Origin of the sequence: Roseateles terrae (assembly GCF_014192155.1) — a bacterium.
Lineage (GTDB): Bacteria > Pseudomonadota > Gammaproteobacteria > Burkholderiales > Burkholderiaceae_C > Roseateles > Roseateles terrae.
This window is the reverse complement of record NZ_JACHXO010000009.1, coordinates 1-57,232: the sequence shown is the minus strand read 5'-3', so window position 1 is coordinate 57,232 and position 57,232 is coordinate 1. Positions and strand designations below refer to the sequence as shown.

Below are 57,232 nucleotides of genomic sequence, written 5' to 3'. Positions count from 1 at the left end.
CGACTGATCGGGATCAGCGTGGAAGCCGTCTTTGCACTGCTGAAGGCGATCCTCTTCCTGCCGGCCCGAGTGCTGGGCGGCAGGCCGTAGTGTCGGGCCACTGGGCGGCTGTCGGCGCCAGGTCAGACCAAGGGCGGGAGTTCCATTCCGCCGAAGCGGAGGCCGGGCGGCGGCGGAGGCGGGGGCAGGGAGCAGGGAGCGGCCTCTGGCGTCCAGCCCCTCCGCCCCTTTGCCCTTCAGATGGCGTCCAGCCCCGCCTGCAGGTCGGCCCTCAGGTCTTCGACGTCCTCAATGCCGGCGGAGATGCGCACCAGCGAATCGGTGATCCCCAGAGCCGCCCGCTTGTCCGCGGGAATGGAGGCATGGGTCATCAGCGCCGGCAGGGAGATCAGGCTCTCCACACCGCCCAGGCTTTCGGCCAGCGAGAAGATGCGCACTCGCTCCAGGAATCGCCGGGCGCCGGCCAGGTCGGTGTCCAGCTGCACGCTGATCATGCCGCCGCCGCCGCGCATCTGGCGTCGGGCCAGTGCATGCTGCGGATGGCTCTCGAGGCCGGGGTAATGCACCTTGCGGACCTTGGGCTGGCCTTCCAGCCATTGCGCCAGCGACAGGGCACTCTCGTTGTGACGGGCCATGCGCAGGGCGAGGGTCTTGAGCCCGCGCAGCGCCAGGAAGCTGTCGAACGGCCCGGCCACCGAACCCACCGCGTTGTGCAGGAACTCCAGCTGCTCGCGCAGCGCCGCCTGGCGTTCTTCTCCGCCGACCACCACCACGCCGGAAATCACATCGCTGTGGCCGTTGAGGTATTTGGTGGCCGAATGCAGCACCGCATCGAAGCCCAGCGACAGCGGCCGCTGCCCCCAGGGGCTGGCGAAGGTGTTGTCGGCGATGGTCAGCGCGCCATGCTCGCGCGCGATGGCGGCCACCGCGGCCAGATCGGTCAGTTTCAGGATGGGGTTGCTGGGCGTCTCGATCCAGATCAGCTTGGTGTCCGGACGCAGCGCGGCGCGGACCTGATCCGGATTCGTGCTGTCCACATAAGTCACCTGCAGACCGGCGCTCTTGCGGCGCACCCGCTCGAACAGGCGGTAGCTGCCGCCATACAGGTCGTCGCCCGCGACGATGTGGGCGCCGGCATCCAGGGTGTCCAGCACCGTGGCCATCGCAGCCAGACCGGAGGAGAACGCATACGCCTGCACCCCGCCTTCGAGGCTGGCCACCGCCCGCTCATACGCCTGACGCGTCGGGTTGTGGGTGCGGCCGTATTCGTAGCCCTGATGCACCCCCGGGCTCTGCTGCCGGTAGGTGGAGGTGGCGTAGATCGGCGGCATCACCGCGCCGGTCAAGGGGTCGGGATGCTGGCCGCCGTGGATCGCCAGTGTGTCGAAGCGCAGATCGGCGCCGTGGGAGTCTTTGGAAGACTGGCTCATGACAAGCCCTTTCGCAGATGGTTCAGCAAATCAAAACGGGTGACCAGGCCATAGAAGCGCTGGTCGTCGGCAATCACCGCCACCAGGCCCCGGCGCAGCTGCTCGATCAGCGCAGACAGGGGGGCTCCGGGAGGCAGGGTCTGCACATCATGGCTCATGGCGGAGGTCACCGGATCCTTGAAGTGCCGGGCGTCCATGTGCATCTGGGCCAGCAGGTCCGATTCATCGAGCAGGCCCACCAGACGGCCCTGCTGCAGCACCGGCAGCTGGGAAACATCGGCCTGGCGCATGCGGGAGAAGGCGGTGGCGAGGGTGTCGTCCGGGGAGACGCTCACCACGGCGCCGTCTTCCGTCCGGCGGGAAATCAGGTCGCGCAGATCGCCCAGATGGGCACGCTGAAGCAGGCCCTGGTCGAACATCCACGGGTCGTTGTAGACCTTGGAGAGGTAGCGGGTGCCGGTGTCGCAGACGAAGGTGACCACCCGGCGCGGCGTGGTCTGCGCGCGGCAGTAGCGCAGCGCGGCGGCCAGCAGGGTGCCGCTGGATGAGCCGGCCAGGATGCCTTCGGCGCGGTAGAGCTCCCGGGCGGTGGCGAAGCTTTCGGTGTCGCTGACGGCATAGGCATGCCGCACGCCGCTGAGATCGGCGATCGGCGGGATGAAGTCCTCCCCGATGCCCTCCACCGCCCAGGAGCCGGCCTCGCCGTAGTGGCCGGTTTCCACATAGTCCTTCAGCACCGAGCCCTCGGGGTCGGCCAGCACCAGGTCCAGGCCCGGTCGCACCTTGGCGAAGAAGCGGGAGAGGCCGGTCATCGTGCCGCCCGAGCCGACGCCGCAGACCAGCGCATCGATGCGATGCCCCGTCTGCTGCCAGATCTCCGGACCGGTGGTGGTCTCATGCGCCAGCGGATTGGCCGGATTGTTGAACTGGTCGGCATACCAGGCGCCGGGAATGTCCTGCACCAGGCGCGCGGCGCGGTCCTGGTAGTAGTCCGGGTGACCCTTGCCCACATCGGATCGGGTCATGTGCACTTCGGCGCCGAGCGCCTTGAGCTGCAGCACTTTTTCGGCGGACATCTTGTCTGGCACCACCAGCACCACGCGATAGCCCTTGGCGCGGGCGACCAGCGCCAGGCCCAGACCGGTGTTGCCCGCGGTGGCTTCCACCACCGTGCCGCCGGGGGGGAGCAGGCCATCGCGCTCGGCGGCTTCGATCATCGAAAGACCGATGCGGTCCTTGATCGAGCCGCCGGGGTTCTGGGATTCCAGCTTGAGGAAGAGCTCGCAGGGGCCGGTGTCCAGACGTCGCACAGGGACCAGCGGCGTGTTGCCGATCAGGTCCAGCACCGCCGGGCGGGCGTGCGGCGCATGCATCGCGGAGGCCGCGCCGCCGCGCGCGGAGCCTTGGGCAGCAGAAGAAGGGGAAGACGGATCAGCGGCCCTGCGGGGGGCGGCCGTGTCGATGGCGGTCATGCAAGCTCCTTGAATCCTGATGGGATCTGGGGGACATCGCCCTCGTCGCCGCCGCGCGGGTAGCGCGGTGCGCGGGCAAAACCGGGCAGCCTAGCCTGGATGGACAGCGCCCACCAACTGCGGTTCACGCAGCAGCTTACACCGGCACTGCATAAGGCGCAGTCCCCTGACGGCGGCGAGGGGCAAACGGCTCGCCTCGGAGCGGCAGCCGACAGACCTCAGCGCTGCATGCCCCAGCGTCGCACCGTCCAGCGTTCGATGGTGCTGAAGACCAGCCGCTCCACCAGCCAGCCGATGAGGATGACCAGGGCCAGGCCTGCGAAGACATGGTCCGTCATCAGTTCATTGCGGTTCTGAAAGATGTACCAGCCCAATCCCCCCTGACCCGACGAGGCGCCGAAGAAGAGTTCCGCCGCGATCAGCGTGCGCCAGGCAAAGGCCCAGGCGACCCGCAGCCCGGAGAGGATGGACGGCAGCGCCGCCGGCAGCAGGATCTGCGCAACGAAGCGCGGCCCCGTCAGGCCGTAGTTGCGCCCTGCCATGCGCAGCGTTTCCGGCACGGCGGAGACGCCCGCACTGGCCGCCAGCGCCAGCGGCCAGAGCACCGCATGCACCAGCACGAAAACGAGGCTGCGGGCGCCGAGGCCAAACCACAGCAGGGCCAGCGGCAGCAGGGCGATGGCCGGCAGCGGATTGAACATGGCGGTGAGGCTGGCCAGCAGGTCCCGACCCCAGCGGGTGGCAGTGGCCAGTGCCGTGAGGCCCAGGGCGAGCACCACGCCCAGCCCGTATCCCTGAAGCAGCAATTGCAGCGACACGCCGGCGCGCATCAGCAGCTCGCCGCTGGCGAGGTCGGTCACGAGCGCCCGGGCGGCGGCGGAGCAGGGGGGCAACAGCAGGTCGTTGTCAGCAAGGCGGGCTGCCACCTCCCACAGACCGGCCAGCAACACCAGCAGCAAAGCCTGCCGCCAACCGCTGGCCTCGGCGAGCCGCTGCCAGAGCGGCACGGGCTGGGCGGTGGTCGGAACGTAGGGCTGCGGATCCAGCAACCGGTCAGGGCGACGGACAGGGGCCATCAGACTCATCAGGTTTCCAGCAGCAGCTGTTCGATCCGTTGCCCCAGCGCGAGCCGCTGCGCGCCATCCAGGCCCTGGGCATTGAACTCGGCACGCACGCGGCCCGGATGGGGCGACAGCACGAGGATGCGATGGCCGACATGCAAGGCCTCTTCGATCGAGTGGGTGACGAACAGAAGGGTGAAACGCTCCTGCTCCCATAGCGCCAGCAGCTCTTCCTGCATGCGGCGTCGGGTGAGGGCGTCCAGGGCGGCGAACGGCTCGTCCATCAGCAGCATGCGCGGCGACATCGCCAGCGCACGGGCAATGGCCACCCGCTGCTTCATACCGCCCGAGAGCTGGTGCGGAAACGCCCCAGCAAAGCCCGCCAGGCCTACGCGTGCGAGCCAGTCCTGGGCGTGGAGGCGGGCGCCTGCGACGTCGAGCTTGCGCGACGCGGTGAGCGGAAAGGCGACGTTGTCCAGCACCGTCTTCCAGGGCGGCAGCTGATCGAATTCCTGGAACACGGCCATGCGATCCGGGCCCGGGCCGGAGATGGGCTGACCATCGAGCAGGATCCGGCCTTCGGAGGCTGGCAGGAAACCGCCGACCGCCTTGAGCAAGGACGACTTGCCGCAGCCGGATGCGCCCAGCAGCACGAAACGCTCGCCCGGCATGACATCAAAAGCCACCTGATGCGTCGCCCGGATGCTGCGGCGGTCGACGCGATAGTCCAGGCTCACGTTGTCCACACGCAGGCGAGGCTGGTGCGTGGCGGCATGCGGGGGCGCATCCACCTCTGCAACCGCCGCAGCCGCAGCCGCGACTGCATTCACGGCTTCCCCCACAGCGCGTGGCTGGAGATGGGGGCGACTGGGAGCGCGGCGTGCGACGCGAAACTTCAGCGGGGTTCCGGACACGGCATCCGCATCGGCTACTTCCGCAGGGTCCCCCGCGTGGCCCGCCAGGCGCAGCCGTCTAGCCTCGTCCTGTCCGGCATTGACGCCAGACCATCGCTCCACCACGTCAGGACGTGCGCTCATCATCGCCTCCTTCAGCTGCCCGACGCGTTGTGCGGGTCGTCGAAGAAGTAGTCCTTCACCGACGTCGGCTTGTTTTTGATGGCGCCCACGCGGTGCATGAACTCGGCCAGCGCCAGGGTGTTCTGCGGCGCGATCTTGAACTGCACCTCCGGATTGCGGATGACTTTGAGCAGCAGATCGCGCGGGACTTTGGAGCCTTCGTTGCGCTGGTAGATCTCCGCGGCCTGCTCGGGATGGCGGGTGACGAACTCGGCCGCTTCGGCCAGTGCGGCGACGAATGCCCTGTAGGTCTTGGGATTTTCCTTGCGGAATTTTTCGGTCGTGTAGAGCACCGTGGCGGAGGCCGGTCCGCCCAGGACGTCATAGCTGCTCAGCACCACATGCACCGCCGGGTTGCCGGCCAGACCCTGCTCCTGAAACGGCGGATTGCCGAAGTGGGCATTGATTTCGGTACCGCCCTTGATCAGCGCGGCGGTCGCGTCCGGATGGGGCAGTGCCACCTGCAGGCGGTCGAGACGGTTGAACTGGCTGTCCCCCCATTGGCGGGCGGAAGCCAGCTGCAGGATGCGGGACTGCACCGACACGCCGACGGCGGGCAGGGCGATGCGGTCCTTGTCGCTGAAGTCGGCGATGGTGCGCACCGCCGGGTTGCTGCTGGTGAGGTAGTAGGGAAAGTTGCCCAGCGACGCGATGCCGCGCACGTTCTGGCGGCCCCGGGTCTTGTCCCAGAGCGTCAGCAGCGGTCCGACGCCGGCGCCGGCCACATCGATGCTGCCAGACAGCAGGGCTTCGTTGATGGCCGGCCCGCCGGACAGCTGCACCGATTGCACGCGGATGTCCACGCCTTCCGACTTGCCGTGTTTTTCGATGAGTTTCTGGTCCTGCGCGACATTCAGCAGCAGGTAGACGATGCCGAACTGCTCGGCGATGCGCAGCTGGCCTTCGGCGTGGGTGGGCAGGGCGCTCAGGCCAAGGGTGGCGGCCAGGGCGGCGGCGAGGATCTTTTTCATGGGAGAACCTTCAGAACGTCATGGGCCTGCGTGGAGAGGCAGCGGTGAAGCGTCAACAGCAGGGGTGGCGACCGCAGGCGACGAGGCCAGCGCGATCACGGCGGCGGCACCGGCCACGGCGACGCGGTCAGCTTGGACGCCTCAGCGTTCAGCCGATCACCGCCGTCCCCTCGATGGTGGTGCGATGCAGATGGCGGCGCAGATGCTCCGGGCAGCCGGTAGCCAGATGCATCACCGAGCGGTTGTCCCAGAACACCAGGTCGTGCGGCTGCCAGCGGTGGCGGTAGACCAGCGCGTCCCGGGTGCTCAGGGCATACAGTTGCTGGAGCAGATCGCGACTTTCGTCTTCCGGGATCCCGACGATGCGGGTGGTGAAGTGCTCGCTGACAAAGAGGCCGGGGCGGCCGGTCTCCGGATGGATGCGGACCACCGGATGCACCGCAGGCCGCACCTCGGCGATCTGCGCCTCGGTCAGCGCCGGACGCCAGGGGTTGCGGGCGCGCAGTTCCTCATAACGGGCGAGATAGCTGTGCTCTGCGCGCAGACCGCGCACGGCATCCTTGAGCGCCTGCGGCAGCTCCTGGTAGGCCAGATGCTGGTTGGCAAACAGGGTGTCGCCGCCCTCGGCCGGCAATTCCTGGGCATGGAGCAGTGAGCCGAGGCTGGGCTTTTCCTTATAGGACAGGTCGGAATGCCAGAACACACCGGCATCGCCCAGTCCGCGCGGCTGGCCGTTGGCGTCCCGCACATTGGAGACCTGCAGGATCTCCGGATGGTCGGGCAGCTGGAAGTTGCGCAGCACGTGGATCTCCAGAGGTCCCCAGCGGCGGCTGAAGGCGACGTGGGCGGCCGGGGTGATGCGCTGGTCGCGGAAGACCAGGACATGGTGGTCCAGATGGGCGCGGTGCAGCTGGGCGAAGGTGGCCGCGTCGACCGGCAGGTCGAGGTCCAGGCCCAGCACTTCGGCGCCCAGCGGGCCGTCAAAGGGGCGGATCTCGAAACGGCTGCTGCGGGCGGATGGGCGTTGGGCGGCCGTGGCCGACAGGGTCGGCGAGGCGGACAAGGGCAGGGAGGCGACCGGGGAGGGGGAGGCGGTGGCAGTCATGGAGGCCGACTCTAGGAAGCGTCCGATCGGTCGCCAACGAATAAGGATGCATGTACTTGCACGATTTTCGAGGTTAGGCCGGTTCTGCTATGGTGTCGCCCTCGCAGCTGCTGCGAGTTCTGCGGATCCACTCCTTCCCTTATCTACGCGAATGAGAGAGACGGGCGACAGTCCGGGTCCCTGAGGTGTTTGATTTATCAGGGGCGGGAGTCCGTCCGGGGAGTGAATGGGAATGAAGCAAGTCATCTGCGTGAAGTGGGGCACGGCCTACGGGGCGGACTATGTGAACCGTCTGTATGGGATGCTGCGTCGCCATGTCACGGGTGACTTCCGTCTGGTGTGCCTGACCGACAACAAGGAAGGCATCCGTCCGGAGGTGGATGCCTACGACCTGCCGGAGCTGGGATGCGAGTGGCCCAAGAAGTCGATGGGCAAGTGGCGCAAGCTGGTGATGTGGGGATCGGACCTGGGGCCGACGACGGGTTTGTCGGGGCCGGTGCTGTTCATTGATCTGGATTCGGTGATCGTGGACAACATTGACGGCTACTTCACGCACGGCAGTCCGGACGATGTGGTGCTGGCGCGCAACTGGGCCAAGCCGATGCAGAAGCTGGGGCAGACGTCGGTGTTCCGGTTCCCGGTGGGCAAGTACCCGCACATCATTGAGCAGTTCCGTGCGGACCCGCAGGGCGTGGCGGATCGCCATGGGTTTGAGCAGCATTTTGTGACGGCGTCGGTGCCAGGCGGCATCAAGTTCTGGCCGCCGACGTGGACGCGGCATTTCCGTCTGCACTGCCTGCCGCCGTTCCCGCTGCGTTATTTCAAGTCGGCCAAGCTGCCCAAGGGCGCGAAGATTGTGACGTTCCCGGGCGGGCCGAACCCCAGCGACGTGCTGGTGGGCCGTTGGACGCAGCAGGAGCCTGCACACGAGACGCCGTGGGAGCATTTCAAGGGCACGTTTGGCAAGGGCGTGACCAACCGCTGGCGCCATCTCACCCGCTACGTCCGCCCCACGCCCTGGCTCACCCACTACTGGAAGGAATGAGGCCCCCCAGTCGCTAACGCTCCTGCCCCCAAGGGGCGCCAGCCTGCGGCCTGGCAAAGCCAGTTCCACGGCTGTGGTTGGATGGGCCCCCCAGTCGCTAACGCTCCTGCCCCCAAGGGGCGCCAGCCTGCGGCCTGGCAAAGCCAGTTCCACGGCTGTAGCTTGAGGGGCGCCGGGGCTGCGCCCGGCTGGTGGAGCGAGCCCGTCAGTTGCAACCGTTCCTACCCCAGGGGCGCCAGCCGGTGTCCCGGCAGAGCCGGTTCCACGGCTGTAGCTTGAGGGGCGCCGGGGCTGCGCCAGGCTGGGGCGGATGGCGTTATGCGGTGGAAGCAGGAGCTTGGATGAAATGGTGATTGGCGTTGCGGGAGCGACTGGCCAACACTGTGAGCACGGGTTCTTTCCATGGAGGCCCCACCGGCACAACCGGAATTGCATGGTGAGTCCCAGGACGTGACGGCACCCCGGGAGCCTGGGGGAGGCACCCGCGATGCCTCACGATCCTGCGGAATTCAACGATTTAGCCACCCCCGCCCCGCGCAGCGGGAGCGCCCCCAAGCCTCAGCCGCGGAACTGGCTCTGCCAGGCCGCAGACTGGCGCGTCCCGGGGGCAGGAGCGCAGCGACTGAGGGGCCCATCCAGCCACAGCCGTGGAACTGGCTTTGCCAGGCCACCGGCTGGCGCCCCCTGGGGGCAGGAGCGAAGCGACTGGGGGGCCCAGTTATATTGAAATAAGGAAAGAGTCGTTTAGAGAATAAGCGGTGTGCGGCAAGCTATGTGGTCCGACTCACAGTCGATTGCCACGATTTCGCCATGTCCACACCTTCCGTCCGCGCTGCCTCGGCCCCGTCCGCCGCCAAGACCTCCCAGCCCCGCCGCCAGATCCTCATGCTGGCCGCCGCGCTGCCGCTGCTCGGCGCCCAGGCCTGGACCCCGGCGCTGGCACAGTCCGCCGCCCCCGCGACACTGCTGAACGTGTCCTACGACGTGGCCCGCGAACTCTACAAACAGATCAACCCCGCCTTCGTCGCCCACTGGAAGACAAAAACCGGCCAGACCGTCACCATCAACCAGTCCCACGGCGGCTCCTCCAAACAGATCGGCTCGGTCATCGGCGGCCTCGAAGCCGATGTGGTCACGATGAACCAGGCCACCGACGTCGACACCCTCGCCGAGAAGGGCCTGACCAGCGCCGACTGGCGCCAGCGCTTCCCCAACGCCGCCGCCCCCTACAGCTCCACCATGCTGTTCCTGGTCCGCAAAGGCAACCCGAAACAGATCAAGGACTGGAATGACCTCGCCCGCCCCGGCGTCCAGGTCATCATCCCCAATCCCAAAGTCACCGGCAACGGCCGCTACGGCTACCTGGCCGCCTGGGGCAGCGTCATCGCCAAAGGCGGCACCGACGCCCAGGCCAAAGACCTGCTGACCCGCATCCTCACCAACGTCCCCGTGCTGGACGGCGGCGGCCGCGGCGCCACCACCACCTTCACCCAACGCGGCATCGGCGACGTGCTCCTGACCTTCGAATCCGAAGCGGAACTCATCGAGAACGAATTCGGCAAGGGCCAGTTCGAGGTCGTCTACCCCAGCATCTCGATCGAAGCCGACGCCCCCGTGGCCGTGGTCGACAAGGTGGTGAACAAGAAGGGCTCCGCCGCCCTGGCCAAGGCCTATCTGGACTTCCTGTGGACCCCCGAAGCCCAGGAAATCATCGCCCAGAACAACTTCCGCCCCCGCGACCCCGCCGTGTTCAAGAGGCACGCGCAGCGCTTCGCGCCGATCAAGCTGTTCGGCGTGGACCAGACCCTGGGCGGCTGGAGCAAGGTCTACAAGACCCACTTCGTCGACGGCGGTCAGTACGACCAGATCATGGGCTCGCTGAAGCGCTGAAGTCCCCGTCATGACCACCGCCGTCCTGTCCCCGGCGTCGGCCGCACCGGCGCCCGCCCGCAAGCGTCGCCGCGTGCTGCCCGGCTTCGCCCCGACCCTGGGCTTCACCCTCTTCTACCTCTCGCTGCTGGTGCTGATCCCGCTGTGCGCGGTGTTCCTGAAGTCCGCCGGCCATGGCGCCGAGGCCTTCTGGGCCGCCGCCACCTCGCCCCGGGTGCTGGCCTCCTACCGCCTGAGTTTCGGCGCCGCCCTGCTGGCCGCCGCCATCAATGTGGTCTTCGGCTTCATCCTGGCCTGGTCGCTGGTGCGTTATGACTTCTTCGGCAAGAAGCTGGTGGATGCCCTCATCGACCTGCCCTTCGCCCTGCCGACCGCCGTCGCCGGCATTGCACTGACCGCGCTCTACGCCCCCAACGGCTGGCTGGGCAGCCAGCTGGAACCGCTCGGCATCAAGGTCGCGTTCACGCCGCTGGGCGTGCTGGTGGCGCTGATCTTCATCGGCCTGCCCTTTGTGGTGCGCACGGTGCAGCCGGTGCTGGAAGACCTGGATACCGAACTGGAAGAAGCCGCTGCCTCACTCGGCGCCCATCGCTGGCAGGCCTTCCGCCTGGTGGTGCTGCCGATGCTCACCCCGGCCCTGCTGACCGGCTTTGCCCTGTCCTTCGCCCGCGCCGTGGGCGAGTACGGCTCCGTCATCTTCATCGCTGGCAACATGCCGATGGTCAGCGAAATCACGCCGCTGATGATCATCACCAAGCTGGAGCAGTACGACTACGTGGGCGCCACCGCCATCGCCGTCGTGATGCTGGTGTTCTCGTTCACGCTGCTGCTGGCCATCAACGGCCTGCAGGCCTGGAGCGTGCGCCGCAACGGACTGGACGGAAAGCGCTGAGATGGCCGGATCTGCCGCCACCCTGGGCCGCGCTCGCAGCGCTGGCCACTATCAGGGCAACCCCGCCACCCGCGAAGCCCGCTGGGTGCGCTACACGCTGCTGACGCTGGGACTGGGCTTCTTCGCCTTGTTCCTGCTGATGCCGCTGATCGCCGTGTTCACCGAAGCCCTGCGCAAGGGCTGGGACGCCTATGCAGCCTCCCTGGTCGAGCCGGACACCGTCTCGGCCGTCAAGCTCACCCTGCTCGCCGCCGTCATCTCGGTGCCGCTGAACCTGGTGTTCGGCGTGTGCGCCGCCTGGGCCATCACCAAACACGACTTCCGCGGCAAGCAGCTGCTGATCACCCTGATCGACCTGCCGTTCTCGGTGTCCCCCGTCGTGGCCGGCCTGATCTACGTGCTGATCTTCGGCGCCCAGGGCTGGTTCGGTCCGTGGCTGCAGGAACACGACATCCGCATCATCTTCGCCGTGCCGGGCATCGTGCTGGCCACCGTCTTCGTGACCTTCCCGTTTGTGGCCCGCGAGCTGATTCCGCTGATGCAGGCCCAGGGCCGCGATGAAGAAGAGGCCGCCACGGTGCTCGGTGCTTCCGGCTTCCGCACCTTCTGGCATGTGACCCTGCCCAACATCAAGTGGGGCCTGCTGTACGGGGTGATCCTCTGCAATGCGCGTGCTTTCGGGGAATTCGGGGCGGTGTCGGTGGTGTCGGGCCATGTCCGCGGCCAGACCAACACCCTGCCGCTGCAGGTGGAAATCCTCTACAACGAGTACCAGTTCGCCGCCGCCTTTGCGGTCGCTTCCCTGCTGGCCCTGCTGGCCGTCGGCACCCTGGTGCTCAAGCAATTCGTTGAGTGGCGTGCCTCGCGCGCCGTGGTCGTTGACTGAGCGGCACGCCGAAGAAAGATCCCCATGAGCATTCAAGTCCGCAACATTCACAAGTCGTTCGGCAGCTTCACCGCGCTGGGCGATGTCAGCCTGGACTTCCCCACCGGCGAGCTGACCGCGCTGCTGGGCCCCTCGGGCTGCGGCAAGACGACGCTGCTGCGCATCATCGCCGGCCTGGAAACGGCCGACCGCGGCCAGGTGCTGCTGGACGGCCGGGACGCCTCGGACACGCATGTCCGCGAGCGGGAGGTCGGCTTCGTGTTCCAGCACTACGCGCTGTTCCGGCACATGACGGTATTCGACAACGTGGCTTTCGGCTTGCGGGTCAAGCCGCGCAAGCAGCGTCCGCCGGAATCGGAGATCAAGCGCAAGGTCCATGAGCTGCTGCAACTGGTGCAGCTGGACTGGCTGGCCGACCGTTATCCGCCGCAACTCTCCGGCGGCCAACGTCAGCGGATCGCCCTGGCACGCGCCCTGGCGGTGGAGCCGCGTGTGCTGCTGCTGGACGAGCCGTTTGGCGCCCTGGACGCCAAGGTGCGCAAGGAACTGCGCCGCTGGCTGCGCCGTCTGCATGACGAGCTGCACATCACCAGCATCTTCGTCACCCACGACCAGGAAGAAGCCCTGGAAGTGGCGGACCGGGTGGTGCTGATGGACCATGGCCGGGTGGAGCAGGTGGGCGCGCCGGTGGAAGTCTACGAACATCCGGCGACGCCGTTTGTCTATGGCTTCCTGGGGGCGGTCAACCGCTTCGAAGGCCGCTCTGAAGGCGGCACGCTGCGGGTGGGCGACCAGCTGCTGGCCCAGGGGCTGACCAGTGCCGCCCACGATCCGCAAGGTCAGGTGCAAGCCTACGCCCGCCCGCACGAGCTGATCATCATTCCCCAGACCGACGCGCCCGGCCTGCCGGCCACCGTCGAGCGGGTGCTGAGCTTCGGCGCGGCGGCGCGGGTGGAACTGCGCGGCCCGCAGGGCGAGCATCTGGAAGCGGAACTCAGTCGCGAGCAGGCGGAAGCGCTGGCCTTGTCCAGCGGCCAGCAGGTGCGCCTGCAGGCCTCGCGCCTGAGTGTCTTCGGCCTGACCCAGGCCGCCTGAGGCTGTCGCGGCGCCCATGAACCTCCAGCAGTTGCGCATCGTCCGCGAAGCGGTGCAGCAAAATTTCAATCTGACCGAAGTGGCCGCGGCGCTGTTCACGTCGCAGTCCGGGGTCAGCAAGCACATCAAGGACCTGGAGGATGAGCTGGGCGTGGAGCTGTTCCAGCGCCGCGGCAAGCGGCTGCTCGGGCTGACCGAGCCCGGCAAGGAAGTCGCGCAGGTGGCCGACCGGATGCTGCAGGACCTACGCAACATCAAACGTCTGGCGCAGCAGTTCTCCAGCGCGGACCAGGGTCAGCTCACCATCGCCACCACCCACACGCAGGCGCGTTATGCGCTGCCGCAGGTGGTGGCCAGATTCAAGGCGGCCTATCCACGGGTGCATCTGGTGTTGCATCAGGGCAGCCCCGCGGAAATCGTGTCGCTGCTGCAGAGTGGAGAGGCGGATGTCGGCATCGCGACCGAGGCCCTCGGCCGGGACGATGCGTTTGTCACCTTCCCGTTTTATGAGTGGCACCACGCGGTGGTGGTGCCAGAAGGCCATCCGCTGGCCCGGCAGCCGGTGACCCTTGAAGCACTGGCCGAGCAGCCGCTGATCACCTATCACGAGGGCTACACCGGCCGCGCCCGTATCGATGCGAGTTTTGCGCAGGCAGGCCTGGCCCCGGACATCGTGATGTCGGCCCTCGATGCCGATGTCATCAAGACCTACGTGCAGGTGGGCCTGGGTGTGGGCATCATCGCGGCCATGGCCTTCGAGCCGAATCGCGATGCTGGCCTGCAGCGCCTGGATGCCAGCCATCTGTTCCCGGTCAACACCACCCGCATTGCCCTCAAGCGCGGTCATTACCTGCGCGGATTTGCCTACCGGTTCCTGCAGGAATGCGTGGACAGCCTCACCGAGGAACGGGTGAAGGCGGCGATGGAGATCGAGGGCTGACGCGATCACGCCCCGCAGCGCCGCTGGCCGCGGGAGGCATCGCCGGTGCTGCAGCGGTGCCGGCTGCCATCATCGGCATCGGACGCGCATAAAACGCCTCGATGCGGCTGCCATACCGGGCCCGCGCATTCGGTGTGAGGCGGCTCAGAAGTTCCTCCTTCAGCAGACGCCGGGATGACGGCATGGCCAGCACTTCATTCGCCCTCATCGCGACCTGACGGCCCCACTCGGTTTTTGGACAAGCCACCCCCGAGACGATCGGGTCGGAATGGCCTTCGATCGGGAGCGTCACCAGCTCCGCAGCAGAGCCTCCGACCCCCAGATGGTCGGTGACGATGAAGTCGTATTCGAGCGTGTAGTCAGCGCGCCCCAGTCCAACCATGGCCAGCAGATTGCCGCCCACGTCGGGCGTGACGTAGCTGGTGAGGGCCGAGGTGGGCAGATGCCGAAACATGTCGTCGAGGCCCGGACCATAACTGCGCCCCTGGACCAGAGCGCCGCGCAGGACGCGCTCGGTCCAGACCCGCTCGAGTCGCACTTCCCCGGCCGCATTGCGTGGCACCTTGTCGAGCATCGACGCACGCACAACGAATTGATGCGGCGGTGTCAGATGCGTATCGGCAAACCATGCCAGTGCGTCTCGGTCGGGTGTGTGCAGCAGGCCCAGCATGCAGGCTGGCTCTGCCGATTGCAGCATGCGCAGGCTGCGCTTGATGTTGGCCATCACAAGTTCATGCTGCGTCGTGCCGCCCCAGTTGGAGATGAGCAGATCGGCCGTGGTCTGCGTCAGCACTCGACGAGGAGCGGTGCCGCTGTTGCCGGAGGCGGGCGTGGCATCGATCTGCGGCATCAGCCAGGTGATGCGATCCACCGGCGCGGGAGTGACGGACGCCGTGGAGATTGCATTGGCGGGGCTGTTGGTATTTGCATCGGTTCCTGCAATCACCGCCGCACCCGCGCCCGCCGCATCTTTGGTGGCGCAATGCACTCCCTGGGTGGCCACACCCAGCATGGCCATGGCGGTGACCCTTCGAATCCACGGGATGGCGAGCAGTCTCATGGTGTCCTCGTTGAATGCAGCATAAGCGCTTCGGTGCATTTGCGAAAAGCTTATCGAGATTTGTTGGAGGACACGCCAGGAGTGGAAAGCGAATAATGATCTGCCGTTTCCCTCCATCTCTCCATTGAATTGACGATGAACTTCCAGCAATTGCGTTCCGTTCGGGAAGCCCAGCGCCGCGGCTTCAATCTGACTGAAGTCGCGCAGGCGCTGCATACCTCGCAGCCGGGGGTCAGCCGTCAGATCCGCGAATTGGAGGACGAATTGGGCATTGACATCTTCATTCGTTCGGGCAAGCGCCTGACTGGATTGACCGAGCCGGGCCGCAATGTGATGCCCATCGTGGAGCGATTGCTAAGGGAAGCGGAAAACCTGCGGCGCGCCGGCGAGGACTTCGCCCGCGCGGACAGCGGTCACCTGCGCATTGCCGCCACCCACAGCCAGGCGCGTTATGCCCTGCCTCCGGCGGTGAGGGATTTCCGGCAGTCCCATCCGGAAGTGAGCCTTCAATTCCAGCAGGGCACACCGCAGCAGGTGGCGCGTCTGCTGCTGGAGGGAGAAGCGGATATTGGCATCGCCACCGAGGCCCTGACCGAACACCCGGAATTGCTGACCCTGCCCTGCTACCGCTGGACCCACACGGTGCTGGTGCCGCATGACCATCCGCTGGCGCAGGAGGCGGCGTCGGGCCGTCCGCTGACGCTGGAGCAACTGGGGCGACATCCCATCATCACCTACGAAAGCGGCTACACCGGCCGCGGACATATCGACCAGGCCTTTGCCGCCGCCGGGGTCGACCTGAATGTGGTGCTGGTGGCGATGGATGCCGACGTCATCAAGACCTATGTGGAACTGGGCATGGGTGTGGGCATCGTGGCCGCCATTGCTTATGACGAGGAACGTGACCGCCTGTTGCGCGCCATTGATGCCCGGCATCTCTTTGCCGACAACCTGACCCGCCTGGCGGTGCGGCGGGATGCCTATCTGCGGGATTACGTCTATGCCTTCATCGAGACCTTCGCCCCGCCGCTGACGCGGGATCTGGTCGAGCAGGCCCGGCAACATCCAGGCGGATCGGATTGACGCGGCGAACCCGTCTCCATTGACGGCTCCTTGCAAAGCAAAGCAGATCTTCTTCGTTCCCTTGGTGAACGGACCTCTCTAGAGTCAAGCCTCCCCACCCAACCCTGCTGCCGACCGTGAACCTCCTTCGCCGCTCCGTCTCGCTGCTGACCGCCGCCACCTTGCTGGGCAGTGCCGCTCTGGCCCACGCCCAGGTGACCTTGCTGAACGTGTCGTATGACCCGACCCGCGAGTTGTATCAGTCGTTCAATGCATCCTTTGCCAAGTACTGGAAGGCCAAGACCGGCGAAACGGTGACGATCAAGAATTCCCATGGGGGATCCGGCAAGCAGGCGCGTTCGGTCATCGATGGACTGGATGCGGATGTGGTGACACTGGCCCTGGCCTATGACATCGACGCGCTGTACGACCACGGCAAGCTGCTGCCCGCCGACTGGCAGAAGCGCCTGCCCAGCAATGCATCGCCCTACACCTCGACCATTGTCTTTTTGGTGCGCAAGGGCAATCCCAAGCACATCAACGACTGGCCGGATCTGGCCCGCAGCGGCATTGACGTGATCACGCCGAATCCGAAGACGTCTGGCGGCGCTCGCTGGAATTACCTGGCGGCCTGGGCCTATGCCCTGAAGCAGCCGGGCGGTAATGCCGAATCGGCCAAGGCTTTTGTGAAGCGGATCTATGGCAACACCAAGGTGCTGGATTCCGGCGCACGCGGTGCCACCACCACTTTTGTGGAGCGCGGCATCGGTGACGTGCTGATCGCCTGGGAAAACGAAGCCTATCTGGCCGTCAAGGAACTGGGGCCGGACAAGTTCCAGATCGTGACACCAAGCCTGTCCATCCTGGCGGAGCCACCGGTGTCAGTGGTTGACAAGAACGTCGACAAGAAGGGCACCCGCAAGGTGGCGGAAGCCTACCTGCAATACCTGTATTCGCCGGAAGGCCAGGAGATTGCGGCGAAGAACTACTACCGCCCGCGCGACCCGAAGATCGCTGCAAAGTACGACAAGCAATTTGCGCCCGTGAAGCTGGTGACGATCGACGAAGTCTTCGGGGGCTGGCGCAATGCCCAGAAGACCCACTTTGATGACGGCGGCGTCTTCGACCAGATCAATCTGGCACGCTGAATGTCGGGGCACCCGCGCCCCCTGTGAATGCCGGCGCCTGCGTGTGAGGGCGCCCTCCTGTTGTCTCCTCGGTCGGTCGACGTCCGGCAATACCGGACCGACACCATCCAGACCGCTTGCTCTCAGAGCAGCCCCGTCCGGCCGTCATGGCCCGGCGGGGCCTTTTTTCTTGTAGACCTCAAACCGGGGGCAATACCGCAGCCATCGGCCACATCCCACTTTCGTGCGCGACAATCCGGGCTGGTCGCTCTCGACTTCCTGACTTCGTTTCCTGTCCCACACACAGCTCGTAACAGAGTGACCGCGCCGCAACGTTCCCCCCGACTCGGGCCTTCGCGTCAAGCCTCCGTGCTGAGGTCAGACGCTATGCTGTCGGCCGTGGAAAACGTTGTCATTTTGGCGGGGGGCGTGGAGCGTCGCGACGTGGCGCGCTCCGGCAGCGGACCGGGGGCACCTGTACGGGTGCCGGCCCGCCAGCTGACGTTGGCACTGCTGATCACGGCCGCTGTCGGGCTGGCCAGCCCGAACCTGGGCTGGGCACAACCGGCGCCGGGCGCCCGCGGCACGGCTACGTCTGCTTCCGCTTCTCCGTCACCGCCGACCGCGCCGCCGGGGACCTCTCCATCCGTCGCAGCCGGCACCATTGCCCCACCCGCGCCCGTCACCATCGAGCGCATCACCTGGCTCACCTCCGACAACAGCACCTCGGTGAACCCGGGCGTCAATGGCGTGACCGACCGGCTCGTGAGCTATCTCTCGGTCTGGTGGCCGGGGGTGAAACATACGGTGCTGGTGGCCAATGCCAAGCGCAGCTGGCAGATGCTGGAAGAAGGTCAGCAAGTCTGCCGCGCCAATGTGGTGAGAACGCCCGACCGCGAAAAGATCGCCTACTTCACCAACACCCAGCTCACCCCCCCGCCGCAGCTGGTGGTGCGACGAGACCGCCTCTCCCGCCTGCCGCGAACCCCGCAGGGCGAGGTGTTGCTTCCCCAATTGCTGGCGGATGAATCGATGCGGGGCGCGCTGGTGGATGGTCGCAGCTACGGCTCTGCCATCGACGACATGCTTGCGCACCGGCCGTCCAATCCGGCTGTGAGCCTGTATTCCCCGCGGGACTTCGGCGGCCGGTTGCTGCAGATGGTCAGCCTCGACCGGGCGGACTATTCCATCGATTCCGACATGGCGCTGCTGATGATGGGCGAGCCCAAGGATCTGACCACGGTGCCGATCCGCGGTGCCAGCGACCTGGTGATGGCCGGAATCGCCTGCCCCCGCACGCCGTGGGGCTGGTCCGCCATCAAGGGCATCGACCGCGCCTTGGGCCGCCCGGAAGGCGCAGCCACCTTGCGGCGCGGCCTGATGCGCTGGCTGACGCCGGACACCCAGGCCCACTACGGCCCGCAGCTGGAGCAGTTCTACCGCGAGCGCGCCCGGCCGTCGAAGCTGGTCCCTTGAGCGCTGCGCGCAGGCTCAGGCCGCCTGCTCCACCCGGTTGCGTCCCGCCGCCTTGGCACGATACAGCGCCGCATCGGCGCGGCCCAGCAGATCGTCCACCGACAGATCGTCCGGCCGCATGCTGGTCACCCCGAAACTGGCGGTGAGCACCACCGCCGGCGCCCCCGGGTGGCCGTCATCCATGCGGCTGCTGGCAATGTGCTCACGCAGCCGTTCCACCAGATGATGGGCTTCCTCCAGAGAGGTCTGCGGCAGCAGCAGCGCAAACTCCTCACCGCCGAGACGACCCAGCACATCTTCCTTGCGCACCACCTGTCCACACACCTGCACCACCCGGCACAGCGCGTCGTCCCCGCGGGCATGGCCGAGCGTGTCGTTGATGCGCTTGAAGTGGTCGACGTCCATCATGACCAGCGACAGCGGCGCGCCATAACGCCGGCTGCGGTTGAGCTCGGCACCTGCCCGCTCCAGGAAGCTGCGACGGTTCACCGCACCGGTCAGGGCATCGGTCGTGGCCAGGCGCTTGAGCTCGATTTCGAGCCGCTTGCGATCGGTGAAATCCACCAGCGTGCTGAGCACCGACGGTTCACCGTCGTACATGACCGGCACCATCGACAGCAGCATCCACAGCTCGCGGCCATCGGCGGACATCAGGCAGACCTCTTCCGACTGCAGGCTGCCGCGCTCACGGAACAGCTGCTGGATGCGCTCGCGATCCGCCGGGTCCCGGTAGAACGAGGTGGCGGGCCGACCCACGATCCCTTCCAGGGAATGGTTGCCGATGGTGGCGGAGGGACCGTTGCCATAAACGATGACCGAGTCCCGGTCGCGGGTCACCACCATGGGCATTGGCGCGCTGTCGAGCACCGCGCGCAGGCGCTCTTCGCTGTCCGCCAGTTCGCGTGTGCGCAGGGCCACGCGATGTTCCAGGCTGGTGTTGAGCTCTCGCAGCTCAGTGACCAGACGGGCGTTGTCGACGGCGTTCACGACGTTGGCGCAGAGCAGTTCCAGAAAACTCACCCGCGCTTCGGTGAAGACACCGGCGACGGCACCATTCTCCAGGTAGAGCGCACCGACCGTCTGGCCCTGCTTGAGCAGCGGCAGCATCAGCACCGACCGGCCAGACGACGGCGCATGACGGAACCAGGGGTCTGCGCTCTGTGCCGCAGCGTCCTGGAGCAGGATCCGTTGTCCGCTGTGCAGCACCTGCTGCATCAGGGACACCGGCAGCAGGCCCGTGGCGGCGGTCAGCGGCATCTGGTCCGGCAGATGCACTGGCACCGGCCCATTCATGCAGACCTGTGCCTGCAGCATCCAATGGGTGAAGACGGCCGACGGGCCGGTGGTGCCGCTTGCCAGCACCACGGCGGCGCGCTGGGCACCCGCGTTTTCCGCCACCACTTCGAGCAGGCGGCGCAGCAGGCCGTGGAGGTCCCCCTGGCTGTTGATGGCCTGCACGGCCTTGATCAGGCTGCTGACATCGGCGGCATCGCCTTGATGAAGTGATGGTGACGGGGAGGCCGTCGACGGCGGCCCGGCATCACTGGCGCACGGCGGGGCGACCGTCGTGACCGGCAGGGCGGCCGCGTCGGCGCCGGTCGATCCATCCACTCCGTTCGATCCAGTCGTGGGGGCGACACCGGCGGCTGTCGCTCGCTCCGCGGGACACGACGGATCCGCCACCGTGACGCCGAACGACTGCCACGCGGCCTGCATGGCCTTCTGCGCCGCAGCGGCCCGGTCCGGGGCCCGTCCACGCCAGGCGCATGCCTGTGCACGCAGCACGGCGGCGAGATCCATGGCGGGCTGTCCGGGGGCCTGTGCTGCAGCCAGCGCGGCCTCCAGCTGCCTGTCGACGTCGCTCACCGGCGCGCCGTCCAGCTGCAAGGCCTGCGCCTTCAGCAGGTGGATGCGCGCGCTGAGATGGCCCGGATGGGCCTCGTTCCAGCGTTGGAGCGCGGTCAGCGCCTGCGTTTCCAGCGCGAGGTCACGCTCCCCCTCCGATTGCAAGGCGAGCTGCTGGCTGGCCCACGCCGCGATGAACAGGAAGAGCGATTGCGCATGCATGCCGCGCCCCGCTGCAAACAGCGCACGCGCAGCCAGGGCGTGTTTCAGGGCCGGTGCCGGTGCTTGTCCGACCCAGGCCCATACCGCCTGCCAGCCGTGCAGGAACATCAGGCCGGTCTGATCCTGACGGGCCTCATAGGTGCGAGCCATGGCGGCCACATCCGCCAGGTCGGCGGTGTCCAGGGGCACCTGCCGCAAGGCGCGGACCAGCCCGAGCAGTGCCTGCGTATAGTCCTGCGCCACCGGCTGACGCATCGCCCGCAGGGTCTGCACATGCTCAGCCAGCATCGGCTCCAGCATGGACAGCGGCTGCCCCGCAAGGAAGGCATGCACATCGTGCACATACAGGCCCAGCCCCGCGTGGCGGAAGTTGCCGAACTCCAGGCCGTTGCGATGCGTCTGCATCAGGCCGTCCATGCTGGCGGCGAGGCCGTCGACCCAGTGGCTCAGGAACGCATGGAACGAGAAGCCGGCGTGGGCAAAGGCCTGCACCCAGCCGAAGCGTTCCACCAGCCCCATCGTCATCCGACCCAGCGCGTGGGCGAATCGGTAGTCGCCAAGGAACTCCGCGCACATCAGGCCCAGCACCGAGTAGGCCGACAGCGCCGGCGCCACGTGGCCATGGTCGACCATCAGCCGCACCTGGAACAGGGTGAGCAGCGGGAGCAGCGCCGGCCGCACGATGTAGGCCGCCGCCGTCATCTTGGCGCCGATGGAGATCAGCAGCAGACGGTTTTCGTCCTGCATCGGCGGACGGGCGGCCAGGGTGTCGATGCCGAGATCCTGGATCTCGTCGCGCAGGCAGGTCAGCAGGCGTGCGAGGTCGGCCTGCGGCTGTTCGGGATCGAGGCCAGGCAGCACCGCGCCCAGCAGCGCCAACAGCTCGAGCCCGAGGTCAACGGTGTCGGCAAGCCTGCCTTGTGCATAAAACGCCTCCATCCGCACTTCCAGCAGGCGTGCCCGCTGTGCGTTGGAGGTGAAGACGGCGAGCGCCTCGGCGAGCAGCGACTCCATGCGCTCGGGTCGGCCCGCCAGATAGGCCATGCGGGCCGCATGCGGGTGCCAGGCGTCGTGCAGTGCCTGCGCGGGGTTCAGCTCGAGTGCCAGGTCGGCATAGTCCGCAGCGGGCTCGAAGGCCGCAGCCTCGAGCGCCCGCCGGGACGCTGCCATATTGGCCTGAGCCAGGGCCCGCCGTTCCAGTGCATCCACATCCGGCCGAAGCAGCATGCGTGCGGCGTTGAGATGGTTCAGCACCGCGTAGGGCAGGGGCTGATCAGAAGCGTGCCGCTCATGGCGGCGTTTCAGGAGACGTCCCACGCGCAGTTGCAGCATGCCGCGCGTCTCCAGCGGAATGCGCTGCAGGGCCGCTTCCTGCACACGGTCATGGGCGAAGGCGTATCGGACCTGATCGCTGGCCTGCCCCTGCAGTTGCGGACCGAAGCGGTAGAGGCTGCTGGCCGGCACGAGCAACTGGGCCTGCAAGGCGGGCAGCAGATCTTCGGCCAGGCGGGCCGGGTCGACCGAGGCGGCCGTGGCCAGGCTCTCCAGGTCCACGCTGGTGCCCAGCAAGGCGGCCACGCTGAGCGCCTGCTGCGTCGCGTCCGGCAACTGCGCCAGCTGCTCCAGCATCAGCGCCACCACGTTGTCAGCGGTGCGGGTGGCAGCAATGCGGTCCAGCAGGAAGGTCCAGCGCTGTTGCGCGGCGTCGAAGTGGAAGAGGCCGCGTCGACCGAGATCCTCCATCCACCGCCGAAGGAAGAAAGGGTTCCCCGCTGTCCGGGACTGGCACAGTTGGGCCAGCTCGCGCAGGGCGGCCGCATCGGATCCGTCGTCGGATGCATCGTTCGACGTGCCTTGGGAAGCGGCGTGCGCAGCGCCGTGCAAAGCGGCATGCGCAGCGGCATTCGGTTCCCCGGCGGACGTGGTGGCCTCCGGCCGGTGCAGGCTGTCGGCGAGCAGCTGACGGGTGTCGTCCAGGGTCAACGGGCCCAGCCGCAGCGGCATCAGGCGTTCACCCAGTAGCGGCCGCAACTCCTGAAGCTCCTGCGCCATCGGATGGCCGGCGCGCACTTCGTTGTCCCGGTAGGCGAGGATGAACAGCGTGTGCGTGAGGGCAGGGTCCGCCAGACACTCGCGCAGCAGACGCCGGGACGCGCGATCCGCCCATTGCCAGTCGTCCAGGAAGAAGGTCTGCGGCTCGCCCTCGGCGGCCAGCGCGGCAAAGCCCTGGCTGACACTGCGCAGGAAGCGGTTCTCGCTCTCGGTGGGTCCGACCGCCAGCAGCGGCTGCACCGGTTGCAGCAGCGGCAGCAATTCGGGCACGGCACCCGCCAGCACTGCCGCATTGGGCCCCGGCAAGGCCTGCAGGCGTCGACGCCAGGAGGTCTGACGGGCCGGCGGCAAGGCCAGCACCTGCGTCGCCCGCTGCGCCAGCAGTTGCAGCACCACGCCGTAGGGGGGGTCCTGTCCATACTGGTTGGCCTTGGCTGCGGCGAAATGGCCTTGCTGGGCGAGCAGGCTGCGCTGGGACGCCATCACCAGCGCAGTCTTTCCGATGCCCGAGAAGCCGGCGATGGTCACCAGCGCCGCCCCGGGCATCTGCCCAAGACCGGCGCGTTCAAAGGCATGCGAGAGATGGGCCTGGGCCGACTCACGCCCGTAGAGACGTCCGCTGGCCTGGAATCGCAGGGCAATGTCGCCGCGGCCGGGCTGGAAACCGGGCAGGCCCCGGCCCTGCTGCAACGCGGCCAGGCAGAGCTGCAAATCCTTTCGCAGCGCCTGATGGCTTTGGTAGCGGGCTTCGGGTTCCTTGTTCAGGCAGTGCGCCAGGATGCTGGCCAGCGGGGCGAACACACGCGGGTCGCGGGTCGTGGCCAGCGGCGCCGGCACGGCGAGGTGCGCGTGCACGGCGCAGGCCGGATCGTCGATCGGAAACGGCGGGGCGCCGGTCAGCGCCTCCAGCAGGGTGGCGCCAAGGCTGTAGAGATCCGCGCGGTAGTCGACGTCGCGGCTCATGCGGCCGGTCAACTCCGGCGCCAGCGTGGCGAGCGAGGCTTCGATCAGCTCGGCCTTCTGCACCAGCGGACGTTCACGATCGATTTCGGCGGCAAGACCCAGGTCGGCGAGGCGCACGCGTCCGGGTTGTGCGCCGGCCCCTGGCAGCAGCAGCACCTGACCAGGGCCGAGGTTGCGATGGATCAGGCCCTGCGCATGCAGATGCTGCAAGGCGTCGATGAGGTCGAGCGCGATGCGGAGCACCGCCGCCTGGTCCAGCGGCTGCTGGGCAGGCGTCGACGTCGCCGCCTGATCCGGCAACCCGTCCGGGCGCAGCGCCTGGCGGAGTGTCCGGACGTGCTCCAGCGTCGGATCGTCAAACAGAAGGCCGGGCCGGCCGGCATGTTCAATCAGCCGGGCAGGGCGAAGAATCCGCTGCGGATCCAGGCGCTGGGCCAGGTCGAATTCACGTTGCAGGCGAGCCCGATCTGTCACCGACGGCGTGGGGGTGCGCAACAGCTTCAGCCACACCCCGCCCAGCGGCGTGTGGCGTGCACGGATCACCTCCGTCCGACGTCCCAGGTGGACCGTGTCGCCCGGCCCTGCCCCGGCGTCCGGACCCTCGCCCAACGCCTGCTCTTCTACTGTCATCGCACTGCCCGAATCTTTTGTGCGAACTGTAGCGTCTGGACGTCGGCCGTTTCAGCGCGGAAGCACCGTGAATGAGGGAGAACTCACCAAAGACGGGACTTCTGCAGCGTCGGAGGTGCTCAGCTGGCGTATTTGATGGAGCAACCGTAGGGACGGGTGCTCGCCTGCGACACCTTCTTCCCGGCAGCCAGTTCGGTCAGCGCGACCTTCACATACGGCTCAGCTTTGGCGATGTCCTCCACCTTGGCGGTGGCGATGCTGTCGATGCCGCCCTTGTAGACCAGCTGCCCCTGCGGGTTAATGATGAACAGGTGGGGCGAGGTCTGCGCACCGTAGGCCTTGCCCATCTGGCCGGTGGGATCCAGCAGCGTCTGGGCCGGTGCCGCGCCCCGCTGTTCATTGAGCTTGAGGGCGGTGGGCCCGTCAACATGCCCCTGCTGTCCGGGCGCGGAAGAGATCACCTGCAACCAGACCACGCCCTTGGCGGCGGCTTCCTTCTGCAGCGACGGGATGTTGCCGCTGCCATAGTGCTTCTTCACATAAGGGCAGTCGTGGTTGGTCCACTCCAGCACCACCGTCTTGCCTTTGAGGCTGTCGAGCGTCACCGTCTTGCCGTCAGCACCGGTGACCGAAAACGCCGGCGCGGGCTGATCGATCTGGGCTTGTGCCTGCGCCTGGCCATGCCCTGCCAGTGCAACGAAGGCGGCGCTGACGAGCAGGCTGCGACGGCCAACGCTGGTTTGCGAGGCGGAGGTCTTGAAGAATGGCGTCATGGGTCAGTCTCCTGGGTGGGGCGCGGTCTGCGCGGAATGAACGGAAGGTGATTTGTCAGGTGGCAGATCCGCTCACCGCCGCCGTGACGATGCCGGGCGTCAGCAGCTGCGGCAGCACCTGAGCCTCATCGCCGGGGCCGGCGGGATAGAACAGATACAGCGGCACCCCACTGCGGCCATGACGCGCCAGCAACTCGGTGATGCGCGGATCCTGGCGAGTCCAGTCGCCCTTGAGATAGGTGATGCCCTGGCTTTGGAAGGCCGTCTTGACCTCTGGCGTCGACAGCGCCACCCGCTCATTCACCAGGCAGGTGATGCACCACGAGGCCGTGAGATTCACAAACACCGGCTTGCCCTGCGCGCGCAGCGCCGCCAGGCGTTCCGGTGAGTACGGCTCTTCCTTGCTGGCACCGGCCGACGCCGAGGCGACGGCGCTGGGAGTGGCTTCCGGCTGCACCATGGGGAGCAGGGCGAGCGCCGCAGCCACTGAAGCGAGCGCCGTGAGGCCCCCGGCCCAACGGCCGCTTCGTCCCGCGCTGCGACTGACGCCTCGTGCCCACAGGGCGAGTGCGATCAGCCCCATGCCAGACAGCGCAAGCAACACACCCTGAGGCCCCGCCTGCTGCGCCAGCACCCACACCAGCCAGATGGCGGCACCGAACATCGGGAAGGCCAGCGCCTGCTTGAGCACATCCATCCAGCGACCCGGTCGCGGCATGCGCCGCTGCAGTGCGGGCCAGAAGGCAAGCGCGAGATAAGGCAACGCCAGTCCGAGGCCGAGCGCGAGGAACACCGCCAGCAGTTCCACCGCCGGCTGCGCCAGCGCATAGGCCATGGCGGCGCCCATGAAGGGAGCCGTGCAGGGCGTCGCCACCACGGTCGCGAGCACGCCTGTGAAGAAGCTGCCCACCAGGCCGCTGCGGCTGGCCAGGCCCTGACCGACACCCGTCAAGCCAACGCCGAGGTGCAGCATGCCGGCGAGCGACAGTCCCAGCACAAACATCAGCCACGCCAGCAGCAGCACAAACAGCGGTGAGTGGAACTGGAATCCCCAGCCGACGCTGGCGCCGGCACCCCGTAGCGCCAGCAGGACGCCGGCAAGCGCGCTGAATGCGACCAGCACACCGGCGGTATAGGCCAGACCCTGTCGATGATGCTCCCGGGGGTCACCGTGCAGAAAACTCAGCGCCTTGATGGCGAGCACCGGGAAGACGCAGGGCATCAGGTTGAGGATGAGACCGCCGACCAGCGCCAGGCCGATGGCAGCCCACAGACTGAGCGAGGCGGCTTCGCCGGAGGGCAAGACCACTGCAGCGCTGGGCCTGACCTGTTGCGATCGCTTCAGCGCCCTGAGCCTTGTCAGCGACTGCGCCTCCCGCGCCACCCCCAGCTCCGGCCGCGCCGCCAATGCCCTCGACCATCGTGGAGACTGACCACGCCTGCCCATGAACGAGCAGCAGGCCCTCCAGCACCTGTCCCGCGCGTGCGGGCTGCTCACCCACTGGCATGCGCAACTGCCATGCGCCGTCCGCCTGGGTCAGCTGCGGCTTGGCTGCATGCTGGATGCGGCCCCAGTCCTGCGGCAGGAACAGCGTCTTGTCAGGGTCGGGTGCACCGGCGCCCAGCGCCTGGGCCGGCCATCGGATCAGTAGATCCTGGTTCTGCAAGCTCGCCTCAACCTTCATCGGTGCCGGCGCGGGCAAGGCCTGCTTCGCGGATGCCAGCGCCGGGGCATCCGGCGACGGCACGGCCTGAGCCGCCACGGGCAAGGTCAGTGTCAACGTGGCCTGCTGGGGAATGCAGGAGTCCTGGCAGACCAGCCAATTCACCTCCGCCTGCAGCCGAACGGAACTGCCGGACTTCAGCGAGGGCGGCAGCTTCAGCTCCGTCAGCAGCAGCGTCTGGTTCTCATAGCCGTAGTTGGTGATGGGGCCGACGTCGAACCGCTTCGGCGCCGGCCACAGGATGTCGCCGGCCTGCGCCCCCTTGGGCAGGGTCCACTGAATGCTGGTGGGCTGACCCGAATCACCCGGATTGCGCCAGTAGGTATGCCAATGCGGCGCAATGCGCTGCTCGAGGCCAAGGAGGACCGTCTGCCCCGGCTGCACCGCGCGGGACGCAGACATGAGGCGAACGCTGACCTCCTCCGTGGAAGAACGGTCCGATTCAAGCGCCGGAGCGACGGTTTGGGCGGACGCCGTCCAGGACATGGACGCCAGGAGCAAGGAGATGAGGCAGGCACGCATGGGCGCGATGCTAGGGGTAGGGCGGTGTCCTCACAAGCGCTGAGGAAAAGCGAGATCGATCCGGTTTTCTGAAGTCAACGACGGATCAGCCGAAGTGCGTCGTGCGCCGACGTCGCCTTGTTTCCTTACTTGCAGCCAACAAGAAAAAAAGCGTGGCGGAAAGGCGGGGAATCTGGGGATCACGGATCGGGTGTCATCGGACATCCGTGACGCCGGCAGGTCGACGGTGCCCCGGAGGTGGGGCGACGCGTTGAGTCGAAACGGCCGCGACGCGCGTGGTGATCGAGGCTGCATGAGGAACGCCCGGAATGGGCCAAAAACCGGCCCAAAAAAGTGGAGGGGCCGCTACGGGCGCGGGTGATGCGCAAAACGCCCGGAAATGTCGTTGCAAAAACGTCGACACCCGGGAGGGGACGGAAAACGGGCGGCGTAGCGGCTCCCGGCGAAAACGCTGAAAACGACCTTTAAAAACGTCGACACCCCCGGACCGGCATCGAGCAGCCTTGGGAGTCAGAACCGGGCGCAAAAAAATCTCTTTCCAGAAACGTCGACCCGAAAATTAGGGGCGAGTGCGAAACCGCATCGAACTTTTAAGGGCTGCCGATTTCACGCATGTGCCGCGGGCAGGGTCGCCGGCTTGGAAAAATGCGCAGACCCTGACATCCCCTGACAGGATCCACCCACATCCATCGCCGTTTCGCTGGGCGCAAAACCGGTCCCGACGACAGCGTCCAACAACGGCCAAGGGATTACCCGTTGGGAATCTCTGGCTCGACCAACTGCACCAGCAATTGCAGTGATTCCTGCCATCCGAGATAGCAGGCTTCAGGCGGAATCATGTCCGGGATGCCTTCCTGGGTGATGCTGAGTTCGGTCCCGCAGAAGACCGGCTTGAACACAACCGTGGTCACCATCTGCCCCGGAAGATTCGCGTCGTCGAACTGGCTGCTGTAGCGCAGGCGCGCGCCGGGCACCACCTCCAGGTATTCACCACCAAAGCTGTGCAGTGCCTGGCCGGAAAAGTTCTTGAACGACATGCGCCACCGACCGCCGACCGTGGCATTCATCTCGTGGACATCGCCGACGAAGCCATGCGGCGGCAGCCATTTGTTCATGGCCAGCGGATCGGTGAAGGCGCGGAACAAACGCTCCGGCGGCGCCTTGACGACGCGATGCAGTTGAATGGTGTTGGGCATGATGTCTCCGTCAGTGGCTGAGCGCTGCTGCGCCTTGTGGTGATGCCACCTTAGCGGCTGCGTTTGACGGTGAGAAGGCGGGTCAGCCCGGGCACCCGTGCCGTACGCCGTCAACCCGGTGTCACCGCGCTTTGTCAGCACAGTTCGCTGCCCCCGCTGCCTGCTCCGCTCGTTACCGCCGGTCGGCAGTGCCGATCCAGACACGCATCACCCGATACGGCGGCTTTCCTTCGTCCGCTCCACCGGTGAAGGCCGGCGTTCTGTACAGCTGATTCACCGACACATAGAGCCATCCGCCATCAAAGTGATGCACGCTGTCCGGCCAGTCCAGACGCGGATCCCTCACCACCGGCGTCAAGCGACCCCGCGCATCCAGCTGATCAATGCCCGACTCGTTCAGGTTGGTGAAGAAGTGGCGTCCGTCCTTCGTGGTGGCGGCACCGTCCGACACCGGTTTGTCGCCGATGATGCGGATCGCGGCTGCCGTCTGCGAATCACTGACGCCGGGATGCAGCAAGGCAGCCGGCACTTCATACCAGTGCTGACCGTTCATGGCGCCGAAGAACACGGTCTTGCGGTCGGCACTGAGGGTGATGGGATTCACGCCCACCTGAGCCGGTGTGCCCTGGAACTGGATGTCCTTGCCCCCGATGCTCATACGCGCCTGCGGGTCCGCCTGCAGCGAAGCGTGACCACTGAAACGCCGAGCCTCACCCGTGGTGGTGTTCACCGCAATCAGGCCGGGGTTCGCAATGTCCGCAAGATAGGCCCAGCCACCGTCGGCATCGATCGCCAGGTCCTGCACAAAGCTGCCTTTGGGCGCGATGTCGGCGGGCAGCTCCAGTCGCTTGACCTGCTGACCGCTGCGGATGTCAAAACTCCACAGCCGGGTTTTGCCCAGCTGCAGACCCATGTCGATGACCCACAGATGTCCGCGATGGTCCGCCTGCAAACCCAGCGGTGAATCGATCCTGTCATCAGACGGCGCCTGTGTGCCTCGCTGGAATGCCGCACTGGGCCACGGACGATAGCTGCTGCGGCCGGTGATTTCGATCAGCTGAGCCGCCGCCGGGGCCCCGAGCGGGTGCACCGTCGCAAAGACACGCCCCCCGGCCGCTGGCGCCACATTGCCTGGCCGGATCGGGAGCTCGGCCACGACTTCCAGATCTCCGATCCGATGCGCCACCGCCCGGGTCTGCGCCGGTTGGTTTGCCACCGGGGCGGAGGACGGCGTTTGCGCCTGTGCCACGCCGGTGACGAGCGCGAGCGCCGTCCCCAACGCCGCCATTTGCAGCGCCTCACGCAGGCTGCGGATGAAGCGTTGATGCGAGGTGCGGGTGCTCCCGGAACGGGGGTGGCCGGCGCGGCCAGCATGGGGACCGGCCTTTGTCTGGATCGCCGTGAACATCGGCCGCGATGAGGGCAAGGTCTGCGCGGACGAAACGGGTCGTGGGGATGAGGCCGCTGTCATCGCAGCGGCAAGGCGGGAGAGTGCGGAGGTGTCCGAAGACAACTGATGATTCAGCATGAGCAGGTTCCCTCGCAATCAATGCGAGCTTCGATGGGAATGAAAGACCGCAGTCTGCGATCCTTCCTCCATTCGATGAACCGGCCTGGCCGTGAACCTCTTTCAACCGGACGTTGAGAATCGGCGCGCGGCCCGGCATGCCGTCCGGTTCACGCGCTGCTGATGGCCGCAGGCGCCATCACTACGCCTGCCGCCGCGGCAGCGACGTGTACCGCAGGTAGGGCCGCACCGCCTCCCAGCCCTGGGGGAACTTCTGCGCCAGCACGGCTGGATCCTGCAGGGACGGCACGATCACCACATCGTCACCTTCTTTCCAGTTCGCCGGCGTGGCGACGCTGTGATGGTCGGTGAGCTGCAAGGAGTCAATGACACGCAGGATCTCGTCGAAGTTGCGGCCCGTCGACGCCGGATAGGTGATGATCAATCGGATCTTCTTGTGCGGATCAATCACGAAAACCGACCGTACCGTGGCGGTGGTGCTGGCCTGCGGATGGATGAGGTCATACAGCTGCGACACCTAGCGGTCGGCATCGGCAATGATGGGGAAATTCACCTCGGTATTCTGCGTGTCATTGATGTCCGACACCCAGCGGTGATGCGATTCGACCGGGTCGACGGACAAGGCAATGACTTTGGTGTTGCGCCGTGCAAAGTCTTCCTTCAACTTGGCCGTTGTGCCCAGCTCAGTCGTGCACACCGGCGTGAAGTCCGCGGGATGCGAGAACAACACACCCCATTGGTCACCCAGCCATTCATGGAAGCGGATCGGACCTTCGGTGGAAAGTTGTTCGAAGTCTGGGGCAATGTCGCCGAGGCGCAGGGTGGCCATGGGGGTCTCCGTGGAATGAACAGAAAGGGGGAAGGGTCAGATCGAAAACGACCACTCCAGGATGCTGGCCCGCTCAGGTCGGAGGGCTTTGGCGGCACGTGCCCGCGCCGCTTCCACCCAGCGTTTGGCCAGCGGGAACGGACCGAAGCCGGACTCGGCATTGATGTGACCGACCAGGCCCAGGTTGCTGTAGCTGCTGCCCCAGCGAGTGGCCCAGCGCAGCGCACTGGCGGCGCTCATCCAGGGGTCGTTCTGGCTGGCGATCAGTGCGGTCGGGCAGGGCAGCCGCTGATGTGGCAGACGCTCGGAGAGACCGAACTTGTCCGGCTCGGCAGGAGCCACCAGCAGCGCCTCGCGGATGGGGGCGTCCGGATGCTGCTGCAGGAAGTGCGCCAGTGCGAGGCAGCCGAAGCTGTGTGCCACGGCGATCCACTCGCCCTGACCGGCATGGTCCAGGCGTGTCTGGATGCGCTCGGACCAGCGCTCCAGGTCCGGCTGGCTGAAGTCCCGTTGACGCACGCGGTGGGCATCGCGGTACTGCTGCTCCAGCCAGGTCTGCCAGTGGGCGGGTCCGCTGTCATGCAGGCCGGGGATGATGAGCACGCGCGGCGTGTCGCTGCGCGTCTTGCCGGACCGAAGGCCGGTGGCGCGCAGGGTCCCGGCGTCCGCGGTCACGGTGTCGGGCTCCAGGGGAAAGACGGCTGCCATGGCTCGCTCCTCACAGGGTCGCCAGAGACACTTCGGTCGACTTCACCAGCGCCACCACTTCCTTGCCGACGGTCAGTTTGAGTTCCTTGACCGACCGCGTGGTGATCACCGAGGTGACCACCAGGCCGGCGGTGGTCAGCACATCCACCTCGGACACCACCGGACCTTCGATGATCTCCTTGATGGTGCCGCGGAACTGGTTGCGAACATTGATTGCGCTGATGCTCATGGGAACTCCGGAAAGTGAAGCTCAGCTTAGGCACCCACGCCCGCGCCACCAACGAAGGCTTTGGTCCACCGTCATGCGGCTAGCGCATATGGCTGGCCCTTGAACATCCCCTTCATCTGGCGCAGACAGCCGTGAATTGCGGACGCTGAATAGGCGTTTTCCTCCGTGCCCGCCGGGTTCCGCCGGGTGACGTTTCGGTTTAGGGTTGACGTTCATCACTACAACACGCTGAGGAGACACCACCATGCGTTCATCCGCCCTGGGTGCTCAAGTCGCTGCGGCCGGTGCGTCGTTGCCGGGGATGCTGTCGGGCGGATCGTCGCCGCCAGCCGCTTCAGAGTCAGCCAGCAGCCCACGCGGTGGCGGGCTGAGCGTCGCGATGCGGCTCTGGGGTGCCGTGGGTGTGGTGATCCTGGCGCTGGTGCTGCTGATGGCCTTCACCACCTGGCGCAACAGCCGTACGCAGGCGGAAGCCTCGGCCGTGATCGGTGCGCTGGATGCCAAGCAGGACGCGGCCCAGTTGTGGTCCTCCCTCACCACCGGCGCGGTGCTGCGGGTGCAGGCCTCGCTGATCAGCAACGACCCGCTGGTCAACGACACCTTCAAGGCCGACATCACGGCCGCGGTGGAGCGCATCACCAAGGTTCAGAAAGACATCCAGGCCATGGCCCTCACGGACGAGGACAAGGCGCTGATGGCCAAAATTGCGGAGCTGAGAAAGACGGTGACCGCCGCGTCAGCCAAGGCCACCGAGCTGAAGACAGCCGGCAATCTGGACGCCGCCCGGGAGCAGGTCAAGAGCCAGTTCAATCCCGCCGTCACTGCGTATCTCGGCGCCCTCAACGACTTCGTGGCCCTCCAGGACAAACTCAAGGCCGACGAACAGCAGGTGCTCAATGCCCAGCGCAGCAGCGCCGTCACCATCGCCTGGAGCGTCACCGTGCTGATCGTGCTCTTGCTGCTGGTGGGGGCGGCGTGGCTGGTCAAGTCGATCCAGTCGCCGCTGCAACTGGCCCTGCAGCTGACGCAGCGCATCGCCGAGGGCGACCTGACCGCCCGGGCCACCAGCCACAGCCGAGACGAATTCGGTCAGCTGCTGCAGGCGCTGGACCGCATGGCCACCGAACTGCGGCGGTTGGTCAGCGAGGTGCGCCATGGGGTGGATTCGGTGTCGACTGCCTCCGGTGAAATCGCGACCGGCAACCACGACCTGAGTGCCCGCACCGAACAGACCGCTTCCAACCTGCAGCAGACGGCCAGCTCAATGGAGCAGCTGACCGCCACCGTCACCCAGTCCGCCGATACCGCCCGACAGGCCACCCAGCTGGCCAGTTCGGCCGCCGAGGCCGCTCAGCGCGGCGGTACGGTGGTGACCCAGGTGACGGACAACATGAACGAGATCACCGCCAGCTCACGCAAGATCTCCGACATCATCGGCGTGATTGACGGCATCGCCTTCCAGACCAACATCCTGGCGCTCAATGCCGCCGTGGAAGCCGCGCGGGCCGGGGAGCAGGGCCGCGGCTTTGCGGTCGTCGCCGGGGAGGTCCGAACGCTGGCGCAGCGCAGCGCGGAAGCCGCCAAGGAGATCAAGGCCCTGATCAACGCCAGCGTCGAGCGGGTGGAGGTGGGCGCTGAGCTGGTCGCCCAGAGCGGCGCGGTGATGCAGGACATTGTCGGCAGCGTGCGGCGGGTGAGCGACCTGATCGGCGAGATCTCCGCCGCGTCGACCGAGCAGCGGGACGGCATCGGGCTGGTGAACCAGGCGGTGACCCAGCTGGACCAGATGACCCAGCAAAACGCGGCGCTGGTGGAAGAGTCGGCAGCTGCAGCCCAGTCGATGCGGGAACAGGCGCACCGGTTGATGGAGGTGGTGGGCCGCTTCAATGTGGGCAGTGGAGAACATTTCGCGTCGACGGCGAAGGCGCAAGGTCGACCACCGGAGAAGCCGATGGCTACGTCGTTGGCGGCGCGGTCGACGGGCTTGTCAACAGGCGCATCCACATCCTCATCCACAGGGTCAGGCACAGGGTTATCCACAGCCCGGACTTCGGCATCGGCAGGTCAACCGGCGAAGACGTCGGCCCCGCGGATGTCAAAGGCTCCGTCGGCCAAGGGGGGCACCAGCACCACGGCCGCCCACCGGCCGACCGGATCGTCCAGCGCGGCGGCTGGCACAAAAGGGCCCTCTGCTCAGGCCACCCGGGCCACTTCAGCAGCGTCGCCGCCGCCGGCACCGGCGCCTCGCAAACCGGCCGCCGATGACGACGCGTCGGGCGACTGGGAAACCTTCTGAGCGTTGGACGGGGGTAGCGCTCGGGGGAGCGGACCGGCCGGCGAGTTAACGGCCGGTAAATTCTGCTGCCCTTGGGGATTCGCCCTGAAGGGCTGTCACGGAGCGACGGGCACAATCCAGGACACCGCGCGCCGGAGTTTCGGAGCGCAATCGATTGCCACTCTCTCCTACGCCCATGTTCACTTCCTTCACCCGTCACGTCGCCGCGCTCACGCTGCTGGCCGCCAGTTGCAGCCAGGCTTTCGGCTATGGCGCCGTCGGCCACAACACGGTGGGCGACATCGCCGACCAGCTGATCCAGGGCCACCGGGCCGCGGCAGAGGTCAAACGCATTCTGGGTCCGGTGTCCCTGCGTGACATCGCGGTCTGGGATGACTGCGTCAAGGGCATCGACGTCTACAAGGACTTCCAGTACACGTCGACCGGCCGGTTCCCCGAATGTGCAGTCTTCGAGAATCCGTCGGAAGAGGCGCTCATGCGCGCTTACGTCCAGCGCAACAATGAGCAGTGCAAGCCCAAGCCGGGTGAAGAGAGCTGCCACAAGCAGTATCACTACTCGAATGTGGCCATCCAGCGTGGCCACTATGAAGCCGGTGCGGTGGGCACCAGCGACCATGACCTGGTGCCAGCCCTGAAGTCCGCCATCCAGGTGCTGCGCGGCGGCCAGGCCAATCCGCCGACCGATCTCACCGAGCGCGAAGCGCTGGCCCTGGTGGCTCACACCCTGGGCGACATGCATCAGCCCCTGCACATGGGCTCCATCTACCTGGATGCCGACGGCAAGGTCTACGACCCGGACAAGCAGGGCGCCGACCCGCAAACCCACACCGTGGGCGCCAACGCCATCACCCTGCCGCGTCCGGACGGCACGCCCGGCGGCAACCTGCACAGCTACTGGGACGGACTGCCGAACCGCCTGACCGCAGCGCAGCTGGCCGCGCTGCCGGAACAGGCCCGTCGCGTCACACCGACCGGCGGATCACCGGACCGCTGGGTCGACCTGTGGGCGAGCGAGTCCTTGCAGGAGGCTCAGCTGGCGTTCGACGGCATGCGTTTCGGCCCGCGCCAGCAGACGCCGCGTGGTCCCCGTTGGGCCGCCACGCCGCCGACCGACTACGACGCCCGCAGCATCGAACAGGTGCGACTGGAGCTGATCAAGGGCGGCGCGCGACTGGCGCAGCTTCTGATGAGCATCTGGCCGGACAAGCCCTGATCCGGTCGGCAGACCTTCGGCTCCGCATCGCGCTCAGCGGTGTTCGGCCGCTCAGTCGCCTGGCCTGAACCACGCCCCGCTCGCCGGGGCTTTTTTTCGTCCCCAATGGGCGAAAACCGCTGAGATCGCGGTGCATGAACTTGTGGACAGAAGTCTCACAACCGCTGGTTTATCCACAGGCGGGACCGTCCCGTCGAAGTTGTTGCCGAACCATCCCGCCGTCATCCCTGACTCCGCCCACACGGTTCAGAGCAGCGTAAGTCGTTGAATTGATTCGGTCTTCTCCGGTTATCCACAGAAACGGTCGACCTCTATTACTGCAACTAAGGAGATATACAACACAAGAGAGTAATGAAAACCGAGCGTGTCACACTCTCGGGATGTCTGCTTTTCCCTCCTCCCTGTTCACGGCGTCGGCGAGCTTCGAGTCCGCCTGTCACATCGACGCCCTGCCTGAGAGCCATCGCAGCCGCCGGTTGCATGGCCACAGTTATCTCGCCACCGTTCGCGCCGAATTGCCGGCCGGCTGGGCGCCTTTCCCGGGCGGTGAAGTCCACGCGCTGCGGGACTGCCTGGAGCGCTGCATCGCGCCGCTGGACCACGCGCTGTTGAACGATCACATCGCGCAACCCACCGACGAGAACATCGCCCGGTGGATTCGCCAACGCCTGGTCACCGAGTTCGGCGTACCGGGCATCAGCCAGGTCGGCATCCAGAGCACCACCCACTGCGGCGTCGACCTCGACGCGCAGGGGCAGGCCCATGTCTGGCGCCGCTACCGCTTCCAGGCCGCCCATCAGCTGCCCAATGTGCCGATGGGCCATAAGTGCGGTCGCATGCACGGGCATGGCTTTGAACTGATCCTCCATGCGAACCAGGACCTCGGTGAGCGTGACCTCAGCATCGACTACGACCGCCTCGACGAGATCTGGGCGCCGTTCCACGCGCTGCTGAACTACCAGTGCCTCAATGAGATCGAAGGTCTGTCCAACCCCACCAGCGAGATCATTTCCTCCTGGCTGTGGGCCCGCATCAAGCCGCAGCTGCCGGAGCTGAGCTGGGTGACCGTCTACGAGACTGGCTCCAGCGGCGCCAACTTCGACGGCGAACGCTACCGGATCTGGAAGGAATTCACCCTGGACAGCGCGGTGAAGCTGCGCCGTGCGCCGGGGGACCATCCGCTGGCCGGCATCCATGGCCATACCTTCACCCTGCGGCTGCACCTGAGCGCGCTGCTGGATGAGGTCTACGGCTGGGCGATGGACTTCGGTGACGTCAAGCGGCTGTTCGATCCGATCTTCAAGTCGCTGGATCACCATCCCCTGCATGAGATTCCGGGTCTGGCGGATACCGACACCGCCACCCTGGCCGCATGGATCCTGGAGCAGTCGCGGGCGCAGTTGCCGCCGCTGGAACGGGTCGACCTCTACGAGACGCGCGGCAGTGGCGCCATCGTCAGCCTTGTGCCCTTCGAGGAGCTGATTCCGGTATGACCTACGCCGTCAAGGAAATGTTCTACACCCTGCAAGGGGAGGGTGCCCAGGCCGGTCGTGCCGCCGTGTTCTGCCGCTTTGCCGGATGCAACCTGTGGTCGGGCCGGGAGCAGGACCGTGCCGAAGCGGTCTGCACCTTCTGCGACACCGATTTCGTGGGCACTGACGGTCAGGGCGGCGGCAAGTTCGCCACGGCGGAGCTGCTGGCCGATGCCATCGCTGCCAAATGGCCCCAGGGGCCGGAAGGTCAGGCGGGGCGCCCGTATGTCGTCTGTACCGGCGGCGAGCCGCTGTTGCAGCTGGACGCGCCGCTGATCGACGCCCTGCATGCCCGCGGCTTTGAAGTGGCCGTGGAGACCAACGGCACCCAGCCCGCGCCTGAAGGGCTGGACTGGATCTGCGTCAGCCCCAAAGCGGATGCGGAACTCGTGCTGACCCGCGGCCATGAGCTCAAACTGGTTTATCCCCAGCCGCTGGCCCAGCCGGAGCGTTTCGCGCATCTGGCCTTCGACAACTTCTTCCTGCAGCCGCTGGATTCGGTCCTGCAGAAGCAGCACATGAAGGCCGCCGTGGCCTATTGCATGGACCATCCGCAGTGGCGTTTGTCGATCCAGATGCACAAGGTGGTGGGCATCGACTGAAAGCCGTCGACCTGTCAAGCCAACAAGGCTGTGGAAAAGTTTCTGGCAACTGCCCGCTTATCCACAGCTCAGCGGCGATCAGGCCAACTGTTGTCGGTTCATGCAAGTGCAAACAAGGGCTCCGCGCACAGCATTTGTCCCGTCACAAGTGGTTGATTCGAATGGTGTTTCGCCACTTGTCCACAGAAAGTGGCTCCCTCTACTAAGACAACCAGAGAGATATATAAAACTTTGATGTTGAAAAGAGAGGCGAGAACTTTCCTTCGGGCGTTGCAACAACGCCGGTCCGGCCCCACCTTCGGTTGAAGCTGGGCGGCCGGACCTGCACACTGCGAAGCCATGGACATCGCCCTTTTGCAGCAGCGCCTGCGGACCTTTGCCGCGGAGCGCAGCTGGGACCCCTACCTCACGCCCAAGAACCTGGCCATGGCGCTGGTGGTGGAGGCCGCCGAGCTGGGAGAAATCTTCCAGTGGAAGACCCCGGAGGAATCGATGGCTCTGGACGAAGCGACCCGGGTGCATCTGGGCGAAGAGATCTCGGATGTGTTGATGTACCTGCTGCAGATTGCCGACCGCAGTGGCGTCGACGTGGCACAGGCCGTGGAGCGAAAGATCCGGCTCAACGCCCTGAAGTACCCGGTTCCGCCGGCACCCGCCGGGAGTTCCAGTGTCGATTCCAAGGGCCCGGCCGCCCACCTCTGACCATTTCCCTCCCGCTGCCCACGCCCGCCCGTTCATTCCGCCCGACATGAATCGAACCATCGCCGTCATCGACTTCGAAACCACCGGACATTCGCCGCAAGGTGGGGGCCGCGCCACGGAGATCGCTGCGGTGCTGCTCAAGGACGGGGAAATCGTCGGCCACTACCAGAGCCTGATGAACACCGGTGCCTGGATCCCGCCGATGATCGAGCGGCTCACCGGCATCAGCAACGAGATGGTGGAAGACGCGCCCGATGCCGCATTGGTGATGCGGGAAGTTGCGGCTTTCACCCACGGATGCGGCTTCGTGGCGCACAATGCGTCCTTCGACCGGGGTTTCTGGATGGCGGAGCTGACGCGGGCGGATGAGACGCTGGTGTCCAAATACACGCCGGAGTTCGTCTGTACCGTGAAGATGGCTCGCCGGCTCTACCCCGAATCTCCCAACTGCAAGCTCGGCACGCTGGCCCGCTACCACCAGCTGCCGGACAACGGCCGTGCCCACCGGGCGCTGGCCGATGCCATGACCACCGCGCAACTGGTGCAGCGCATGCAGCGTGACATCGCCGCGGAACTCGCCGAGTCGCTCGGCGAACTGAATGTCGAACATGAGCTGCTGCTGCGATTGCAAGCGGTGGCGCGGCCCATGTGGACCAAGGCGGTGACGGGCTATGTGCGCGACATGAGGCGACATCAGCAGGTGTCGCTGGTGGACTGAGCCGGTATTGAACGTTGGAGGCGCGCGCCTTGCCCTGAGCGTGTCACCACAACCCTCGCGCTGATCTGCTGATGAACACCGCTTCGGTGACCATCAAAATGCAGGTCAGCAAATCATTTACTGTCAAGATGCCTGTTTCGCCTCATAGGCTGGGACAATCTTGCGCTTTCCCCGATTTGCGTTTGTTCTCAGGTATGTCGAGTATTCAGGTTCGCCCGGCCACGTTGCGTGATGCCAAGGCCATCGCCCAGATCCAGGTTGCCTCTGCGCAGGACGCTTACAAGGACTTCTGGCCCGATGCAGCCTTGAATGGTTTGTCCGTGGCTCAGCGTCAAGCGTATTGGCGCGAGGCCATCAACATGTGCGAGCCGCAAGTGCTGGTCGCGCATCTGGACAATGAAGTGATGGGTTTTGTCGGTTTCGATCGCTCGCGTGACAAGGGTACGCCCTCCACGACGGGTGAGATCTGGGCCATGTACGCCGCTCCTGCCCATTGGGACAAGGGCGTCGGACAGGCGCTGGTCGAAGCCGCGCAGGAAGGTCTGCAGGAAGAGGGCTGCACGCGAGTGACGCTCTGGACCTACAAGAACAACACCCGCGCCATTCGTTTCTTCGAGATCGCCGGCTTCCGCCCCGAAGCGGACAGCGTCAAGGCGGTCGACGTCGAAGGCAAGCCACTGGAGCAGATGCGTCTGCATCGTTCGCTCATCTGAGCGGTTCCCGTCACGCGTTCCCTTCCCTCAGCGAGCCCTTGCTGCACCCTCACGGGTTCAGCCGGGCTCGCTTTCAACTTTGGTAGTTCCCCGTGCTGGCCAAGCTCACTTCGAAGAATCAACTGACGCTGCCCAAGAGCGTCACGGACAGCCTCGGCCCGGTGCAGTACTTCGAGGTGCAGGTGCAGTCCGGCCAGGTGGTGCTGACACCTGTGCGCATCCAGCGTGGCGACGCGGTGCGCGCCAAGCTGGCGGAGCTGGATCTCGGTGACGACGTGTTGGCACAGGCGCTGAGCTGGGCGGTGGACGGACCGGGCCCGTCGCGCGCGGCGCGCAAGCCTGCGAAGGCGCTGAAAGCTGTGAAAGCGGCGAAGCTTGCGAAGCCGGAAGCCAAGGCCGGGATCAAGAAAGCTGTGAAGGCGGTCGACGTGGCGCCGGTTGAGAAGCCGTCCAGGACTGCGAAGGCGGCCCTGGCTGCCAAGACCGTGGGCGCTTCCAGCGGGGCGACTGGTGCCACCGGTCCGAACGCAGGCAAGGCCCCCCGGTCGACCGGATCGGCTCAGGCGGCGAAAGCCGTCAAAGCGGTGAAGACCATCGGCGGGAAGACCACCGCCGCGCGCGCCCCGGTCAGCCAGTCGCGCAGGCGTTCTGCCGCATGAGTCGTTCGCGTCCGTCTTCCGCCGTTCGTGTGGTGCTGGACCCGGCGCTTGTGCTGCGCGCCCTGCTGCGGTCCGACGACAGCTCCCGGCAACTGCGACGGGCCTGGCAGCAAGGCGTCATCCGTCCGCTGCTCAGTGCGGAGAGCGCAGCGCAGCTGATGCGTGCGCTGGCCTATCCGCCGCTGCGCCTGTCAACAGACGAGCGCGAAGAGCTGCTCGCCGACTATCTGCCCTATGTCGAGGCAGTGCGCACCGAGGGGATGACCCGCGCCGCGGCGCATGGCTTGGATCCCGCTCGCCTGCCGTTGCTGCAGCTCGCCCGTCAGGGTGAGGCACGCTGGATCATCACCGGGTGCCAGGACTTGCTCGCCTGGTCGAAGGGTTCCGCCCGGGGGCCGCGGGAACTGCGCGAACTCTGCACGGTCGTGGACGTTTCATCGTGGTACCGGGTGTTGACCCCAAGCCAACGCGCACAGCTGCTTTGCTAAATTCCGCGCTCGCTTATGAGCAGCAGTTTCCAGAATCGAATTCCCAGCAACATGTGGCGCGTGGTGTTCTATGAACGCCGCGGCAACCGTATTCACGTCGACCGCACCGGCCCCTGGCTGCCGGAAAAACGCCTGGCGACGCACTGGGCGAACTGGTTCCGTGAGCGGGGTTATCACGTGGCCCTGCAGGATCAGACGGGCGAGCTGGAAAAGATCAACCCGGGCCTGCCGAGCTGATCCTTCTGAACGGCGCCTCGTCACCCTGCGCCGCCTCATGCGGTGTCGCCTCACGCCGCTTCGCGGTACCCCTGACGCTCCAGCGCCCATCCGTCCGTTGCCGCCGCGCCGTGGCTCTGCACATGCATCGTGCTCAGACGCTTGCTGGCAGCACGCTGCACCAGCTGCTCCGCCTGCTGTGCGGTGAGGCGCATGGCAAAGCGCGTCCAGCGCTTTTGCAGCAGCGGATCTCGCCACGCATCTTCCAGGGCCCAGCGGATGGCCATCGGATCGCTCAGCGACTGTGACGGCAGCACCCGCGGCACCAGAGCCATCACGAAGCGTGCGAAATCGGCACGGGCCTCATCGCTCAGCAGCGCTTCCAGGCGGTGCAGACGATGGCTCCAGCCCGGCGTGGCCAGCTGACGGGTCACCAGCGCCTGCAGCGCCTGGATCGGGTTGAAGAGACGCAGGCGGTTGGGCGGCAACACCAGCATGGGCAGCTGCGCGGCCAGATCGTGCGGCACCTCCGACACATAACTGGTGAGCACGGCCATACGTTCCCAAGCGGCAGCATCCAGCCCACCGGCCATGGTCATCGGACCCTGACGCAGGCTCTGCGCCATCGCCCAGGCCTGCTGCCAGCTGCGATCGGCCTTGGCGGTGTTGGCGGCCCGGCTGATGACGGCGAGATTGCCGGCGGCATAACCTGCGTCATTGCGGACGCGGTCGACGCTGCGCTGATGCGGATCCTGCGGCTGGTCATTCAGCGGCTGACGGCTGATCGGGCAGTGGGTGGTGTCGAGCTGCTGCAGGTAGTTGGGCGTGACCAGCAGCGTCTCGAACTGCCGACCGCGCTCCCAGGCATGCAGACGCAGCGACAACCACAGCTGGGTATGGCGGTGGGTGCGCAGCGTGCGGCCGCCAAAGGTGGCGCGGCCCAGCTGCCAGCCCTGATGCAGCGGCGACTGGTTGAAGAGTTGCTCCACCGGCGGGGTCAGCCCATGGTGGGCATAGTCCCAGCCGAGCTCGAATCCCAGACGTTCATGGCTGGAGCGTGCTGTGGTGGGCGCCAGGCCCTCGGTCGCCATCGGCAACGGCAACTGCTGGACCGAGGTGTCATGCTGGGGTCGTTGAACGGTAGCAACCATGGGACGCTCCTTGAAAGGGTCAGGGTTCAGGCTTGCATCCAGTGTGGAGGACAGGTAGCTCATAGAATGAGCCACCTGGATCACTTTCCCAAAAATCTTCAGATATTTAGGGGCTGACCCGACGCCATCCCGACGCCTCTTCGGAGGCGCCGAACGCAAGGAGTTGTCTGTGGACCGTACCGAGCGCTTCTACAAGATCGAAATGCTGATCCGCAGCCGCGGCTGCGTCAGCTTTGCGGAACTGCGGGAGGCGCTGGAGGTGTCACCCGCCACGCTGAAGCGGGACCTGCAATACCTGCGGGAGCGGATGGATGCCCCGATCGAATACGACCCGGCGGAGAACGGCTACCGCTTCGGCGAGCAGTGGCGCGGGCAACGGCACGAACTCCCCGGTGTCTGGTTCAGCGAAAAAGAGCTGCATGCGCTGCTGACCATGCATCAGCTGATGGCCAGCCTGGACGACAACGGCCTGCTCAATCGCCACCTGCAGCCGATGCTGGACAAGCTGCTGGGCATGCTGGGCGGGGAAGGGCAGCAGGCGCAGGAAATGACCCGGCGCATCAAGCTGATCTCCACCGCCAGGCGCCGGGTGGCGTCCGAGCATTTCGAGACGGTCGGCAGCGCGGTGGTGAAGCGCCAGCGGCTGCGCATCCGGTATCGCAAGCGCGGGGCGGGGGGCGGCGCGGTGAGCGAGCGGGAGGTCTCCCCGCAGCGCTTGGTGCACTACCGCAACACCTGGTACCTGGACGCTTGGTGTCACGGCAGCCAGGGCATGCGCCGGTTCGCGCTGGATGCAATGGAGCAGGCCGAACCGGTGGAAGGCGCGGCGCTGCACAGCCTGCCGCTGCCGCAGCTGGAAGAGGAACTGGACCAGGGCTACGGCATCTTTGCGGGCGGGGACCCGCAATGGGCCACGCTGATCTTCAGTGACAGCGCTGCTCCGTGGGTGGCCAGCGAAGAATGGCATCCATCCCAGCGCAGCGAGTTCCTGCCGGATGGGCGCTGGCGTCTGGAAATCCCGTTTGTCGATGCCACCGAACTGCTGATGGATCTGCTGCGGCATGCCGGGCAGGTGGAGGTGGTGTCGCCACCGACGCTCAAGGATGCGTATGCGCAGCGGCTGCGCAGCGCGGTGGCGGCGCTGGACGCCTGAGCGTGCAGCCGCTTGAGTTTGAGCTTGAATTTGAGCCCGATCGCCGCGGCTGACTGCCTGGCGGGTCAGCCGCCCGTGGCGTCCTTGCTTGCGTCCTTGGTTGCGCCCGTGGACACGGCAGATGGGGTAGCGGCCGCTGCCGCGTCCTCTGCAGCCTGCTCGGCGGCATATTTCGCCAGGCGCTCGCTCTTCCAATAGACGTCATCGCCGCCCTTGCCGTCCAGATTGGCGCGGTTGAGCACCCGGGCCAGAACGAACAGCAGATCGGACAGACGGTTCAGGTAGTGGCGAGGCGCCGGGTTGATCGTCTCCTGCTGGGCCAGGGTCACGACCGCACGTTCCGCACGGCGGGCCACCGTTCGGCAGACATGCGCCAGCGCGGCGCTGCGAGTGCCTGCGGGCAGGATGAATTCCGCCAGGCGGGGCAGGGTGGCGTTGTAGTCGGCCAGGGCCTGATCCAGGTGCAGCACGGCGCCGTCCTTCAGCAGGCTGTAGCCGGGCATGCACAGCTCCCCACCGAGGTTGAACAGCTCATGCTGCACGATCACCAGCAGCTCCCGCACATCCTCGGGCAGTGGTTCGGCCAGCAGCACGCCAATCTGGGAATTCAGTTCGTCGACGTCCCCCATGGCCTGCACACGCAGATGGTCCTTGGGAACACGGGTGCCGTCGCCGAGGCCAGTGGTGCCGTCGTCGCCGGTGCGGGTGGCAATTTGAGAGAGTCGGTTGGCCATGGATGCGTCTGCGTCAGAGGCTGCAAAGCCCGCCATCTTGCCGCAGAACGCAAGGCCTCGCTCAGTGTCGGCGACCGGTTCGGTGGAACAGGGGTCGCTGGCCCAGGGAAGGCGGCGCCGCAGGCCTCAGGGGCCGGTGGAAGCCCTCCGCCAGACCGGTGGGTCCTGGCTGCCCTGGCAAGGCGCTGGGCCGGTGCCTGTGCATCCGTAGCGAAGGGGCTGGCGCGTGGCCATGGCTTTGGGCGTGGCCGTGGGCGGGCGGATGAGTGGCCGGGGCGCCCGGGCTGCGCGGTTGGGGCAGAGAGACCGTGGCACTGAGGCGGTCTTTGGCGTCGTCGGCGCCGGTCAGATGGCGCCATTGATCGATCCACCAGACGCGCAGCCAGTCGAAGCGCAGCGAGGCCAGCAGGGACAAGGCCAGCAGGACGAAGAAGATCGTCCAGACCACGTCGGCGGACATCCACAGCGTCTGCGCTGACGATCCGGTCAGGGTGCCGGGGGGCAGGGAGGCGGTGACAGAGGAGGTAACGGAGGAGGACATGAGGGAACTCCTTTCGCGATAGCCGTGATGTAGATGCTGTCACTCCTGGCGCACCATGACAAGCGTCGGGTTGATCACGGGCCGGTGCAGCGCTGCAGGCTTCCTACAATGGTCCGTCCGGCCCGTCCGGTCGAGCAGCCGCAGGAGAGTCCGATGAATGCGCCGCATGCGTTTGACGCGCCCCAAGACCCATGGGCGACGCTGACCCGTCGACCGGTGCCCGCCGCCATGCGCGAGGCCTTGAAGGCCCGTTTTGGCAGCCGCTGCAGCGAGGCCCTGGCCCTGCGTGAGCAACACGGGCGCGATGAATCTCCGTTGGACGTCGACCCGCCGGATGTGGTGGTCTTCGCCGAAAGTAAGGAGGACATTGCGGCCGTCCTGGCGCTTGCCCATGTCTATCAGGTGCCCGTCATTCCCTACGGCGCTGGCACGTCCCTGGAAGGCCATCTGCTGGCGGTGCAGGGCGGTGTGAGCCTGGATGTCTCGCGGATGAACCGCATCCTCGAGATCCACGCCGACGACCTGACGGTGACCGTGCAGGCCGGCGTCACCCGCCATCAGCTCAATGCCGAGTTGCGGCACCTCGGTCTGTTCTTTCCGATCGATCCTGGCGCGGATGCGTCGCTGGGCGGCATGGCCGCCACACGGGCCAGCGGCACCAATGCGGTTCGCTACGGCACGATGCGCGAGAACGTGCTGGGTCTGACCGTCGTGACGGCGCAGGGGGACCTGATCCGCACCGGCACGCGTGCGCGCAAGAGCAGCGCGGGTTATGACCTCACGCGCCTGTATGTCGGCAGTGAAGGCACGCTAGGCGTCATTGCGGAGGTGACGCTGCGGCTGTATCCGCTCCCTGAGGCCGTGTCCGCTGCGGTCTGTTCCTTCCCCAGTATTGACGCGGCGGTGCGCACCACCATTGCCATCATCCAGATGGGCGTGCCGATCGCGCGATGCGAGCTGCTCGATGCTCATGCGGTACGGGCGGTGAATCGCCATGACCGCTTGTCCCTGCCCGAATCGCCGATGCTCCTGATGGAGTTCCACGGCTCGCCAGCCGGCGTGCAGGAGCAGGCCACCACGGTGCAGGAACTGGCCCGGGAGCTGGGCGGCACCGATTTTGAATGGGCGACCACACCGGAGGACCGCACGCGCTTGTGGACCGCCCGCCACCACGCCTATCTGTCTGCGCTGCAGATGCGTCCGGGCTGCCGCTGTGTCACCACCGACACCTGCGTGCCGATCTCACGGCTGGCGGAATCCATCCAGGCGTCGGTGGACGAGGTGGAAGCCAGCGGCCTGCCGTATTTCATCGTGGGCCATGTGGGCGACGGCAACTTCCACATGGGCTACCTCATCGACCCGGCGCAACCGGCAGAACGTGCCGTGGCGGAGCGCTTGAGCGCACAGATGGTGGCGCGTGCCCTGAAGCTGGAGGGCACCTGCACCGGCGAACACGGCATCGGCCTGCACAAGCAGGCCTTCCTGCTGGAAGAGGCCGGGGCCGGTGCCGTGTCGCAGATGCAGGCCCTGAAGCGGGCGCTGGATCCTCACAACATCATGAACCCCGGCAAGATCTTCGCACTCGACTGAACCGTCGCGTCAATGCTGGGGCGCCGGCACGCTCCAGCGGCGGGTCACATCGCCGCGACCATTGACGCTTTCCAGGTGCACGCCGAAGCCCCAGAGGCGCGCCACATGCTTGAGCACCTCCTGGGCTTCATCATGCAGCGGCCGGTCCAGATGCTGGGTGTGCCGCAGCGTCAGCGACCGGTCGCCCCGCAGATTCACATTCCACACCTGGATGTTGGGTTCGCGGGTCGACAGGTCGTATTGGCGTGACAGCGCCTGCCGCACATGTTGATAACCCGACTCGTCGTGGATGGCGGAGATCTCGTATTCCGACTGCTTTTCGTCGTCGAGGATGGAGAAGAGGCGGAAATCCCGCATCAGCTTGGGGCTGAGGTACTGGGCGATGAAACTCTCATCCTTGAAGTTGCGCATGGCGTGGTCCAGCGTGGGCAGCCAGTCGGTGCCGGCGATGCTGGGGAACCATTCGCGGTCTTCCGGCGTGGGCTGCTCGCAGATGCGTTTGAGGTCGGTGTACATCGCAAACCCCAGCGCATAAGGGTTGATCTGCGACATCGGCGGCTGTGCCACCACGTTGGTGTGGGACTTCAGCCATTCGATCATCATGCCGTCGGACAGATAGCCGTCGTCATACATGGTGTTGAGCAGGCGGTGATGCCAGAAGGTGGCCCAGCCTTCGTTCATCACCTGGGTCTGGCGCTGGGGATAGAAGTACTGCGCAATCTTGCGGACGATGCGCACGATCTCCCGCTGCCAGGGTTCCAGCAGCGGCGCATTCTTTTCGATGAAGTACAGCAGGTTCTCCTGCGGCTCATCCGGGAAGCGGCGCTTTTCTTCAGCCTTCGCTTCATCTTCCTGCCGGCGGGGCAGGGTGCGCCAGAGGTCGTTCACCTGCCGCTGCGCATAGGCTTCGCGGTCCTTGCGCATCGCCTGTTCCTGGGCGAGCGACAGCTTGGCCGGACGGCGGTAGCGGTCGACGCCGTGGTTCATCAGCGCGTGGCAGGAATCCAGCGTGGCTTCCACCGCATCCAGGCCGTGCCGCTGCTCGCAGTCCGCCACATAGTTCTTGGCGTAGACCAGGTAATCGATGATGGACGACGCATCGGTCCACATCCGGAACAGGTAGTTGTTCTTGAAGAAGCTGTTGTGGCCGTAACAGGCATGGGCAATTACCAGTGCCTGCATGGCCAGCGTGTTCTCCTCCATCAGGTAGGCGATGCACGGGTCGGAGTTGATGACGATCTCATAGGCCAGGCCCATCTGGCCGCGCTTGTAATGGCGCTCGGTGGAGATGAATTCCTTGCCATAGCTCCAGTGGCGGTAATTCACCGGCATGCCGACGGAGGCATAGGCATCCATCATCTGCTCGGCGGTGATCACCTCCAGCTGGTTGGGGTAGGTGTCCAGCCCATAACGCTCCGCGGTCTGGCGGATGACGTCGTGATACTGCTCGATGAGCTCGAAGGTCCAGTCGCTGGGCGAGGGCAGCGGCTGCTCGGGGCGCCGCACCAGGGGTTTCATCCGGGCCAGCGGCGGCTTGCTGCGCCGCCCGCCATATTCTGCCTCGCTGAGACCGGCACTCACCATCCGTCGGTTCTCGATGCTGCTCATGGAATCATCCTCCAGGGGCCGGGTCGTCGGGTTTGCTTGCGTCGTGGGGACAGGGGCCGTCATGCGCTGACCCCCTCCTTCTTGAAGAGATCCCGGAAGACCGGGTAGATCTGCGACACCTCCACCGCCTTGCGCATGGCGAAGTGGGGGTCTTCCTCGGCCAGCCGGGCGTATTCCTCCCAGAGGTTCTGCTCGGCCTCGGCGACCTGCACATAGGCGTAATAGCGGCACAGCGGCAGGATCTTGTCCGCCAGCAATTCGCGGCAGCGGCCGCTGTCGTGATGCCAGTTGTCTCCGTCGCTCGCCTGGGCGCCGTAGATGTTCCATTCGTTGGCCGGATACCGGGCGCGGATGATTTCCTCCATCAGCACCAGGGCCGAAGACACCACCGTGCCGCCAGTCTCGGTCGCGTGGAAGAAGTTCTGCTCATCCACCTCCTGGGCCTGGGTATGGTGGCGGATGAAGACCACGTCGATCTTTTCGTAGTGGCGGGTGAGGAAGAGATACAGCAGGATGAAAAAGCGCTTGGCCAGGTCCTTGCGGCTTTCATCCATTGAGCCGGAAACGTCCATCAGGCAGAACATCACCGCACGGGTGGTGGGCTGTGGCACCTTGACCCGATTGCGGAACCGCAGGTCGATCGGATCGAGAAACGGAATGGCCGCGATGCGCTGGCGCAGCAGCAGGATGCGGGCCTCGGTTTCGGCGAGCAGCGCCTTCACATCGGGCTTGGTCGCGTCTTCCAGCTTCAGGGTTTCCAGCCGCGCTTCCAGCTCATGCAGCTCGCGCCGCTTTTCCATGCCCAGGGCGATGCGCCGGCCCAGGGCGCCGCGCATGGATCGCACCACATGGAGATTGGTGGGTGTGCCGTCGGTGACGTAACCGGCGCGCACCGTCTTGTATTCCGGCGTTTCGGCGAGTGTGGTGCGGGCGAGATTGGGCAAGGCCAGGTCCTCGAAGAAGACCTGCATGAATTCCTCTTTGCTCAGGTGAAAGACGAAGTCGTCCTCGCCTTCGCCGGAATCACTGGCCTGCCCACCGCCCTGGCCCTGTCCACCGCCTTGCGGCTTCGGGACCCGGTCTCCCTTGATGTGTTCCGTATTGCCGGGTCGCACCACTTCGCGGGTGCCCCCGTCTCCGTGGCTGAACACGGGTTCCTTCAGATCGCGTTTGGGGATGTGCACATCTTCCCCGCGCTCCATATCCCGAATGCCGCGCTGGTCGACGGCCCGACGCACGGCATCGCGGATCTGGTCGCGATAACGGCGCAGGAAACGTTCCCGATTCCCGATCGATTTGTTCTTTCCCGAAAGCCGTCTGTCGATGATCTGTTGCAGTGCCATAAACAACCTTTGGAAGGACTCTCACCGCACAAGCTACGTCACCCAGCCACTCCCCACCTCATGAGCCGCAGTGGGCGGCGCCTTGCGCCCGCCCCCCTCCAGCGGCGCCCAGGGAACTGGCTCTGCCAGGCCCTCGGGCGCGCCCCCTGGGGGGCTCGCGAAGCGAGTAGGGGGGGGTCAACTACTCTTCCTTACGCGGAGGTACCACTCGCAGAGCAGGCGCACCTGCTTCGGTGTGTAGCCCTTGTCCACCATACGCTGCACGAAGTTCTCATGCTTCTTCGCTTCGTCCGCGCTGGCCTTGGCGTTGAAGCTGATCACCGGCAGCAGTTCCTCGGTGTTGGAGAACATCTTCTTCTCGATCACCGTGCGCAGCTTTTCATAGCTGGTCCACGCCGGGTTCTTGCCCGAGTTGTTGGCGCGGGCCCGCAGGACGAAGTTGACGATCTCGTTGCGGAAATCCTTCGGATTGCTGATGCCTGCGGGCTTCTCGATCTTCTCGAGCTCCGCATTCAGGGCCGAGCGATCAAACACTTCACCGGTGTCGGTGTCCCGATATTCCTGGTCCTGGATCCAGTAATCCGCATAGGTCACATAGCGGTCGAAGATGTTCTGGCCGTATTCGCTGTAGCTCTCCAGATAGGCGGTCTGGATCTCCTTGCCGATGAACTCGGCATACCGCGGCGCCAGCACTTCCTTGATGAAGCCGATGAACTTCTGCTCGGCGTCCTGCGTGAACTGCTCGCGTTCGATCTGCTGCTCCAGCACATACATCAGGTGCACCGGATTGGCGGCCACTTCGGTGGAATCGAAGTTGAAGACCTTGGAGAGGATCTTGTAGGCAAACCGTGTGGAGATGCCGGCCATGCCTTCATCCACGCCGGCGTAATCACGGTATTCCTGAAGCGACTTGGCCTTGGGATCGGTGTCCTTGAGGTTGTCGCCGTCGTAGATCTGCATCTTGCTGAAGATGCTGGAGTTCTCCGGTTCCTTCAGCCGCGTCAGCACCGCAAACTGCGCCATCATCTTCAGCGTGCCCGGTGCGCACTTGGCTTCGGCCAGGGACGAGTTGCGGATCAGCTTCTCGTAGATCTTCACTTCCTCGCTCACGCGCAGGCAGTAAGGCACCTTGACGATGTAGATCCGGTCCAGGAAGGCTTCGTTGTTCTTGTTGTTGCGGAAGCTCTTCCACTCACTTTCATTGCTGTGGGCCAGCACGATGCCGTCAAAAGGAATCGCACCAAAGCCTTCCGTCCCCTTGAAGTTGCCTTCCTGGGTGGCAGTCAGCAGCGGGTGAAGCACCTTGATCGGTGCCTTGAACATTTCCACGAATTCCAGCAGGCCCTGGTTGGCCAGGCACAAACCGCCGGAATAGCTGTAGGCATCGGGATCGTCCTGGGCATAGGTCTCCAGCTTGCGGATGTCGACCTTGCCCACCAGTGAGCTGATGTCCTGGTTGTTTTCGTCCCCCGGCTCGGTCTTGGCCACCCCAATCTGCTTGAGCACACTGGGGTGACGCTTGACCACCTTGAACTTGCGGATGTCGCCGCCGAATTCATCCAGGCGCTTGACCGCCCAGGGGCTGAGGATGCGGTTGAGGTAACGGCGCGGGATGCCGTATTCACGTTCCAGCAGCGGGCCATCCTCGACCGGGTCGAAGAGTCCGAGTGGCGATTCATTGACCGGAGAGTCCTTCAACGCATAGAAGGGCACATGCTCCATGAGTTGCTTGAGCCGCTCGGCGATGGAGCTCTTGCCACCGCCCACCGGGCCCAGCAGATAAAGGATCTGCTTCTTTTCTTCGAGGCCCTGCGCGGCATGCCGGAAGTAGCTCACCACCTGCTCGATGGCGTCTTCCATGCCGAAGAATTCGGCGAAGGCCGGGTAGATCTTGATGACCTTGTTCTGGAAGATGCGGGACAGACGCGGGTCGTTGCGTGTGTCCATCATCTGCGGCTCACCGATGGCCTTGAGCATGCGCTCGGCAGCGGTGGCGTAAGCGAGTGGATTGCGTTTGCACTCCTGGAGGTATTCCTCCAGCGTGAGCTCTTCGACCTTGCCTCGTTCGTATCGTGCCGCGAAATGGCTGATCACATCCATGCTGACCTCCAACAGTTAGTCGTTTGGGAGGCGAGGCGTAGCCCGGCAGGGCCCGCATCGTCCAGGAAGTTCTGGCGACGTCCGTGACTCAAGGCGTCATCAGAGCTTTCCGAGCTCAGCGTGGAACCAACAATCTCAACGAATCAAGCGAGCATCAACATGCGTGCTTCAACACTACCTCAAAGCAGCCTACCGTCACAGCAGATTTCCTTGTGGGTTCTACGGTAGGGCAAACAGGCACCCCATGCTGGACCAAAGCCTCATGAGCTGCTGCATGCATCGCATGAAGCCTGTGCTGACGATGAGGCTTTGTCCGGTTGATGCTACGCCCATCAGCGACGATCTGCGATAGCAACAGGTGACCCCACACCTACAACGGCGTGCATTCTTCCCCGTTGACCGGGGGGGGTTGGGGTATTTCCCGGGTCAGTCAGCGCCGTTGGATCCGCGCAGCTTTTGCAGCAAGCCGTTCAACTCATCGAGTGAACCAAAGCTGATGGCCACCTCGCCCTGCTCGCCCCGTTTCGTCTTCTTTTTGACGCGGATTTCCACCTGGGCGGTGAGCAGATCCGACAGCTCTTCCTCCAGGCGGAGGACATCGCGGCTCTTGTCGCTCTTGACGCGCAGCAAGGGCGCTTGCCGACCGGCAGAGGCCTGCTGGCGTTGCACCAGCTTCTCGGCTTCGCGCACGCTGAGCTTCTTCGCAGCGATCTCTGTGGCGCTGGTGATCTGATGCGCGCCGTCCAGCGAGAGCAGGGCGCGGGCATGGCCCATGTCCAGGTCGCCGGCCATCAGCATGTTCTGCACCGGATCGGCCAGGTTCAGGAGGCGCAGCAGGTTGCTGGCCGCGCTGCGGGAGCGTCCAACGGCTTGCGCCGCCTGCTCATGGGTGAGCCCGAACTCTTCCACCAGGCGGCGCAGGCCCTGCGCTTCTTCCAGCGGGTTGAGGTCTTCACGCTGGATGTTCTCGATCAGCGCCATGGCGGCGGCGGACTCATCCGGCACCGCCTTCACCAGCACCGGCACCTCGGCCAGGCCCGCCAGCTTGGCGGCGCGGAAACGCCGTTCACCGGCGATGATTTCATAACGCACCGCGCCGCTGGGCGTGATCGGCCGCACCAGGATCGGTTGCATGATCCCTTGCGCTTTGATGCTTTCGGCCAGCTCGTAGAGCGAGCCTTCATCCATGCGGGTGCGCGGCTGATACTTGCCGGCCTGCATCTGGGTCAGGGGCAGTATTCCGGGTTCGCCCTCGCGCACGGCGGGAGCATCACTGACTTTCGGCCCGAGCAGGGCCTCGAGGCCCATACCGAGGCCCTTGGGTTTCTTGGTCACCATGGGGCGCGATTGTCCGCGATCCGATGGAGCAGGGCACGGCCCTCGGGCCACTCTCCCAGGCCGCTGGCCGTATTCAGGTGACCCAGGGGGCCCGCAATGACCACTTCGGAGCCCCAGTCCGCGGCCATCTCGGTGGCACGTTCGAGGCTGCAGTAGGGGTCGTTGGTGCTGACCACCATCACGCTGGGAAAGGGCAGGCGGCTGCGGCGGATCGGCTTCCAGTTGTGCAGCTGAGGGGGCATGTCGTCCCGTTCGGTATCCGGCGGGGCCACGATCAGCGCGCCCGCCACGCGACGCGTGTGCTGCGAATGCTTGGCCCATGAGGCCACCAGTTGGCAGCCCAGGCTGTGGGCCACCAGCAGCGCGGGTTGGGTGTCCAGGCGAGTGTCTTGCTGCAGGACCTCGTCCAGCCGGGCCATCCAGTCTCCGCGCCGGGGCCATGACCAGTCCGCCTGTTCCACCCGCTGATCTCCGTGACGGCGCTCCCACAGGCTCTGCCAGTGGTCCGGATCGGAGTTGAGCCAGCCGGGCAGCAGGAAGACCGGTCGCCCACCCGCCTCGCTGACACTGGCCTCTGAGCCGTCAGGTGTTGCGTGGGTGTGGAGATCGGTGTCGGGCGCGATGTCGGTCATCTATTGGCCTTATGCTTCGCGTTTTCTGAACAAGCAGCGGATTTTGCAGGAGCGGCGCGATGAAGTACGCGGTGTATGTGGACGGACAGGAAGGGACGACCGGCCTGCGCATCAATGAATATCTGGCGCTCCGCACGGACGTCGAAGTGCTGCGCATTGACGCGGACAAGCGCAAGGACGCCGCCGAGCGGGCGCGCCTGCTCAATGCCGCCGACGTCGCCTTCTTGTGCCTGCCCGATGCCGCCTCGCGCGAAGCGGCGGCCATGGTCACCAATCCCAGGACCTGCCTGATCGACGCCAGCACGGCCCACCGCACGGCGCCGGGGTGGGTGTTCGGTCTGCCGGAGCTGTCGGGCGGACAGCGCGATGCGATCCGATCCGTCAAGCGGATTGCCAACCCGGGCTGCCACGCCACGGCCTTCATTCTGGCGGTGCGCCCGCTGGTCGACGCGGGCTTGCTGCCCCCGACGGCGCATGTCACCGCGACCTCCATCACCGGATATTCCGGGGGGGGCAAGTCCATGATTGCGGAGTATGAAGCGGGCGGCAACGCCAAGCTGGCCTCGCCGCGCCCGTACGCGTTGGGGCTGGCTCACAAGCACATCCCCGAGATGATGGCGCATACCGGTCTGACGGTTCCGCCGGTCTTCATGCCCATCGTCGGCAACTTCTACAAGGGTCTGGGGGTCACGGTACCGCTGCATCTGAGCGACCTGCGTGCCGGCACCACGCCTGGCCAGGTGCGGGACGCACTGGCGGCACATTACGAAGGCGAGCGGTTCGTTCGCGTCATGCCGCTGCGGGATCCGGACACGATGGCGCACGGCTTCTTTGACGTCCAGGCGAACAACGACACCAACCATGTCGACCTGTTTGTCTTTGGCAATGAGCAGCAGATTCTGGTGATGGCCCGCCTGGACAACCTCGGCAAGGGCGCCAGCGGTGCGGCCGTGCAGTCGATGAACGTGCATCTGGGCGTGGACGAAACCACCGGTCTGGTGTGAGCACGGATCGGCTGTGGCGCCGGGACGAAGAGGTCCCGGCGGCCGTGCTGGAGGCCATCGAGCAGGCCGTGGTGCTACATGGCCGTCAGCAGACGCAGGGCAGCGATGCCCGTGACATTGCGGTGGCCTTGTACGAAAACGGTGAGCTGATCGCGGGCGGCTGGGGCCGGACCGAGTTCCAGCGCCTGTATGTGAGCTACCTGTGGGTCCGGGAGGACCAGCGGGGGCAGGGGCTGGGCGGCGACTGCCTGCGCCAGCTTGAAGCTCAGGCGCTGCGCCGGGGATGCGTGGATGCGCTGATCGAGACGCTTCTGGATGAAGTGTCCGATCTTCTGGAGCACCTCGGCTACGTCTGCATGGCCCATGTGCATGATTATGTGCCGGGCTTCACCCGCCACATCATGCTGAAGGTCTGGACCCCCCGGGGCTGAGCTCAGACGCCTTCCGGCCAGGTGCGGGGGTCGTCGCTGCGGTAGTGGTAGCGATAGGCGCGCTGGAAGCCCAGACCCGCATACAAGGCCTGCGCCGGGGCATTGTCGACGGCGACCTGCAGATAGGCCTCCAGGGCGCCCTGCCGCCGCGCCTCCAGCAGCAGTTCAGTGCAGAGGGTTCGCCCCCACCCCTGGCCGCGGTGCGCGGCAACGGTGACGATATCGAAAAGACCCGCCAAGGTGCCGTCCAGCGCGATTTGCCCATAGGCCAGGGGCTCGCCATTGGGTTGCTGCAAGCAGAAGGCCTGGTGGCGTACCGGCGCGGTTTTGAGACGCTCGGCGTGTCCCAGGATCTCTTCCTGGGACGATCCCCGCTGAGAGCCCACCAAGGTCGCGTACGCGTCCGCAGACATCGCTTGAAGCGTCGCGCCTGAGCTTGTCGGGACCAGGTGATCGAGGTGCGGAAGCACCTGGACATCCGTCGGATCAAAGGCTCTCCAGCCACGGGCGTCGAGCCAGTCGTCGAGTGCGGCCGGTTGGCTGAATGGGGTAATGCGAAAGAGAACCGGCAGCCCTGCCTGTTCGAAGCTCCTACGGCATCGGACGATCAAATCGTCCAGCGGCAACTCACCGGTACTGCCCAGCGCGTTGACGCAGCGCGAGCGTCGGGCCTTGCCTGGGGAGAGGCGGATCAACCAGCCGTCGACGCGTGTTTCACGTGGAGAAGCCGCGGCATGCAAGCCCGCCTCTTCGGCGCGCCTCGCAAGCGCACGCAGAGATTCAGGGGGCTGCGGCAGGGGGCTCACCGCATCGTCCCGACGCGTTTCACCATTTCCTTGGCGAAGTCGATGAAGGCCTGGGCGCCCTTGGATGCACTGTCGAACACAACGCCGGGCATGCCATAGCTGGGAGCCTCGGCCAGACGGACGTTGCGGGGGATGACGGTGTCGAACACCTTCTCGCCGAAGTGGGCCTTGAGCTGCTCACTGACCTGCTGCTGCAGGGTGATGCGGGGATCAAACATCACCCGCAGCAAGCCGATGATCTGCAGGTCTGCGTTGAGATTGGCGTGGATCTGTTTGATGGTGTTGACCAGGTCGGTCAGGCCTTCCAGCGCAAAGTACTCGCACTGCATGGGTACGACGACACCGTGCGCGGAGCACAGGCCGTTCAGTGTCAGCATGGAGAGCGACGGCGGGCAGTCGATGAGGATGAAGTCGTACTCTTTATCGACCGGGGCGAGCGCCGTCTTGAGGCGTTGCTCGCGGCGCTCGAGCTCCACCAGTTCCACTTCTGCGCCGGCGAGCTCCCGGTTGGCGCCGAGGACGTCGTACCCCGAGGCTTCGGCGCGCTGGCGTGCTTCTGCGACAGTGGTGGCTTCCAGCAGGACGTCATACACACTATGCGCCAACGCGCGTTTGTCGATGCCCGAGCCCATGGTGGCATTGCCCTGGGGATCCAGATCGACCACCAGCACGCGCTGGCCGATCTTCGCAAGACCGGCGGCCAGGTTCACAGTGGTGGTCGTTTTGCCAACACCACCTTTTTGATTTGCTACGCAAAAAATCTTGGCCATGGACGCGATCGGGGTCGGAGAGGGCAGGGCGGGAAGCTTAACCGCTGTTGTCGTCAAACGTCAGAGAAGAGCACCGGGCTTTGCGCGCTCTGCAGCGATGTGTGTCGCTGGCGCGTCGTTTGTTCAGGCGACGGGTAAGGTCGTTGGGCGCGCTGAGGGGCGGATCCAGAGCAGGCAGCGTTGGGCGTCGAGGCCGGGGACGGAGAGTTGTTCCACGTGAAACACCTCGCGGGTGGGGGCGCGGCGGTGGAGCTCGTCGAGCTCTTCGGTGGGGTGCTGGCCCTTCATTGCGGCCCAAACACCGACGTCCGGCTTGAGGTGCATCTGGCTCCAGTCCGTGAAGTCGGCAAGACTGGCGAAGGCGCGGGAGGTGATGACGTCGAAGGGTGCCGCCTTGAGTTGCTCGACGCGGGCGTGTTCGCCGTGGAGGTTGGGGAGACCCAACTCGGCGGCGACCTGAGCGATGAAGAAGGCCTTTTTACCAACGGCATCGACGCAGGTGACGTCGATGGTGGGATCCACAATGGCGATTACCACGCCCGGGAGACCGCCCCCACTTCCTACATCCATCAGGCGCAGGGGCTGGCCGGACGCATGGCGTTGCAGCGCCGGCAACAAACTGAGACTGTCGATCAGATGCTGAGTCAGCATCGCCGCAGGATCACGCACCGCCGTGAGGTTGTAGACCTTGTTCCATTTGCCCAGCAACGCAAGGTAGGCCATCAACTGGTCCAGTTGCGCATCACTCAGCGACAGCTGGAGGGCGAGGGCGGCGTCGGACAGTCGGGAACGGAGCGTAAGGTCGGTCATAAGCGGGTGAGGTGTTTGGGGCGTCTCTCGCCGGGGGCAAGGTGAGAAGGGTCTCGGTGACGGACAGCTCTAGTGGTGGGGTGGGAACGTCGCGCAATGCACCTGTCGAGCGTCGGGAAGGGACTTGGGGCCCCATTTCCTCCATGTCCCTCCTGTCCCGCTTCGCGGGCCATTCCTTCCTTGTATCTTCCCTCAAAACGGCTGGTCAGCTGTTGGTCAGTCTGGGCAGGCAGCCGCAGAATTGCAGGCAGGCTCATCAAGCCCGATTCCTCC

50 protein-coding genes and 1 pseudogene (1 of these 51 cut by a window edge) are annotated in these 57,232 nt (G+C 65.9%); 24 read left to right on the top strand and 27 right to left on the bottom strand.

The genetic code is table 11. The features are described 5' to 3' along the window. A protein-coding gene (locus FHS28_RS21065; protein WP_088453969.1) for a hypothetical protein crosses the window boundary here: on the top strand, positions 1-90 show its 3' end. Its footprint begins 105 nt before the window's first position; 90 of the gene's 195 nt are visible here — the last part of the coding sequence; its start codon lies beyond the left edge, outside the window; it ends in the stop codon at positions 88-90. 146 nt (positions 91-236) lie between these two features. Here the strand turns inward: FHS28_RS21065 and FHS28_RS21060 are convergent, their stop codons facing one another. The 6 genes from FHS28_RS21060 to FHS28_RS21035 all read right to left on the bottom strand — a co-directional run bounded on the left by FHS28_RS21060 (position 237) and on the right by FHS28_RS21035 (position 7,115). Then, a complete protein-coding gene (locus FHS28_RS21060) occupies positions 237-1,430 on the bottom strand; it encodes a trans-sulfuration enzyme family protein (RefSeq protein ID WP_088453907.1) in 1,194 nt (397 codons plus the stop codon). Further along, positions 1,427-2,803, bottom strand: a complete 1,377-nt coding sequence (locus FHS28_RS21055) for a pyridoxal-phosphate dependent enzyme (RefSeq protein WP_088453970.1) — start codon at positions 2,801-2,803, stop codon at positions 1,427-1,429. The genes FHS28_RS21060 and FHS28_RS21055 overlap by 4 nt, the downstream gene beginning before the upstream one ends. Before the next feature lie 317 nt (positions 2,804-3,120). Continuing rightward, positions 3,121-3,987 (bottom strand): ABC transporter permease, encoded by an 867-nt coding sequence (locus FHS28_RS21050; RefSeq protein ID WP_088453908.1) that lies wholly within the window; start codon positions 3,985-3,987, stop codon positions 3,121-3,123. After that, a complete protein-coding gene (locus FHS28_RS21045) occupies positions 3,987-4,754 on the bottom strand; it encodes an ABC transporter ATP-binding protein (RefSeq protein ID WP_310736846.1) in 768 nt (255 codons plus the stop codon). Before FHS28_RS21045 ends, FHS28_RS21050 begins: the two co-directional genes overlap by 1 nt. 257 nt (positions 4,755-5,011) lie before the next feature. Next, positions 5,012-6,010 (bottom strand): ABC transporter substrate-binding protein, encoded by a 999-nt coding sequence (locus tag FHS28_RS21040; RefSeq protein WP_088453909.1) that lies wholly within the window; start codon positions 6,008-6,010, stop codon positions 5,012-5,014. Between the two features lie 148 nt (positions 6,011-6,158). Beyond that, positions 6,159-7,115: a TauD/TfdA dioxygenase family protein gene (locus tag FHS28_RS21035; protein ID WP_088453910.1), complete on the bottom strand. Its 957-nt coding sequence runs from the start codon at positions 7,113-7,115 to the stop codon at positions 6,159-6,161. Between the two features lie 232 nt (positions 7,116-7,347). On the opposite strand from FHS28_RS21035, the gene FHS28_RS21030 reads away from it, so the two are divergent. From FHS28_RS21030 to FHS28_RS21005, 6 genes are all read left to right on the top strand, one after another. After that, positions 7,348-8,160 carry a glycosyl transferase gene (locus FHS28_RS21030; RefSeq protein WP_088453911.1) on the top strand — a complete coding sequence of 271 codons (813 nt, stop codon included), beginning with the start codon at positions 7,348-7,350 and terminating at the stop codon, positions 8,158-8,160. A gap of 885 nt (positions 8,161-9,045) precedes the next feature. Further along, the gene (locus FHS28_RS21025; RefSeq protein WP_088453972.1) at positions 9,046-10,050 is read left to right on the top strand and encodes a sulfate ABC transporter substrate-binding protein; all 1,005 of its coding nucleotides are present in this window, start codon (positions 9,046-9,048) and stop codon (positions 10,048-10,050) included. Positions 10,051-10,060: 10 nt separating this feature from the next. Continuing rightward, positions 10,061-10,942 (top strand): sulfate ABC transporter permease subunit CysT, encoded by an 882-nt coding sequence (gene cysT, locus FHS28_RS21020; protein ID WP_088453912.1) that lies wholly within the window; start codon positions 10,061-10,063, stop codon positions 10,940-10,942. Between the two features lies 1 nt (position 10,943). Then, positions 10,944-11,828, top strand: coding sequence for a sulfate ABC transporter permease subunit CysW (gene cysW / locus FHS28_RS21015; protein ID WP_088453913.1), 885 nt, complete (start codon positions 10,944-10,946; stop codon positions 11,826-11,828). A 24-nt stretch (positions 11,829-11,852) separates the two neighbouring features. Continuing rightward, positions 11,853-12,923, top strand: a complete 1,071-nt coding sequence (locus tag FHS28_RS21010; protein WP_088453914.1) for a sulfate/molybdate ABC transporter ATP-binding protein — start codon at positions 11,853-11,855, stop codon at positions 12,921-12,923. Between the two features lie 16 nt (positions 12,924-12,939). Beyond that, the gene (locus tag FHS28_RS21005; protein WP_088453915.1) at positions 12,940-13,863 is read left to right on the top strand and encodes a CysB family HTH-type transcriptional regulator; all 924 of its coding nucleotides are present in this window, start codon (positions 12,940-12,942) and stop codon (positions 13,861-13,863) included. Here the strand turns inward: FHS28_RS21005 and FHS28_RS21000 are convergent. Then, positions 13,820-14,923, bottom strand: a complete 1,104-nt coding sequence (locus FHS28_RS21000; protein ID WP_184295339.1) for a TIGR02285 family protein — start codon at positions 14,921-14,923, stop codon at positions 13,820-13,822. The genes FHS28_RS21005 and FHS28_RS21000 overlap by 44 nt on opposite strands. Positions 14,924-15,058: 135 nt before the next feature. On the opposite strand from FHS28_RS21000, the gene FHS28_RS20995 reads away from it, so the two are divergent. From FHS28_RS20995 to FHS28_RS20985, 3 genes are all read left to right on the top strand, one after another. Then, positions 15,059-16,006, top strand: coding sequence for a CysB family HTH-type transcriptional regulator (locus tag FHS28_RS20995; RefSeq protein ID WP_088453916.1), 948 nt, complete (start codon positions 15,059-15,061; stop codon positions 16,004-16,006). A gap of 116 nt (positions 16,007-16,122) precedes the next feature. Continuing rightward, entirely contained in the window at positions 16,123-17,133 is a 1,011-nt protein-coding gene (locus FHS28_RS20990; RefSeq protein WP_088453917.1) for a sulfate ABC transporter substrate-binding protein, read from the top strand. 378 nt (positions 17,134-17,511) lie between these two features. Further along, positions 17,512-18,588, top strand: a complete 1,077-nt coding sequence (locus FHS28_RS20985; protein WP_184295336.1) for a TIGR02285 family protein — start codon at positions 17,512-17,514, stop codon at positions 18,586-18,588. Positions 18,589-18,603: 15 nt separating this feature from the next. Here the strand turns inward: FHS28_RS20985 and FHS28_RS20980 are convergent, their stop codons facing one another. The 9 genes and pseudogenes from FHS28_RS20980 to FHS28_RS20945 all read right to left on the bottom strand — a co-directional run bounded on the left by FHS28_RS20980 (position 18,604) and on the right by FHS28_RS20945 (position 31,809). Beyond that, a complete protein-coding gene (locus FHS28_RS20980; RefSeq protein WP_088453919.1) occupies positions 18,604-24,300 on the bottom strand; it encodes a diguanylate cyclase in 5,697 nt (1,898 codons plus the stop codon). A gap of 119 nt (positions 24,301-24,419) precedes the next feature. Further along, positions 24,420-25,073 (bottom strand): redoxin domain-containing protein, encoded by a 654-nt coding sequence (locus FHS28_RS20975; RefSeq protein WP_088453920.1) that lies wholly within the window; start codon positions 25,071-25,073, stop codon positions 24,420-24,422. 55 nt (positions 25,074-25,128) lie between these two features. Then, positions 25,129-26,295, bottom strand: a complete 1,167-nt coding sequence (locus tag FHS28_RS20970; RefSeq protein ID WP_246410439.1) for a protein-disulfide reductase DsbD family protein — start codon at positions 26,293-26,295, stop codon at positions 25,129-25,131. Next, positions 26,240-27,199, bottom strand: a complete 960-nt coding sequence (locus tag FHS28_RS24355) for a protein-disulfide reductase DsbD domain-containing protein (RefSeq protein WP_246410424.1) — start codon at positions 27,197-27,199, stop codon at positions 26,240-26,242. The genes FHS28_RS20970 and FHS28_RS24355 overlap by 56 nt, the downstream gene beginning before the upstream one ends. An 869-nt stretch (positions 27,200-28,068) precedes the next feature. After that, positions 28,069-28,515, bottom strand: a complete 447-nt coding sequence (locus FHS28_RS20965) for an SRPBCC family protein (protein ID WP_088453923.1) — start codon at positions 28,513-28,515, stop codon at positions 28,069-28,071. A gap of 172 nt (positions 28,516-28,687) precedes the next feature. Beyond that, positions 28,688-29,923: an L-dopachrome tautomerase-related protein gene (locus FHS28_RS20960; protein ID WP_221194148.1), complete on the bottom strand. Its 1,236-nt coding sequence runs from the start codon at positions 29,921-29,923 to the stop codon at positions 28,688-28,690. A gap of 301 nt (positions 29,924-30,224) precedes the next feature. Further along, positions 30,225-30,872: pseudogene (locus tag FHS28_RS20955) on the bottom strand (peroxiredoxin). A gap of 36 nt (positions 30,873-30,908) precedes the next feature. After that, positions 30,909-31,580 carry an RBBP9/YdeN family alpha/beta hydrolase gene (locus tag FHS28_RS20950; protein ID WP_088453924.1) on the bottom strand — a complete coding sequence of 224 codons (672 nt, stop codon included), beginning with the start codon at positions 31,578-31,580 and terminating at the stop codon, positions 30,909-30,911. A gap of 10 nt (positions 31,581-31,590) precedes the next feature. Further along, on the bottom strand, positions 31,591-31,809 hold the full coding sequence (locus FHS28_RS20945) for a TOBE domain-containing protein (protein WP_088453925.1): 219 nt from the start codon (positions 31,807-31,809) through the stop codon (positions 31,591-31,593). 244 nt (positions 31,810-32,053) lie between these two features. Between FHS28_RS20945 and FHS28_RS20940 the strand changes: the two genes are divergently transcribed. From FHS28_RS20940 to FHS28_RS20895, 10 genes are all read left to right on the top strand, one after another. Then, positions 32,054-34,105 (top strand): methyl-accepting chemotaxis protein, encoded by a 2,052-nt coding sequence (locus tag FHS28_RS20940; protein ID WP_246410423.1) that lies wholly within the window; start codon positions 32,054-32,056, stop codon positions 34,103-34,105. A gap of 175 nt (positions 34,106-34,280) precedes the next feature. Then, entirely contained in the window at positions 34,281-35,318 is a 1,038-nt protein-coding gene (locus tag FHS28_RS20935) for a S1/P1 nuclease (RefSeq protein WP_088453927.1), read from the top strand. A 380-nt stretch (positions 35,319-35,698) separates the two neighbouring features. Next, positions 35,699-36,811, top strand: a complete 1,113-nt coding sequence (locus FHS28_RS20930; protein ID WP_088453928.1) for a 6-pyruvoyl trahydropterin synthase family protein — start codon at positions 35,699-35,701, stop codon at positions 36,809-36,811. Continuing rightward, positions 36,808-37,452 (top strand): 7-carboxy-7-deazaguanine synthase, encoded by a 645-nt coding sequence (gene queE, locus FHS28_RS20925; protein WP_088453929.1) that lies wholly within the window; start codon positions 36,808-36,810, stop codon positions 37,450-37,452. The genes FHS28_RS20930 and queE overlap by 4 nt, the downstream gene beginning before the upstream one ends. A 339-nt stretch (positions 37,453-37,791) precedes the next feature. Further along, the gene (locus FHS28_RS20920; protein ID WP_088453930.1) at positions 37,792-38,154 is read left to right on the top strand and encodes a nucleotide pyrophosphohydrolase; all 363 of its coding nucleotides are present in this window, start codon (positions 37,792-37,794) and stop codon (positions 38,152-38,154) included. 46 nt (positions 38,155-38,200) lie between these two features. Beyond that, positions 38,201-38,872 carry a 3'-5' exonuclease gene (locus tag FHS28_RS20915; protein ID WP_088453931.1) on the top strand — a complete coding sequence of 224 codons (672 nt, stop codon included), beginning with the start codon at positions 38,201-38,203 and terminating at the stop codon, positions 38,870-38,872. 71 nt (positions 38,873-38,943) lie between these two features. Further along, positions 38,944-39,585, top strand: coding sequence for a GNAT family N-acetyltransferase (locus FHS28_RS20910; RefSeq protein WP_310736839.1), 642 nt, complete (start codon positions 38,944-38,946; stop codon positions 39,583-39,585). A 92-nt stretch (positions 39,586-39,677) separates the two neighbouring features. Continuing rightward, complete coding sequence (locus FHS28_RS24350; protein ID WP_246410421.1) at positions 39,678-40,244, top strand: hypothetical protein; 567 nt, start codon at positions 39,678-39,680, stop codon at positions 40,242-40,244. Next, positions 40,241-40,732, top strand: coding sequence for a PIN domain-containing protein (locus FHS28_RS20900; protein ID WP_088453933.1), 492 nt, complete (start codon positions 40,241-40,243; stop codon positions 40,730-40,732). Before FHS28_RS24350 ends, FHS28_RS20900 begins: the two co-directional genes overlap by 4 nt. Before the next feature lie 15 nt (positions 40,733-40,747). After that, positions 40,748-40,969 carry a hypothetical protein gene (locus FHS28_RS20895; RefSeq protein ID WP_088453934.1) on the top strand — a complete coding sequence of 74 codons (222 nt, stop codon included), beginning with the start codon at positions 40,748-40,750 and terminating at the stop codon, positions 40,967-40,969. Between the two features lie 50 nt (positions 40,970-41,019). On the opposite strand, the gene FHS28_RS20890 is transcribed toward FHS28_RS20895, so the two are convergent. Continuing rightward, on the bottom strand, positions 41,020-42,099 hold the full coding sequence (locus FHS28_RS20890; RefSeq protein ID WP_184295332.1) for a hypothetical protein: 1,080 nt from the start codon (positions 42,097-42,099) through the stop codon (positions 41,020-41,022). Between the two features lie 169 nt (positions 42,100-42,268). Here FHS28_RS20890 and FHS28_RS20885 point away from each other — a divergent pair, with 169 nt between their 5' ends. Next, complete coding sequence (locus tag FHS28_RS20885) at positions 42,269-43,252, top strand: helix-turn-helix transcriptional regulator (RefSeq protein ID WP_088453936.1); 984 nt, start codon at positions 42,269-42,271, stop codon at positions 43,250-43,252. Positions 43,253-43,317: 65 nt separating this feature from the next. Here the strand turns inward: FHS28_RS20885 and FHS28_RS20880 are convergent, their stop codons facing one another. Both FHS28_RS20880 and FHS28_RS20875 read right to left on the bottom strand, forming a co-directional pair. Then, positions 43,318-43,986, bottom strand: coding sequence for a cob(I)yrinic acid a,c-diamide adenosyltransferase (locus tag FHS28_RS20880; RefSeq protein WP_088453975.1), 669 nt, complete (start codon positions 43,984-43,986; stop codon positions 43,318-43,320). A 61-nt stretch (positions 43,987-44,047) separates the two neighbouring features. Then, positions 44,048-44,527 (bottom strand): hypothetical protein, encoded by a 480-nt coding sequence (locus tag FHS28_RS20875; protein WP_088453937.1) that lies wholly within the window; start codon positions 44,525-44,527, stop codon positions 44,048-44,050. A gap of 153 nt (positions 44,528-44,680) precedes the next feature. Here FHS28_RS20875 and FHS28_RS20870 point away from each other — a divergent pair, with 153 nt between their 5' ends. Then, positions 44,681-46,117, top strand: coding sequence for an FAD-binding oxidoreductase (locus tag FHS28_RS20870; protein ID WP_088453976.1), 1,437 nt, complete (start codon positions 44,681-44,683; stop codon positions 46,115-46,117). A 9-nt stretch (positions 46,118-46,126) separates the two neighbouring features. Here the strand turns inward: FHS28_RS20870 and FHS28_RS20865 are convergent, their stop codons facing one another. The 5 genes from FHS28_RS20865 to FHS28_RS20845 form a co-directional block, all read right to left on the bottom strand. Further along, positions 46,127-47,725: a SpoVR family protein gene (locus FHS28_RS20865; protein ID WP_088453938.1), complete on the bottom strand. Its 1,599-nt coding sequence runs from the start codon at positions 47,723-47,725 to the stop codon at positions 46,127-46,129. A gap of 59 nt (positions 47,726-47,784) precedes the next feature. Next, on the bottom strand, positions 47,785-49,068 hold the full coding sequence (locus FHS28_RS20860) for a YeaH/YhbH family protein (RefSeq protein WP_221194145.1): 1,284 nt from the start codon (positions 49,066-49,068) through the stop codon (positions 47,785-47,787). Positions 49,069-49,245: 177 nt separating this feature from the next. Continuing rightward, on the bottom strand, positions 49,246-51,168 hold the full coding sequence (locus tag FHS28_RS20855; protein WP_088453939.1) for a PrkA family serine protein kinase: 1,923 nt from the start codon (positions 51,166-51,168) through the stop codon (positions 49,246-49,248). A 426-nt stretch (positions 51,169-51,594) separates the two neighbouring features. Then, complete coding sequence (locus FHS28_RS20850; protein WP_088453940.1) at positions 51,595-52,506, bottom strand: ParB/RepB/Spo0J family partition protein; 912 nt, start codon at positions 52,504-52,506, stop codon at positions 51,595-51,597. After that, the gene (locus FHS28_RS20845) at positions 52,500-53,138 is read right to left on the bottom strand and encodes an RBBP9/YdeN family alpha/beta hydrolase (protein WP_088453941.1); all 639 of its coding nucleotides are present in this window, start codon (positions 53,136-53,138) and stop codon (positions 52,500-52,502) included. The genes FHS28_RS20850 and FHS28_RS20845 overlap by 7 nt, the downstream gene beginning before the upstream one ends. Positions 53,139-53,197: 59 nt before the next feature. Between FHS28_RS20845 and argC the strand changes: the two genes are divergently transcribed. After that, positions 53,198-54,142, top strand: coding sequence for an N-acetyl-gamma-glutamyl-phosphate reductase (gene argC, locus FHS28_RS20840; RefSeq protein ID WP_088453942.1), 945 nt, complete (start codon positions 53,198-53,200; stop codon positions 54,140-54,142). Next, positions 54,139-54,573 carry a GNAT family N-acetyltransferase gene (locus tag FHS28_RS20835; protein ID WP_221194143.1) on the top strand — a complete coding sequence of 145 codons (435 nt, stop codon included), beginning with the start codon at positions 54,139-54,141 and terminating at the stop codon, positions 54,571-54,573. The genes argC and FHS28_RS20835 overlap by 4 nt, the downstream gene beginning before the upstream one ends. A gap of 2 nt (positions 54,574-54,575) precedes the next feature. Here FHS28_RS20835 and FHS28_RS20830 read toward each other — a convergent pair whose 3' ends face one another. The 3 genes from FHS28_RS20830 to rsmG form a co-directional block, all read right to left on the bottom strand. Further along, positions 54,576-55,313 (bottom strand): GNAT family N-acetyltransferase, encoded by a 738-nt coding sequence (locus tag FHS28_RS20830; RefSeq protein WP_184295329.1) that lies wholly within the window; start codon positions 55,311-55,313, stop codon positions 54,576-54,578. A 62-nt stretch (positions 55,314-55,375) separates the two neighbouring features. Continuing rightward, positions 55,376-56,149 (bottom strand): ParA family protein, encoded by a 774-nt coding sequence (locus tag FHS28_RS20825; protein ID WP_088453944.1) that lies wholly within the window; start codon positions 56,147-56,149, stop codon positions 55,376-55,378. Positions 56,150-56,272: 123 nt separating this feature from the next. Further along, positions 56,273-56,959: a 16S rRNA (guanine(527)-N(7))-methyltransferase RsmG gene (gene rsmG / locus FHS28_RS20820; RefSeq protein ID WP_088453945.1), complete on the bottom strand. Its 687-nt coding sequence runs from the start codon at positions 56,957-56,959 to the stop codon at positions 56,273-56,275. Positions 56,960-57,232 lie beyond the last annotated feature (273 nt).

Bases quoted from the DNA above. Each gene is read 5' to 3' on its own strand.
- FHS28_RS21060 (WP_088453907.1), bottom strand. From the start codon at position 1,430: ATGAGCCAGTCTTCCAAAGACTCCCACGGCGCCGATCTGCGCTTCGAC.
- FHS28_RS21055 (WP_088453970.1), bottom strand. From the start codon at position 2,803: ATGCATGCGCCGCACGCCCGCCCGGCGGTGCTGGACCTGATCGGCAAC.
- FHS28_RS21050 (WP_088453908.1), bottom strand. From the start codon at position 3,987: ATGAGTCTGATGGCCCCTGTCCGTCGCCCTGACCGGTTGCTGGATCCG.
- FHS28_RS21040 (WP_088453909.1), bottom strand. From the start codon at position 6,010: ATGAAAAAGATCCTCGCCGCCGCCCTGGCCGCCACCCTTGGCCTGAGC.
- FHS28_RS21035 (WP_088453910.1), bottom strand. From the start codon at position 7,115: ATGACTGCCACCGCCTCCCCCTCCCCGGTCGCCTCCCTGCCCTTGTCC.
- FHS28_RS21030 (WP_088453911.1), top strand. From the start codon at position 7,348: ATGAAGCAAGTCATCTGCGTGAAGTGGGGCACGGCCTACGGGGCGGAC.
- FHS28_RS21025 (WP_088453972.1), top strand. From the start codon at position 9,046: ATGCTGGCCGCCGCGCTGCCGCTGCTCGGCGCCCAGGCCTGGACCCCG.
- cysT (WP_088453912.1), top strand. From the start codon at position 10,061: ATGACCACCGCCGTCCTGTCCCCGGCGTCGGCCGCACCGGCGCCCGCC.
- cysW (WP_088453913.1), top strand. From the start codon at position 10,944: ATGGCCGGATCTGCCGCCACCCTGGGCCGCGCTCGCAGCGCTGGCCAC.
- FHS28_RS21010 (WP_088453914.1), top strand. From the start codon at position 11,853: ATGAGCATTCAAGTCCGCAACATTCACAAGTCGTTCGGCAGCTTCACC.
- FHS28_RS21005 (WP_088453915.1), top strand. From the start codon at position 12,940: ATGAACCTCCAGCAGTTGCGCATCGTCCGCGAAGCGGTGCAGCAAAAT.
- FHS28_RS21000 (WP_184295339.1), bottom strand. From the start codon at position 14,923: ATGAGACTGCTCGCCATCCCGTGGATTCGAAGGGTCACCGCCATGGCC.
- FHS28_RS20995 (WP_088453916.1), top strand. From the start codon at position 15,059: ATGAACTTCCAGCAATTGCGTTCCGTTCGGGAAGCCCAGCGCCGCGGC.
- FHS28_RS20980 (WP_088453919.1), bottom strand. From the start codon at position 24,300: ATGACAGTAGAAGAGCAGGCGTTGGGCGAGGGTCCGGACGCCGGGGCA.
- FHS28_RS20975 (WP_088453920.1), bottom strand. From the start codon at position 25,073: ATGACGCCATTCTTCAAGACCTCCGCCTCGCAAACCAGCGTTGGCCGT.
- FHS28_RS20970 (WP_246410439.1), bottom strand. From the start codon at position 26,295: ATGCCCTGCGTCTTCCCGGTGCTCGCCATCAAGGCGCTGAGTTTTCTG.
- FHS28_RS24355 (WP_246410424.1), bottom strand. From the start codon at position 27,199: ATGTCTGCGTCCCGCGCGGTGCAGCCGGGGCAGACGGTCCTCCTTGGC.
- FHS28_RS20965 (WP_088453923.1), bottom strand. From the start codon at position 28,515: ATGCCCAACACCATTCAACTGCATCGCGTCGTCAAGGCGCCGCCGGAG.
- FHS28_RS20960 (WP_221194148.1), bottom strand. From the start codon at position 29,923: ATGTTCACGGCGATCCAGACAAAGGCCGGTCCCCATGCTGGCCGCGCC.
- FHS28_RS20950 (WP_088453924.1), bottom strand. From the start codon at position 31,580: ATGGCAGCCGTCTTTCCCCTGGAGCCCGACACCGTGACCGCGGACGCC.
- FHS28_RS20945 (WP_088453925.1), bottom strand. From the start codon at position 31,809: ATGAGCATCAGCGCAATCAATGTTCGCAACCAGTTCCGCGGCACCATC.
- FHS28_RS20940 (WP_246410423.1), top strand. From the start codon at position 32,054: ATGCGTTCATCCGCCCTGGGTGCTCAAGTCGCTGCGGCCGGTGCGTCG.
- FHS28_RS20935 (WP_088453927.1), top strand. From the start codon at position 34,281: ATGTTCACTTCCTTCACCCGTCACGTCGCCGCGCTCACGCTGCTGGCC.
- FHS28_RS20930 (WP_088453928.1), top strand. From the start codon at position 35,699: ATGTCTGCTTTTCCCTCCTCCCTGTTCACGGCGTCGGCGAGCTTCGAG.
- queE (WP_088453929.1), top strand. From the start codon at position 36,808: ATGACCTACGCCGTCAAGGAAATGTTCTACACCCTGCAAGGGGAGGGT.
- FHS28_RS20920 (WP_088453930.1), top strand. From the start codon at position 37,792: ATGGACATCGCCCTTTTGCAGCAGCGCCTGCGGACCTTTGCCGCGGAG.
- FHS28_RS20915 (WP_088453931.1), top strand. From the start codon at position 38,201: ATGAATCGAACCATCGCCGTCATCGACTTCGAAACCACCGGACATTCG.
- FHS28_RS20910 (WP_310736839.1), top strand. From the start codon at position 38,944: ATGAACACCGCTTCGGTGACCATCAAAATGCAGGTCAGCAAATCATTT.
- FHS28_RS20900 (WP_088453933.1), top strand. From the start codon at position 40,241: ATGAGTCGTTCGCGTCCGTCTTCCGCCGTTCGTGTGGTGCTGGACCCG.
- FHS28_RS20895 (WP_088453934.1), top strand. From the start codon at position 40,748: ATGAGCAGCAGTTTCCAGAATCGAATTCCCAGCAACATGTGGCGCGTG.
- FHS28_RS20890 (WP_184295332.1), bottom strand. From the start codon at position 42,099: ATGGTTGCTACCGTTCAACGACCCCAGCATGACACCTCGGTCCAGCAG.
- FHS28_RS20880 (WP_088453975.1), bottom strand. From the start codon at position 43,986: ATGGCCAACCGACTCTCTCAAATTGCCACCCGCACCGGCGACGACGGC.
- FHS28_RS20875 (WP_088453937.1), bottom strand. From the start codon at position 44,527: ATGTCCTCCTCCGTTACCTCCTCTGTCACCGCCTCCCTGCCCCCCGGC.
- FHS28_RS20870 (WP_088453976.1), top strand. From the start codon at position 44,681: ATGAATGCGCCGCATGCGTTTGACGCGCCCCAAGACCCATGGGCGACG.
- FHS28_RS20865 (WP_088453938.1), bottom strand. From the start codon at position 47,725: ATGAGCAGCATCGAGAACCGACGGATGGTGAGTGCCGGTCTCAGCGAG.
- FHS28_RS20860 (WP_221194145.1), bottom strand. From the start codon at position 49,068: ATGGCACTGCAACAGATCATCGACAGACGGCTTTCGGGAAAGAACAAA.
- FHS28_RS20855 (WP_088453939.1), bottom strand. From the start codon at position 51,168: ATGGATGTGATCAGCCATTTCGCGGCACGATACGAACGAGGCAAGGTC.
- FHS28_RS20850 (WP_088453940.1), bottom strand. From the start codon at position 52,506: ATGGTGACCAAGAAACCCAAGGGCCTCGGTATGGGCCTCGAGGCCCTG.
- FHS28_RS20845 (WP_088453941.1), bottom strand. From the start codon at position 53,138: ATGACCGACATCGCGCCCGACACCGATCTCCACACCCACGCAACACCT.
- argC (WP_088453942.1), top strand. From the start codon at position 53,198: ATGAAGTACGCGGTGTATGTGGACGGACAGGAAGGGACGACCGGCCTG.
- FHS28_RS20825 (WP_088453944.1), bottom strand. From the start codon at position 56,149: ATGGCCAAGATTTTTTGCGTAGCAAATCAAAAAGGTGGTGTTGGCAAA.
- rsmG (WP_088453945.1), bottom strand. From the start codon at position 56,959: ATGACCGACCTTACGCTCCGTTCCCGACTGTCCGACGCCGCCCTCGCC.